Source organism: Neobacillus sp. 19 (genome assembly GCF_049463095.1).
GTDB lineage: Bacteria > Bacillota > Bacilli > Bacillales > Cytobacillaceae > Neobacillus.
The window spans coordinates 1-57,671 of the sequence record NZ_JBMPZU010000056.1; the positions used below are offsets into that span (position 1 = coordinate 1).

Sequence of the window (57,671 nt, forward strand, 5' to 3'; positions counted from 1 at the left end):
ATTTGCTCATCTGTTGCTCCATTTCTCATGAAGTTTCGAATATCATGGCCATTTCCATTAAATAAGCAGGTGAAAATCTGACCATTTGCAGACAGACGTGAACGTGTGCAGCTTGAACAGAATGACTCGGAAACAGAAGTAATAAAGCCGACATTCACATCAGCATCTTTATACTTATAAAGCTTTGCAACTTCCCCGAAATATGCCGGATCAACGGGCTGGAGTTCAAAATGCTCTTTTAATAAAAGATACATCTGCTTTTTAGTCACAACATCATCCATCTTCCAGCCGTTTGTCGAGCCGACATCCATAAACTCGATATACCGAAGCTCTAAACCATGATTTTTGCAGTATTCGGCCATTGGGATAATCTCGGTATCATTTAGGCCTTTTTTTACAACCATATTGATTTTGACCCCAAGACCCGCTTGTTTAGCAGCCTCAATTCCCTCTAATACAGGTCCAGTACCAACACCGCGTCCATTAATTTGTCCAAACAGTTCATCGTTTAACGTGTCGAGGCTGACATTTACCCGTTTGAGACCGGCAGCTTTTAACTCACCAGCCAATTTCGGCAGCAGAACGCCATTAGTTGTTAAGCCGATGTCACTTAATCCCTCAATCGCAGATAGTTTTTTGACAAGAATCGGCATATCCTTTCGAAGCAGCGGTTCTCCGCCTGTTAAGCGAATTTTTTCTACCCCTAAACGAACAAATATTTTTCCAAGACGTTCAATTTCTTCATATGTCAGCAAGGCGCTTCGGGGTAGAAATTCAAAATCGGGACCGAATTGATCAGCAGGCATACAGTATTGGCAGCGAAAATTACAGCGGTCGATGACCGAAATTCTTAAGTCACGCAATGGTCTATTTAATTTATCTTTAATAATGGTCTTTTCCATTTATATCAACTCCATTATTGTTAAAGAAGCAATTTATATTTAGTGTAACAGGGTTTACCCAAAAATACTGTTACTTTATTCACTATTAAAATACTTTTTAATATTATTCTTATCTTAACAGATGTTTGCTGGTGAAGAAATGATTGTTTTGGAAATCTTTATCCACCTTTTTTTCCTTCTCTCCATAATATAATACAATAGTTCCATTATTACTTTCCAAATCCCACTCAAGTTTTCACTATATTGTCATTGTTTACTTCATTTTTTTACCTTGTCTTAGGATAAAATGTTACTAATGAGACTAACGAAGAAGAAAAACTGACTCTTTACAAAATGACCCTTGAGGTGAATCAAATGATGACGACAATGAAACCAACCCATTCCATTGAGATAAAAGAATTACTTAGATTTGCAGACCGGAAATTTAGAAGTGAAAGAGGATCTTTCCTTTTTCAAGAAGGGATGTTAGCAGAGGAGCTTTACATTATTATTTCTGGTAAAATTCAAATTAGTAAAATCACATCCGACGGCCGTGAACTTTCCCTCCGCATTTGCGGTGCAAATGATATATGCGGCGAATTAACTCTTTTTACCGACAATCCCCGATATTTATTAAGTGCTAAGGTTCTCGAAGAAGGAGAAATTGCTGCAATCAAAAAAGATGTGATTGAAAGTGAAATTTTCCAAAATAGCAAGCTAGCGTTTGAATTTATGAAATGGATGAGCGATCACTTCCGGAAAACACAAACAAAATTCCGAGACCTTGTTTTAAATGGGAAACGCGGTGCTTTATTTTCGACCCTTATTCGGATGTCCAATAGCTACGGAATTGAAAAAGGAAGTGAAATTTTAATTGACCTGCCATTAACCAATCAGGAACTGGCTAATTTCTGCGGTACCTCTCGTGAAAGTACGAATCGTATCCTAAGTGAGTTAAAGCGTGACAAAATTATTTCCATAAAAAAAGGAAAGATATCAATTTTGGATTTACAATATTTAAAGGATGAAATCGGCTGTGAAAATTGCTCAGCTATTTATTGCAATATTGAATAATCTTTTAACAAGGCTGTCTCAAAATGAGGCAGCCTTGTTTCTTTTTAATTTTGCGTTTGCTTCTCTCTTAGGGCTTTTGGAATATAAACACAGAATGGTTCGCTTTCTAGGTAGTCACCTGTCATTGCATAGGCTCTTGACCTGGAACCCCCGCAAACATAACGGAATTCACATACCCCACATTTACCCTTAAATTCGTCAGGATTTCTTAATGCCTTGAAGATAGGGGATTCACGGTAAATTTCCGCTAATGGTGTTTCACGCACATTCCCTGCTTTAACTGGTAATAACCCACTTGGATATACATCGCCAATATGCGAAATAAATACAAAGCCATTCCCATCATTTACGCCTTTAGGAGCACGGCCAAGACCGTCAATGGAACCGGTTAATCCTTTTTCAGTTAAGGCACTTAAATAGTCGATTTCACCTGTCTTTGCCTTCGCTTCACGCATTTTTTGCTGAATGACAACGCGGCGGTAATGCATGGCTTCTGTTGTTTTAATATCGAAAGATACTCGTTTACTTAGGTCGTAAAGCCAGCGTAAAACCTTTTCATGTTCCACAGGAGAAATCATATCCGAAACTTGTCCTCTTCCTGTTGGGACAAGGAAAAAGACACTCCATAGAACACAATTTAACTCTTCAACCATTTTGGCCATTTCATCAAGGTACTCCACATTATAGCGGGAGATAACTGTATTAATCTGAATCGGTATTTCAAGCTCATGTAAATATTTTATTCGTTCCATTGTCAAATCAAAGGAACCAGCCGTTCCACGAAAATGGTCATGAATTTCGGCAGTCGGTCCATCAATACTAAACGCCCAGCGGGAAAGACCGACCTCTTTTGCCTTTTTAATCGCTTCTTTTGTAACATTTGGGGTAGCACTTGGTGTCATTGATACCCGTACGCCCTTATCGACAGCATACTTCGCTATATCAAAGATATCTTCCCTCATCAAAGGGTCACCGCCCGTAAAGACAAGGATTGGGTTGTTCATCTCATATATTTGATCTATCAGGTTTTTGCCTTCTTCAAAAGAAAGTTCGCGTGGATCTCTTGTATATTGTGCATCGGCGCGGCAATGCAGACATTTTAATTGGCAGGCACGTGTCAGCTCCCAAATTACGATAAACGGATCTTTATTAAAATCTCGGTTAAAAGACAAATAAAACGCCTCCTAGACAGCTGGTTCAAACTATCAAACAGCCTTAATACTCTGTATTATAAAGGTGTTTATAGTTAAAAAAAGTGAACTATCTCACAACCGTGAAGTTATATATGTCCGTTTTGTGAATGAAAAAAAACAGCGGAATGTCCACTGTTTTCATATTTCAGGTCTTTTCTTGAATTCCTATCGAATGCCTAAGGCAATTTTTGCGTAACGTGACATCATCTCTTTATTCCAAGGCGGATTCCAAACAATGTCCACATCAACATCCTTAATTTCAGGAATATCGGCTAAAGCTCTTTTCACTTGGTCTACAATGGTTCCTGCAAGCGGACAGCCCATTGATGTTAACGTCATTGTGATTGTCACTTTACCTTCCTCGTCCATTTCAGCATTATAAACCAAACCCAAGTTTACAATATCAACGCCCAGCTCCGGATCGATCACTAGCTCCAATGCACCCATTATATTTTCTTTTAATTCTTCATTCATTTGGATTCGACTCCTTATTATGATTTATTTACTTCATAAGTATGTTTTTATTACAATTTCCAAAAAGCGCAAAATAATATCCACTTCCGCTAACAATTAAAAGTATAGAGGGTTTTGAAAGCTTTTGGTGTGAATTTTTTTACAGGTTAGCTATAAAATTGTTAACATAGTGAGTATAGAAATAAGATAGTAAAAAAGGCACTATAACAGTAGTGTATCATGCAGACAATTTTTTTCCTAAAACATTGCTTCAATCATGAAAATATAGAATAAGAAGGAGCTCATATGACAGAGAAACATTTAATCGCATTGGATTTAGATGGAACATTATTAAAAGACGATAAAACCATTTCCAATAAAAATAAGGAAATCATTCAAAAGGCAAAAGCTGAAGGGCATATTGTAATGATTGCAACCGGCAGACCTTACCGCTCAAGTGAAATGTATTATCGTGAGTTGGATCTCAACACACCTATTGTTAATTTTAATGGGGCGTTTATGCATCATCCACTTGATTCAGCCTGGGGATTTTATCATGAGCCGCTTGATGTTAAGGTGGCAAAAGATATTGTCGAAGCCTGCAGAAGCTTCCATTTTCACAATATTATTGCCGAGGTGATGGATGATATTTATTTCCATTATCACGATGAAAAGCTCTTAGATATTTTTAGCTTCGGCAATCCAAAAATTACGACAGGAGATTTACAAAACTTTTTAAACGATTCACCTACAAGTTTGCTGATCCATACAGAGGAAGATCAGCTTCAACAAATTCGTAAACATCTTTCAGATGTCCATGCTGAAGTGATTGAACAGCGCAGCTGGGCTGCCCCATGGCATGTAATCGAGATCATTAAAGTTGGATTAAACAAAGCGGTTGGCTTGAAAAAGGCATCAGAATACTTTGGAATTCCCGCCGAAAGGATTATTGCCTTTGGTGATGAGGATAATGATTTGGAAATGCTTGAATATGCCGGACATGGGATTGCCATGGGCAATGCAATTGAGCAAGTAAAAAATATAGCCAATGAGGTTACGCTGACGAATGAAGAAGATGGAGTCGGCGAATATTTGGCAAATTTGTTAAATATTAAATAACCCCTTCTTTTTCACCATTGTTTACCTAAATGAACACACTCCGTTTGGGCATACTATTTTTGAAGCAGCGATGCTGTTTCAATATGAGCTATGAGCATATTGGAGGGATTCGAATGGGTAGATCAAACAAATCGAAACGCTTTGTCCAGCAAGGAAAGGACTCGATCAACAAGCATGCTGAACGGATTCCTTATCACATGACCTACGCTGAAGCAGAGGCTCAGAAAATGGCCAATGTGCATGAATCCTCGCTTGGAGGAATTTAACATGGGAAACCAATTGTTCCAGGAAGCACGAAGATTTGTTGAGATGGCGAAATCCGCTAACCCTGCTGACCTTGATTCTGCTGTTGCTAAAGCAAAGAATGCCCTTAGTTCTGCTTTTGCAAACTCAACCGCAGCAGAGCAGGCCCAGCTCCAACAAATGCAACAAGAGCTTGAACAGGTTCAATAATACAAACAGAAAGCGGAAGCGCCCAAGGTGCTTCCGCTTTCTGTTCAATCTCGCCGAAAAAATCCGTATACTGCAGTTGTCTGAACTATATTTGTAAATGCATGTGGATCGACTTCTTTAATAATTCGCTCTAAATCGTAAAGTTCATAACGTGTGATGACAATCATCAGCATGTCTTTTGTTTCATTGGAAAAGGCGCCTCTTGCGGGAAGCATGGTAATCCCTCTCACAAGCGAAGCATGAATCGCTTTCTTAAGTTCTTCCGCCTTTTTAGTGATGATCATGGCTGTTAGTTTGGCATGTCTTGTATGAATGGCATCAACCACTCTCGTCGATGCATATAAGACCACAAGGGTATAAAGGGCTTTTTCCCATCCATATAAAAAACCTGCGGTCATTACAATAATCGCATTTAAAACAAACATATACGGTCCAACCGGCTTGTCCTTCATCCTTGATAAAACCATGGCTATGATATCAACACCACCCGTCGACGCTCCCCATTTTAACGTAATTCCAACCCCCACTGCTTGGATAACACCTCCAAATACAGCGTTCAGTAAAATATCATGTGAAAATTTAAGAATGGGAATCATGGTGAGAAACAGTGATGAGAGTACAACACTAATAAAACTATAAACCGTGAATGATTTCCCTACCTTCCTCCAGCCGAGAATGGCTACGGGAATATTGAGCACAAGTAACAAAAACCCCATCGAAACATTCATTGGTGTATAATCACTAAGAACCTTAGAAAGTAATTGAGCCATTCCAGTAAACCCACTGGAATAAACATTTGCAGGGATAAGAAAAAAATTCATTGCCAGGGCATTTAACAATGCACCAACCGCGACTATAAAGATTTTTTTTATTTCAAGCCAAATCAATAGTATGTCCCCCTTTTTTCCAATAGATAATTGTATTTTTACGGCGAAACCGATAAACTGAAACTAACTATAATGTTGTGAATGAGGTGAGCTTCTTGCCAGTAAAAATACTTGCAGACAGCGCATGCGATTTACCTAAAAGTTTTTATGAAGAAAAAAATGTTACGTTATTTCCATTAAAAGTGCAAATTAACGACCAGGAATACGAAGATGTTAAAACAATCGATTCGAAAACAGTCTATGATGCCATCCGCAGCGGGGTTGTCCCTAAAACATCTCAGGTGTCTCCACATTTATTCGAGGAAGTTTTTACGGAAATGGCAGAAAAGAATGAGGAGGGCATCTACATTGCCTTTTCTTCTGAATTATCCGGTACATATTCAACCGCTGTTATGATTCTTGACCAAGTGAAGGAAAAATATCCAAACTTTCAACTAACAATTGTAGATACAAAATGTGCCTCGCTTGGAATTGGTCTCATTGTTCAAGAAGCGGCAATGCTTTCTTCGAATCATGCGTCAAAAGAAAAGATTTTAGAAGATGTTCTATTTAGAAGCCAGCATATGGAGCATATTTTTACGGTTGAGGATTTAGATTATTTGGCAAAGGGCGGCAGGGTTTCGAAAGCTTCAGCATTTTTGGGCGGTTTATTAAATATTAAGCCCATTTTAAACATGGAAGATGGAAAACTCGTACCAATTGAAAAAATCAGAGGAAAAAAGAAGGTGTTCCGCAGGATCATTGAAATCATGAACGAACGCGGGTCAAATTTGCAGGAGCAGATTATTGGAATCAGCCATGCAGATGATCTGGAAACAGCAATGGAAGTGAAAGCCATGATTGAGGCAGAATTTCAACCGCAAGAGGTTTATATCTCTTCAATTGGCTCTGCCATTGGCGCCCATACAGGGGCAGCTACGATTTCAATTTTCTTTTTAAACAAGATTAAATAAGGTGAAGGAGTGAGGTGCAAAGCACCCCACTCCTTTTACTTATGATCAGTTTTCTTTGAGTATTGATTTTTCCCTGCCTGACGATTCTTTTCACGCATCATATTCTTTTCATGTCTTAAGGCATTATTGTCTTGTGCTTTTTTATCATTATCTGTCGTGTGCGGCATATGCATACCCCTTTCATAATTCCTTACAGTGGTTATTGTAATCATAATGAAAAAGAGTATGTAAGGATTTCGTTAATCTTTTTTCTCGTAAGTCCAGCTGCCTTCTTGGTAAACCCTTCCATCTTTCATCAGTTTTCCAAGCGCACGTTTAAATGCCCCTTTACTTAAGCCAAATCTCTCTTGAATATCTTCCGGCATGCTTTTATCATTGTACGGCATCGCGCCATTTCTACTCATTAAATATTCGTAAATTCTGGCAGCATCAAGGTCTTGTGATTCCTCTTTTCTTGCAAGCAAGGAAACGTTTATCGTTCCATCCTCTTTAACGTCAATAATCCGTCCTTCTACCTTTTCACCTAAACGAGGCTCTTTTCCACGCTGTGACTCATGAATAAAACCTTTATAGCCTTCTATTGTGTAAATCCAGCTGCCCACCTTAGCGGTCCGGTAGACATGTCCTTGTACATTTTTATTAAAATCATTCCTTGTTGCTTTGGTGGAAATGGACTGAATAATCTGGTCACTTGCCAATTTTGCATAAATTAAATGATTACGATTGACTCTTAAAGTAATATAAACCATATCCCCAACATTTGGCCAAACGGTTTGATGGGCAGGAAGATCGTCTGCTCCTAATAAAATATCTTTAGGCAGTCCAATATTTATAAAAACGCCGATTTTCGGGTTAATATCGGTAACCTTGACCCAGGCATAATGGCCAACCGAAACTTCCGGAATCGTCATCGAAGCAGAGATTCTCCCTTGTGAGTCCACATATAAAAAGACTTCGATTTCATCACCATCTGCTAATTCATGCTGTGCTTGATTTATGTGCAGCAGTACATCCTCATTACCATCTGTTAAAAAATAGCCAAATTCCGCCTTTCTTGCAACAGTTAATGTGGCAGTTTGACCTATAAGTTCATTTAATGACATATAAAGCTCCCCTTTTCATTCTCGGAGATTTTTCCCGAATCTTGTTTGAACTGCTATATTTTACTATAATGTACCCATAAAGGGAAACTTCCCGCAGAAATGTTTCTGCATATCAAAAAAATGGGGGTTATGACGATGTCTAAAGATAGTTCATTTGATATTGTATCCAAAGTTGAATTTTCCGAAGTCACCAATGCCATTACGGCAACAATGAAGGAAATCGGTACGCGCTACGATTTTAAGGGCAGCAAAAGTGAAGTATCGCTTGATAAGGAAGAATTGGTTCTCATCTCAGATGACGAATATAAAATGGACCAATTAAAAGATGTTTTGTTTAGTAAATTAATGAAACGAGGCGTTCCCGTTAGAAATCTTGATTATGGAAAAATCGAAAAGGCATCAGGAGGCACCGTTCGTCAAAGAGCCAAGATTGCTCAAGGTATCGATAAAGAAAATGCTAAAAAAATTAATACGATTATTAAAAATAGCGGTGTAAAAGTGAAAAGCCAAGTTCAGGATGATCAGGTCCGAGTTAGCGGCAAAAACCGCGACGACCTACAAAAAATTATTTCCTTGGTCCGTGAAGCTGACCTTACAGTTGATGTCCAATTCATCAATTATCGATAGATAGTGAAAAAGGCGAAAGGTATTTAATATTCCTTCTCGCCTTTTTATTTTTTTCATAAATTGACTCATTTATAGAAAACTAACACATGAATAATGTAACGGAGGTTTTTTTATATGAGCAGCAGTCAAAATCAAGAAAAGCAAACATTCCCGCCTCAGCATCAGAACCAGCAGCCCGGAGTGGAAAGCGAAATGAATCCTCGTCCAATTTCTGTTGATCCCAATTATAAGGCCGGGGGAAAATTAACAGGTAAAACAGCCATTATTACTGGGGGCGACAGCGGCATTGGGAAATCCGTCGCAATTTATTTTGCAAAAGAGGGTGCGGATGTTGCCATTGTCTATTTAGAGGAACAACAAGATGCCGAAGAAACAAAACAGCTGATTGAAGCAGAAGGCCGCAGATGTCTCCTATTTGCCGGCGATATTGGGGATGAAGATTTTTGTAAGGAGATCGTTAATAAAACGATTGACCAGTTTACTAAACTTGATATCCTTGTTAACAATGCAGCCGAGCAGCACCCACAGCAAAGCTTGCTGAATATCACATCCGCGCAATTGGAAAAAACGTTTCGCACCAATATTTTCTCCTATTTTTATATGACAAAAATGGTTTTGCCGTATTTACAGAAGGGGGCATCGATTATCAACACCGCTTCGATTACAGCCTACGAAGGAAATGAACAATTACTCGACTATTCTGCAACAAAAGGGGCGATCGTTTCTTTCACACGTTCCTTGGCAAAATCACTTGCATCGCAGGAGATTCGCGTTAACGGTGTTGCTCCTGGGCCAATCTGGACGCCGCTAATCCCATCGACCTTTACCACTGATAAGGTAGCTACGTTCGGATCTACAACCCCGATGGGAAGAGCCGGACAGCCAAGTGAACTGGCACCAGCCTATGTCTTCCTCGCCTCCGACGACTCCTCCTATGTCAGCGGGCAAATGATACATGTTAATGGGGGAACAATCGTTAATGGTTAAGAAAAACGCATCGGCGGGGTTTCCGCCGATGCCCTGTATTATTCGATCTTTCTATTTTTTCTTCTTTTGATGAGCAGGAATAGGAAGATTCCCACCAAAATGTAAACAATAACTAAAGAGACAATGAGTGACAGCTTTATTCCGCTCTTTTCAGTCAGAACATATATTTCAGAATTATCTCGGTCTACGATCAGAATGTATTGATCATCCCGACTGCGTACAAGATCCCCTGCAAGCAATCCACGAAGCTCCTTGCCGCCGGCTAATTGCTCATCTGTTAACACTACTTTTTGAGATTTGGTTGAATTGTTTATCGCAATAACCGATGTTTCCCCTTTATAGACACGTTTATAAACTAACATCCCGCCTTTGTCATAGAGCGTTTCCATAGTTCCTCTTGTTAAGGATGCAAGCTGGCTGCGCTGTTCGGCAAGTTTGGTTATATACTCAATCAATTCTTTTTCTGTCCGAAAATTCATTTGCCGACGATTATCAGGAACGTCTCCCCCAATTAAAGCAATTTCCGTCCCATAATAAAAAATAGGTATTCCTGGTGTTGTATAAAGATACGTCAATGCCGTTTTCCAACGTGAACCCGGAAACTGCCGCTGATCCACAATATCATTGGTAAATCTTGTCGTATACTCATTATCAAAGAATTTTGCCTTTAATTCAGATTTTTGCCCGACTTGAAGAGCTTGATTAAGTGACTGGAAAGATTGATTCGTTGTTGCGAAGACATTTCTTGATTTTTCACTTTGGCTATAATCTAATAAACTGTCGATACCGGCACTGTGATAATGTGCTGAATCTAATGCTCCCGAGTTTTCAGTCGGCACTCCTAATAAGAAAAACCCCTTTTTCTGCTTTTTTACCTCTTTTGAGAAATCAGTCCAAAAGCTTAAACTTACATGATTAACCTCCGGCAGGCTATATCCATCAACATCCGTCTTCTTAATCCACCATTTTGCCGCATCAACTAAATATTTTTTTACCTCAGGGTTGTCCTGATTTAAGTCAGGTAATCCATCGACCCAGCCATTTTCGACCTGCTGTTGATTATTCCAATCATTGATATCCTGCTTTTCATGAAACCAATCTTGTTTACCGGGATCCTTTACCCATGGGTGGCTTGAAGCAGTATTATTGGTGACAAAATCAATTAATACCTTGATTTTTCGCTTATGGGCTTCTTTTACAAGCTTTTGAAACGTTTTAAGTGAACCAAAATGCTCGTCCGTTTTATAAAAGTCATTAATCCAATAGCCATGATAGCCATTTTTAGCATTATCATAGATTGGGGTTAATCGAATGGCGGTAAACCCCATCTCCTGTATGTAGTCTAATTTGTCAATAATTCCTTGAAAATCACCGCCGTTATAGACATTTGGATCTTTGGCATTCGCGTCAATATCATTGTGTATATCCCCATTGTTGAACCGGTCAATCATGATCGAATAGACCGTTTCATCCTGCCACAGCCTGTCTTCCTTTTCTACAGCTGCTTTTGCAGGAAGGGCTGATATGAATAGTAACGTGATTAAAATGAGTGTCATTTTTTTCATTTGTTTTCCTCCTCTAAAAGGAAGAGGACATGTTCCCTCTTCCCACTACTCATTTTAATCGAATCACGTTTTTATTCCAAATATTATCGGGACTTTTTGATGGCTTTTTAATTCACTATATTAATATTGTAATCTTTAAACCATGTGTGAAGCTGCACAAGATAGGCCAATAATTGCGGCCCGGTCATCAGTTGGCCAAACCATGGCTCGTGAAATGATTCCCCTCCAGTCTCGACAATCTTTTCCAATCGTTCCTTTTGAAAAAATTCATGCAGTGCAGAGGTTTTATCTTGCAGAATCGTCTCCATCCATTTTTGGATGGAAATGGTATAGGCAGGATTATGTGTTTTTGGATAAGGACTTTTCTTCCGGTAGAGAACTTCTTCTGGAAGAAACCCCTCAAATGCTTTGCGTAGAATCCCTTTTTCCCTTCCCCGGTACATTTTCATCTCCCATGGGATATTCCATACGTATTCGACAAGTCGGTGGTCCGCAAATGGCACTCGTACCTCCAAGCTTGCTCCCATACTCATTCGATCTTTTCGATCAAGCAATGTCGTCATGAACCATGTCATATTGATATAAAATAATTCTCTTCTCTTCGCTTCCACCGCACTTTCCCCATCTAATTTAGGGGTTTCTGCAATTGCTTGGCGGTATTGTTCCATACTATATTCTTGTAATTTCAATTTTTCCTGCCAATGTGATTTTAATAAACTTTGCCGTTCATTGACAGATCGCATCCAAGGAAACCCTGGCCGCTCTAAATCTTGTTTACGATGAAACCATGGGTACCCGCCGAAAATTTCATCCGCGCATTCTCCCGAGAGGCTGACAACAAAGTCCTTTTTGATTTCTTTACAAAACCATAGTAAGGAGGAATCCACATCTGCCATTCCCGGAAAATCTCTAACATGTGTTGCTTCCAATAAATCCGTAACTAGTTGCTGCTGTGAAATAGTTTTATTAAAATGCTTGGTCTTGTATTCATCTGTTATCATTTGAATAAATCTCTCGTCAGCATCCGGCTGAAATTCATTTGAGGAAAAATATTGATCATTTCCTTCATAATCAATCGAATACGTATGGAGCTGCCCTTTGCCCTGCTCTTCAAATCCTTTTGCAGCAATAGCCGTAATGATGCTGGAATCAAGTCCTCCTGATAAGAAAGTACATAATGGCACATCCGATACGAGCTGTCTCGTTACTGCATCCGTTACTAAGTAGCGAACCTTTTCAGCTGTTTCCTCCACACTTTCCTTATGTTCTACGCTTTTTACATTCCAATAACGCCAAATTTTTAGACCATTTCTTGAAAAAGTTAGGGCATGGGCAGGTCTCAGCTCTTTTATCCCTCTAAATACTCCGGACCCTGGAGCCCTTGATGGTCCTGCGCCAAAAATTTCAGCAAGCCCTTCTTGGTCAATTTCTGTCTTGATTTCCGGATGGGCTAGGATCGCCTTTAACTCTGATGCAAAAATTAGACCTTTATGATGTTCTGTGAAAAATAATGGTTTTACCCCAAGACGATCTCGTCCAATAAAGAGTTGTTCCCTTTTACTATCCCAAATAGCAAAGGCGTATATGCCGTTTAAAAAATTTACACACTCCTCCGCCCATTCTATATAGGCAGTTAACAGAACTTCTGTATCAGAATGACCTTTAAAGGAATATCCTTTAGTATGGAGTATTTTGCGGATATCTTCAGTATTATATAATTCCCCGTTGTAGCAAATGTTGTAATCAAATCCATCTTTTTGTTTGGACATCGGTTGTCTTCCCCCTTCAGGGTCGACAACAATCAGCCGTTTATGACCAAAACCAACATGTGTATCGAACCAAATGTTGGTTTCATCCGGGCCTCTCTTTGCTAGCGTATTCACCATTTTATTTAATGTTTTGGCTTCGTTTCTTATCGGCTGTTCAAAATCTAGCCACCCCGAGATTCCGCACATTGACATCTCACTCCCTTACCATCGATTACTGATCTTTAGGTGCATGCTCTATTGTATTCAGCCCATGTTAAATGGTTAATTGTCCCGTAAAGATCTGAATTCACATAAAGTTCGGCAAAATGTATAACAATGAAATTTTTATACTTATTTTTTGAAAAATAATAAGGTTATAAAATGTCACGAAGATGTCTAAAAAGAAAAATGAAAGCAACTGAGTGTGGAGGTTAACGATGAATCGACAACAACGACTAAAACTATATGATTTCCAACAACGAGCTTACAACGAAGGAACAGTGGAGCAAATAAACAATCAATGGATATTTTTTGATGAGGAAACGGAAGAAGCTACGATGTTGGATGATTTCGTTCATCAAGAAATTGAAATCTTCCGGTTGAACCGCTGGAAGAAAGGCATATTGCGTGAACCGGGAAAAATCCATTGCGGTAAAGAAGCGATTATGCTTCGGGATCAGGATACGATTAGAATGAGGAAACATTTAATTTACTCGCTCGAACGATTGTTAGATGGGGTGAACGATGATGCCTTTTTCCAGTTCGTTACGACATTAAATTCCTTAAATTTTTCCATTTACGATTGCATTTACTGCTATAACCATTTATCTTTCCTGTCGGATGAACATCGCAAAGATGGTGTGAATTTTATGGTATTTGACAATCAAGAGCAAATTTGTAATGTGCAGCATCATTTTTGTTATTACGAAAAGGTCAATGATCGGTTTGAATTTACTTTAAATACTGGTAAACGATTAGTCATCGAAAAAATGATTTCATAAAGAAAAGGCCTGGAGAACCCTCCAGCCTTTTTTAATTTCCAATATACTTGGAATAGAGCATTTTTGCTTTGACGATATCATTGGTACCATGGATGAGTACGCGGGAATCCTTAAATACAACAATGGATATGTCCTCATCTGGGGAAAAACGGAGTAAAAATTCGTTCCCTGAGACCTTTCCGCTTTTACTAAGTTTAGATTTTGCCTTTATAATATCAAGCTCGCGTTTATTTCTTGGATTAATTTGGACTGTATCCCGTCCGCATAGTGTCGTGAAGGCTACTTGCTGCTCGGAGGAGCGGTCAAGAAAATCAAATTGCCCTTTTACACATGAAGGACAATTAGGATTTTTCCCTTGCGAAATATCCATTTGCATTGAAGTTACATCCCATATATCGATTTGTTCCAAATTAGGGGTGGTCTCTGCCCCAACTAATAGCTTGATTGTTTCCATCGCTTGAAAGGAAGCGATAATATCTGTCAGAGGTGACAATACCCCAACAGTATCGCATGTTTCACCGGTACCGGATGGGACATGCGGAAAAAGGCAGCGGTAGCAAGGGGTTATCCCCGGTTTAAACACGGCAAACATCCCCCGCGAGCTTACGGCCGCCCCATGCACCCATGGTTTCCCATGCTTAACTGCTACGTCATTGATTAAGAAGCGCGTCATAAAGTTGTCGGTACCATCTACAATCACATCGTAGCCCGCCAATAAATCTTCTGCATTATCAAGGTTTACATCTGATATTACCGCCTCTACCGAAACAGTTGAATTAATTTTTTTCAGTCTATTTTGTGCCGCAACTGCCTTCGGAAGATGCAATGCTGCATCCTCTTCATCGAAAAGGGTCTGTCGCTGCAGATTAGATAGTTCAACTAGATCCCTGTCAATCAGCCTTAAGGAGCCGACACCTGACCGGACAAGATGATTCGCTATCACGGTGCCAAGTGCGCCGGCACCAACGATAACAACACGGCTTTTCAGCAACTTCCGTTGTCCCTCTTCCCCAATCGCAGGAAATAGAATTTGTCTCGAATACCTCTCTAAGTTACTCATGAAATTCCCCTTTTCTATCAAGGATATTACTATTATCATATCAAATTCTCTCATAATATAAATTTCAATTTTAAAAATATTACAAAAAAGTGTATACTAATATTGAGTAAATAAAAGGAATGGGAGGAAATACTATGAATCTAGGCGGTTTTAAAAACAATGAAGTCTTAGTTGATTTAACAAACGGTACAGTGAATTACAGACCCATTAACGAGATTGATGCGAAAAAGTACATAGGCGGCCGCGGTTTGGGGGTTAAATATGTATTAGATAATGGCCCTGATGTTGAGCCATTGTCTGCAGAAAATATTTTATGTTTTATGACCGGTCCGGTTACCGGTTCACGTTCATCCATGAGTGGACGTCTTTGCGTTGTAACAAAATCCCCGCTTACAGGGACCGTTACGGACTCCCATATCGGCGGATGGACGGCTGCACGTCTAAAGTGGGCAGGCGTCGACAATCTTATTTTCTCCGGAAAAAGCGACAAGCCCGTCTACCTTTACATTGAAGATGGCAAAGCAGAACTCCGTGATGCATCAAATTTATGGGGAACAAGTACAAGAGCGTTTATTCAGGCCATGAAGGACCAATATGGTGAAGATGATTTAAGTGTTATGACCATTGGTCAGGCAGGCGAAAACACCGTTCGTTTTGCCTCATTTATTAATGAGCATGACCGTGCCGCTGGGCGTGGCGGTACTGCAGCAGTTGCCGGATATAAAAAACTCAAGGCAATTGTGATCAAGGCAGCCCAAAAAGGCAATATGCCTGTAGCAAAATTAGAGAGTGAATATAAAGAAGCCAACAAAAAAGCAGTAAAGGCAATCCTTGATGGCGGCTTAACAGCGCCAAATAAAGGCGGATTATCCGTTTATGGTACAAACGTTTTAACAAACTTAATTAACGAGGTTGGCGCACTGCCAACGAAAAATTCCCAATACACTCATTGGGAGGAAGCAGAAAAGCACAGTGGTGAGTATGTGAACACTCATTTGCGTGTTGCAAACAATACCTGCCATGCCTGCCCTGTCGGCTGTAAAATTGAAGTCGAAGTAAAAGATGGTAAATATAAAACACGGGTAGAAAGCATTGAGTTTGAATCCGCCTGGTCTCTAGGCTCTAACTGCTTGTTAAGCGATGCCGAAGCCATTTCATATATGATTGACCGCTGTAATGAGTACGGTCTAGACACAATAGAACTAGGGCATGCCTTCTCTGTAACAATGGAGGCTTTTGAAAAAGGAATTATCTCTGAAGAGCTAATTTGGGGAGATGCCGATTCGATGATTGAATTGACAAGAAAAATTGCTTTCCGTGAAGGCTTTGGAGGTACACTTGCGGAAGGTCCTGCACGTGCAGCTGCCTCTTGGGGGGCACCTGAACTGTCCATGTCTGTGAAAGGCCAGTCCATTCCGGCCTATGACCCGCGTGGAATCCAAGGGATTGGGCTTGGGTATGCAACGAGTAACCGTGGTGCCTGCCACCTGCGCGGCTATACGGTTGCAAGTGAAATTGCCGGTATTCCGGAACCAACTGACCGCCTGAAGCCTGAAGGAAAAGGTGAACTTTTAAAAGTATTCCAAGATATGCTTGCCTTCTCTGATTCTATGAACATTTGTAAGTTCTCTTCCTTCTCTGAAAATGCGGAGCATTACGCGGAACAATATAGCGCAATGACTGGTATTCCAATGACAGCCGATGACGTGATGAAGGCTGGAGAAAGAATTTATAACCTCGAGCGTTATTATAATAACCTGGCAGGATTTGATAAACGTGAGGATGATTTCCTTCCAAAACGCTTTACAGACGAACCTGCATCTGGTAACAGCACAGGTCATGTAAGCCATATGGATATCATGCTTGAAGAGTATTATCAAGTACGCGGCTGGAAAGATGGACTTGTACCTAATGATAAACTTCGTGAATTAGGGATTATCGATGCCGAAAATCAATTAGTTTAAAAATAAAACAAGGCTTCTGCCATTAGCTGCAGAAGCCTTGTTTTATTATCCACCAATTCTTGTTGTTTTGAAGCGATATTTTTTTATAACATCTTCAAGCACGTTTTCCCGATCAGCTTGAAAGCGAACCTTCATTGCCTTTACCTTAAATGTAGCGGTAAATTCGATTTCTTCTTCTGACAAAATTTGCCCGTTCCAGCCATCTGCCTTAAAAACATAGGGAAAGGTATCCGTCACCTGGATGGCACCGAGCTCGATGAAATACATTCCAAGATGCTCCTTACTGATTCCTCGAAACTCTAAATCTATTAAAGCCATATTATCCACCAGCAACAGGAGGGAATAACGCAAATTGATCCTCTTCCGCAATGATCGTCTGAAGATCATCAAGATGGATGATATTCCTGCCGTTTACATAAACATGAACAAATGGAAGCAGCTCTTTGTTCGGGGTAAAAATTTCATCCTGTAAATCAGGAAACATTTCCACCATTTTATTCAGCACATCAATCACCCGATCCCCATCAGGCTGCACCTTTACTGTTACTCCTCCACATATTTCACGGAGATTTGCAAACACTTTTACGAGCATATGTATCCTCTCCTCTCTACTACCTTCAATAATAAAACCTATATCTTTTCTTGTCACGTTGTTTTCCTTCTTTAACTATTAAAAAAGCTGCCCCAGGGTTTCTGAGGCAGCCTTAGTCTTGACGCATATGCTTATACATTGAAAATAGACATTGGTAATTTTTCAAAGCCTAAATATAATACAAGCAAAAATGCCACAACAAACTGAATCCAAAATGCGGAAGTTCTTCTGTTATTTGCGGCTCTTCCAAGGATCATTTCAAATAAACCGATAACCCATAGTCCCGCGACCGCTTTTAAAATATACCAAACATCAATCTTGGTCAACGAAAAAAGAAGTCCAATGCCTGTGGCAATAATAAGCAGGTACAATACTCGTAAAATCATTTGGACAATTTTAAATCCTTTGGCTTTCCCACTCTTGTTTAATAACAGTGCAACAAAAAATAAAATTAGAGCTAACACCCATGCTGTTACATGACCATGAATCATTTCTTTACCTCCTATGTATACTCAATCGAGACTATCATACCATAGGCTTATATGAAATATAAAGAAAACACTCCACTTCGCGATCCGTTTAACTAGATTAACCATTTTTAAAGGTTTCAATAAATTGGATGACTGCCGGCCCCAGCAAGACAATAAATAAACTGGGAAAGATAAATAACACCAACGGAAAGAGCATTTTGATTGGTGCCTTCATAGCTGTTTCCTCAGCCCGCTGCTTACGCTGTTCCCTTACTTCATTAGACTGGACCCGAAGGACTTGAACCAGTCCGATTCCCAGCTTCTCCGCCTGCAGGACACTGCTGATAAATGCCTTTATTTCATCAACATCCAGCCTGTCTCTGATACCGGAAAGCGCCTCTCTCCTTGTCTTCCCAAGACGGATTTCCTCTAGGCAGCGATGAAATTCCTGCGAGAGAACACCTTCTTTTTTGGCTACTACTTTCGTAATCGCACCGTCAAAACCAAGCCCTGCCTCAAGACTAACCGTTAACAGATCCAATAGATCCGGAAATTCCCGTAATGCCAAACGATTCCTAGTCTTTGTTTTTTGCTTTAAATAAAGATGCGGGGCAAAAAATCCAATCAGGATTCCCATTAATACAAAAACAATCACTACACCTGTTCCGGCATGTAAAATCGAACCATAACCAAAAAAGATAAGCGGCATCAAAAATAAGGAAACAGTCTGGATTAAGCGAAAATCAACTGCTGTTATGCCGAATGGATTTCCTGCCATTTGAAGTTTCTGGTCAATCTTTGCTTCTTTTTCCCCCGGCATTCTCTTTTTAAAGCTTTTTTTAAAATCTACCACCATGGGCTTGATAAATCTGTCCAGGAATGATTGTTGCTTCTCCTCTGGAACGTCTTCTATCCGATTTACAGTGTCATTTAAAAGAAAGAACTCAACTCGCTCCTTGACCGTTTCATTTTTATTTGAACGAATAAGAAAAGTCCCATAGATTCCTAATGTGACAGTTAAAAACAAACAAAAATAGAGCAAATATCTACACCTCGATATTCGTTATTTTTTTAATTAACAGAAACCCAATAATTCCTGAAACGAGTCCCGCTGCAAGCAGTGTAATCCCAATTGGATGATGAAAGAGTGTTCCAATATAGTCAGGCTGAATCATATAAAGGAACATTCCCAGAAATACAGGCAATAGTGCAATTACATAGCCTGATAACCGCCCTTGGGCTGTAAGGGTAGAGATTTGCCGATGGATTTTCGTGCGGTCACGGATCGTTTCGACAATCTTGTCAAGCACCGTTGCAAGATTTCCACCAACTTGCCGTTGAATTAAAATGGCCTGGATCATTAAATCCAAATCATCACTTGGCATCCGTTCCTTTAAATCGTTCAATGCATCTTCAATACTTTTCCCATATTGCATTTCCTTCAAGACGAAATCCATTTCCTCCTTAATTGGCGAAGCTGCTTCTTCCACAACAGATTTAAGTGCCTGCGGAAAGCTAAATCCTGCTCGTAAACTTCCGACAATGGTGGTAATCATATCAGCAAGTCCTTCATTAAACTTAGTGACTCTTTCGCGTTGTTTTTTCCTTAAAAACCATTTGGGGAGTACGAAACCAATTGAACCTCCAAGGAGGATAAAGAACCAATTACCCGTAATTAAATAGAATACACCGCCTAGAAATGCCGTTAATATCCATTGAAAGAGGATATATTCCTCTGGCTTTAGCGGCAATCCCGCCCGGGCAAGCTTAGTTTCAAGTTTTGTGTTTTTTTCTTTTGTTAAAACCTGTTTTTGAATTTTTTCTTTCATCAAGTTGATAAAAGAAAACTGCTTTACTTTAACTATGTCTACGCTTGCCTTTTCCTCATTAATCGCGAGATAATGTTGCATTCGATCCTGTAGCGTATTTTTTGAACGAAAGACTAGTTTGAAAATGAACCAAAAGAAAAAAACAGCGGTTAATAAAAAGAAAAATAAGAGTAGATAGATCAATGCCGCCACTCCTCATTTTCAATAAACACGGATGCGGGAATATGAATACCGGAAGCTTCGAGACGTTCATAAAATTTTGGCCTTACTCCGGTCGGGACAAGGCGCCCAATTATTTTCCCTTCTTCGTTAAGTCCCTCCTGTTTAAAAGTAAAGATATCTTGAAGGACGATGATTTCGCCTTCCATCCCTTGGACTTCGGTGATACTGACAATTTTTCTAGAACCATCTTTTAGCCGGGACTGCTGGATAATCACATCAATGGCTCCGGAAATTTGTTCCCGAATCGCTTTCACCGGCAATTCAACCCCAGCTAACAGAACCATCGTTTCAAGGCGTGAAATCATATCCCGCGGGCTATTGGAGTGACCTGTTGCGAGTGACCCATCATGTCCTGTATTCATGGCCTGCAGCATATCAAGGGCTTCACCGCCGCGAACCTCACCAATAATGACACGATCAGGTCTCATCCTTAATGAATTCCTAACAAGATCTCGAATGGAGATGGCTCCTTTTCCTTCAATATTAGGAGGGCGTGACTCTAATGAAACCACATGCTCCTGTCCCAGCTGGATTTCGGCAGCATCCTCAATCGTTACAATTCTTTCGTCTTCCGGGATAAAATTGGATAGAACATTAAGTGTCGTTGTCTTGCCTGATCCTGTTCCACCGCTTACGAACATGTTCAACCTTGCTTTTACACACGCATCAAGAAAGATGGCCATTTCCTTTGTTACCGTTCCAAAGTTAATCAAATCTTCAATTTGATAGGGATCCTTTGAAAATTTTCTAATGGTTATCGTAGGACCATTTAATGCCAGCGGTGGAATAATGGCATTCACACGTGATCCATCTGGAAGCCTTGCATCTACCATTGGTGAACTTTCATCGATTCTCCGCCCAAGGGGAGCAACAATTTTTTCAATCACGCTCATGACATGCTCATTGTCTCGAAATTCCACGGTTGTTAACACGAGCTTCCCTTTCCGCTCACAGTATACTTGATTTGGTCCATTCACCATGACCTCCGAGACATCCTCATCCAATAGCAGTGGATTGATCGGACCGAATCCCGTTAAATCATTAATCATGTCATCTACTACTTTTTTTCGATCAATTTGACCGCGAAACTCTTCTTCATCTTTAATAATCTCAACTGCCATTCCGTCAAGCTTTGGAATAATATCCTCAATTTCCTGTTCTTTTAACTCTTGCAAAATTTTACGATGCAGAACATTTTTAAGTTCATGATTTTTGTCTAGTTGACGCACCCTCACCTTTTCTTTCTTCTGTTCCTTCTTTTGTTCTTTTGGCCGATGGTCGCGATATACCTGCAATAGATCATGCTTTGGTGAGGGAGTTTGATTTTCAGGAGGAGAATCTGTGCTGCTTGACTCCCTTTGGAATTGATTGTTTTTTTCTTGAATTCGATGTAAGAGACCCATTTATTCAATCCCTCCTATCTTTTTTGGAAAACCATTTGCCTAAATGGGGATTCTTTTTCTTGGACTTAAGCGTGCTTGAACCATTTCCGCCCGATAAGAGCTCCGCCATTTTAAACACGCCTTTTGCCACATCTGACTTCCCATGCTTGATCACAAATGGAACCCCAAGATTAATCGATTGAGAACAAATTTGAAAATCATTTGGAATATATATTGGATTTTCTGCGGCTAAGATTTTTGCCGCATCAGTTGCTTTAATCACACTTTCCATATTTGCACGATTAATGACGACTCTTACCTTGTCTCTAAGTCCCAAAATATCGAGTGTTTCCAAATAAAGTTTTGTATTTTTTAATGCCGCCATTTCCAAATTGGTAATGACAAGGATTTGATCTGCCCTCTCAATGAATCGAAGCGATTGCTCATTTAAGCCTACCGGTGTATCGACCAAAACATAATCGTGTCCAATCAGCATGATATCCACTACTTTGTCAGCAGCCTCATTTGTCACTAAATCGGCATACTCCGGCCGGTCCGGTGCTGAAAGAACTCTGACTCCGCTTTCATGAACAGCTAAATAATTGGCAAGGCTGTGCTCGTCAATGATCCCTATACTCTCAATCACCTCTTTAATGGTGAAGGAGAACTTTAAATCCATCGCAAGGTTAACGTCGCCAAACTGAAAATCACCATCCAAAATAGCCGCTGTCACATTTTTCTTCATTAGAGCAACGGCTAAATTAACGGTTAGTGTAGTGCGACCAATACCGCCTTTTGCACTGCAAACAGCTATTAATTTCCCCCGCTGCGGTTCTAAATTAACTTGTGCAGTCTGCGTATTTTCATGGCTTGTCATGAATGGTCACCTTCCATAACTTAATCATTTTGCTTCGGTTTATTTTCTTCCGTCATTAGTGGACGTTTATTTAAGATAAAATGAATCTTCCCTGCTTCAGAGGCATTCACAAGCTTTACAGCATCATCTGGTTTTAATTCTAACGTGACAGAGCTATATTCCGCATAGGGCTCCTTGGTATTTTCCGGTGTCTGCATCTTCCTGCCTACCGCTAATACCCGTGCTTTTTTAAGCAACATCACCGATTCGGTTATATCTTGATTGGCAGCGTCCTTGATTATTTTTGTAAAAACAACGTCTACTTCATCTTCAGGCTCTATTAAATTGGAGACTGACTGGTTAATGTTTACACCAACGGATACGGCTGTGAAGCCTTCCCTCACTTTGCGCGACACATACACACCTTCCTCTTTCTCCGTGCCAAGCCGATGAGAGAAAATCGGTTCGCCTCTTTCAATCATGGCTGTCGCAAGTTTACCTTCAGCTTCAGATATTGTTTTAACTGTTTCTGGAAGAATGTCTTTTTCTGATATTTTCACTATTTCCAGCTTCTGAGCACTAATTTTTTCGTTTTTATCAATTTTTTCCCTCGCCACCACTACATCAACCATTTCAACTGCTGCAGCTGGTTCTGTATTCATCTGCTTCATATATTGAAAAAACAAAATGGTGGTTATAGCCCCCATAACAAGTGATAGCATTAAAACCATTTTCGCTTTCACAATTATCACCTACTTCGTTAATCGAATGCTGTATGCTCCTCTATCCTTGCTTCCCTCGACATATTCTCCCGAGCCTGCTCTTTTTATAAAAACTCCAGTAATGGAAGTATCATTCGTATTCATCGGACTCGTAATGTAAAAATAAGCAAACCCTGTTACTTGAACTTGTTTCATTTGTCCGCCGCCATAATTATATGGTTTATAGACTAATACCAAGAGAATCCTCGAACAATCGCGCAGGCTATAATCACCAGGAGGCTGTGAACACCCATTGACACGCATATTGACGACATCCCTGGTTTTACCGGCTATATTACCGGTTTGGGTATCAATCACATCATTAATTTTTATTTCCGATTGATAGCCTACACGCAGATTTTCTTCGTATGTCTTCGCCCCTGGTCCGCCGAGCGCTAATATTCCAAAATTACCGGTAAGTGAATCTGATGAATCGACCTTTAATTTATACTCCTTCAAGTATTCAAGCGGGATACTTTCATCAATTCCCAAAGGAGCCGCACCGACCGATTTGCCAACAGCAGCCAGGCCTGCCGCTGCATGGGCCTTGACATTTACCTGTTCCAAACCAAAAACTCGGGCAAAGGACAGATCTACAGGTTTCGTTAATGTCGCTGACACTTTCTGACCTAAAGTAATATCCAGCTTGGACAATGATGCTGCGTCCTTATGGGCATTTAATACCGTTTGAACGGTATCCGTTACTTTTTGCTCTGTATTAGGCAACTCTTGTGCACCTGAAAGGACGGCGGCATTTGCTTCCTTTTGCAATTGACTTTTTTTCATATAAAGTAAGCTGCCATCTATTGCAAGTCCAGCCATAAACAAGATGAACATCATTGTGACAGCACCAAGAATCAGGGCATTTCCTTGCTCATCATTTACTATTTTTTTTAAAAAATACTGCATACAAACACCTTCTATTCCACGCGAATCGTTGAATCCGTTTCAATCATAAACGGGGAGGGAAACAGCTTTGACACAAATGGCGTAAAAAATTGAAAGGGATACCGCAGGGTGACCTTGACATAATCTCCCGAGTGCCTTAAGGAATCCTTCGGTGAAGGTAGGACCACTAAATCCGTTTTGTTCCCTAAATGAACGTATTTTTGGGCAAAGGCAGTAAGATCCACATCCTTTTCACCTAAGCCGGCAAGCCTTACTGTTTCCTGTGCAGCCATGTGTAAATGGGCATAGGAATAGGTTAATCTGCCAAAATCAAGGATACCCACCAAAATCAATAAAAAGATTGGTAAGATGAGTGCTGTTTCAACCAGCGATTGGCCTCGTTCATCTTTTCTCATAACGGGAGAACACCTGGGAAAAAGATTTGGTACAGTGCTCCAGCTGCAATCGCAACACCGTATGGGAATGTTGACTTCCCTGTCTCTTTGCTGTCGATGAGTGAAACATGAAGACCGTGCTTTAAACTATGGATATAGTAAAGAGTTCGTTTCAGGAATCCTTTACGTAAAAGAAGGACAAAAATAGCGATGATTCCGCCTGCTAACGCCATATATAGAGAGGCCCAAAGCACAAACCCGATTCCTTTTATGCCGCCAATAACAGCCAGCAGCTTAACGTCGCCCGCTCCCATACCACCAAGAAGATAGGGAATGAATAAAATGCCCAAACCAACAACTGTTCCAAGCAATGCCGTTGTCAAACCGGAAAGCCCGCCCGTCGCAGCATGGATGATCCACGCCAGCAATAAACTTGGAAATAACACCACATTGTAAATCTTCCGCTCCTTGAGATCCGTAATAACGCAGATGATTAAAAGTATAATTAATAAATAATTACTCCACACTTCGTGCGCTCCTTTCTAACAAGATGTCATGGTCCGCAATCTGCCTTTTGATAGTAAAACAGCCTTACGTTTGCAGCAAAACGCAAGGCTGGATAGAATAAATCTGTTTTCCAAATTAAGGTGTTGGAGTTTTGGTAGATTCAGTTAAAGCGTCAGTTGCTTTTTGGAACAATCCTTGAATCTGTCCGCGCATGGTGACAAGGATGGTAACAACTCCAACAGCAATAACACCCAACACTAATCCATACTCTGTCATACCTTGTCCTTGTTCTTCAGTTAATAAAGCCTTCATTTTGTTCATCATTTGTAAAAACCCCTTTTCATTTTATAGTTACATAGTTTCCAATTTTCGTTTCTGTTTTCTGAATGGTGCCTGCCGGCAGTTCCAGCACAGAATATGCTTTTTTTCGAATCTTTCCTACCTTTGCAGGCTGTACCGTTTCGTCCAGGCCTACAATTTCTAAATCTTTGCTTAAGTATAGGACATCGATGGAGTATTTCATGAAGAAGGTATGGATCGATTGGCAGGGTTGGATTAATAAGCCGTGTCCTGCTGGTAAACTTTTCGAAAACATCAGACCCTTCAGCCTTTTAAAAAAGGTATCCGCGGTTGATACATAGTTTGCCAGTTCCGCTCCGTTTGTCAGATTCACGACTTTCAATGATTTCACCTCCAAAATAGAAATAACCCCGCCTTTACCGAAAGGGGGGTTAATAGACATAGAAATTTATAGACACATAAAAAAGCTATGTATACATAAATATCTAATATGAAACACCCTTTTCTTTCGGTAACTGGCTGGCGTAGTGCAAAAGCACCTTAGCCCCTGTAGCTTTGCGTCACTGATTTTCATCAGTTTTGCCTTTATCGAGAATCAGTGTTTGTTTTTCCGACTGATCTCTTACACACATATTAGTACTTTTTAAACCTATCGAATATCCTACTAATTTATCATTTTATGTCGAAAAGCATAGGTATTTATTACTATTTTAATGTTCAACCCTTAAAAAATATGAAAAATACCCGTAAATAAGTAATCCTCACTAGTGTCAATGGGTATATTTAGGCGAATAAATCACATTATATCCGCCTATACATATGATGTAAAAGAGAAAATGAACAAAGGGTGGTGCTCATGCCAGCAATTGTTGGGGTTGCACAGGTCATTACACTTGGAAACAGCTCTGTTTTTCATATTGGCGATGTCTATAAAATTATGCCATTTGCTACGGCCAAAACATTTTCTGGAGCTGGTTCCTTTAATACAGGCGATCAGGTTGATGTTTACAACCGATTAAGTTCAACAAATACTTCTGACCCAGATGTCATAGACCAAAATAATTTCCTTAATATGTAATGAACGGGTGGTCAAATTGAATTTTTATATTCAGCAGTCCATTCAGATTAATTTCATAAAAATTGGTGGAATTACCAATTCCTCTGTCCTGCAAATTGGCAGTGCCGGAATCATAAAGCCTCTAGCACATCTATATAATACTGGCGGTTTCATAAAACCGGCGCCAGCAGGAATTAAACCAGAAGGACAAATACCGGCACCTTCAGAACAAATACTGACACCTTCAGTACCATTACAGGCTCCGGTCAGGTAATGGAAAAACCTTGTCAGCCTTATGAACTTGTGGAAAAGAAGCAAATCCAACTGAGTTTGTGCATATAGTTAGAACACAAGCTCAAAAAGGCGATTCGCTGGCGAGGTGATTTACTTGTATCAGGATCTTTACCAATATCTTCAATGGCTGCAGATGTCTATTCAGGCGCAGGAGAAGAGAATTGAAGCTTTAGAACAGACAATTCAAAAATTAAGAGCTGATATAACGCAAATAGGGGAGAAACCCGCGATTAATGTGGAGAGGATTGAATATAAATTTGACCAATTGAAAGTTGAGACTCTTGAAGGAACGTTAAATATTGGCTTGAATCCTAACGATTTATCCGGAATTGAAGACTTTGCAGTACAAAATCAATCATTAAAAACCCCATTTTCTCCAAAAGAACAAATGCGAATATCAATGAAAATTGAAGAGGCGATCCATGACTATTTAGAAACGGACTTACCGCTAATTGTGAATGATGCTCAAAGGAACATGGCGATTCCAGCAAATGAATCCTATTTGTCCTTCATTAAAGAAGATATTATCAAACAGCTGCCTAACCGGATCGACTATCATCTTAAAACGAACGCCGCTAAGGTTCAGCCGGATACGAAAGCCCCTCCAATCGAAGAAATCATCATCGAAGCACTAAAGCAGGAAATACAAAGTGGTGTTATCGTCTTTTTAACTAACTTACCTGAGAATGTGAAAGGAATGAAGACGGAATGAACTTTGAAGTTTACAATCGCATCCTCCATGTCGATAATATTAAAATCATGGCGGTCGCAAGCTCCTCATTATTTATGATAGGAGATACGGAAACCATCCAGCTGACATCTGCATTTGACACACCACCAGAATCCTTAATAATTGGGCCATTTGTTCCGTTAGAACGCGATGTGACCCCTGGATATGCTAACCCGAATCTCTAGCGTAGACCATATCGAAGTAAAGCAAGTGGCTTTCAGCTCCGTTATTCAGCTTGGAGATTCCTGCATTCTTAATGGATTTTCCAGGGCCCTTGCTATTCAAAGGGAAGCAGAAATATTCTACGGGGATGAAGGTAACTTTCCTTCCTATCGAACTTTTAAAAAGCCTCTGCCATTGCCGCCTATTACCGAATCAATATCTTTTTTACGCCACAATATTAATCCCATCATAAAAGTTAATAACATTGATGTTACGGCTGTTTCTTCTTCGTCGGTTTTACATGTTGGAAACACTCGAAATGTTTCGATGGAGGTAAGAGTTAAGCATATCCGTCAGCTGTTGCTCGAAGGCCATGAACAGGACATATAATTAATGCATATGTTAGTATAGGTAAAATAACTAGATAGTTCATACTGAAAAGGTGTGTTTTAATGCCAGCGATTATTGGTCCAGTACAAATCGTGAATGTGAGCGGAGGAATTGTCCAATTCGGAGATACTGTTTATATCTCTCCAAAGAGCAGCACGAAAACCTTTGCCGGCTCTGGAGGATTTAACACCGGTGGCTTAATCGTCGCGAATAATGGAATCAGTGGTACAAATGTACTTGATACAAATGTGATTGACCAGCCGATAGCCGGGAATAATTAAAAATGACATAAACCATCCATGGGTTTATGTCATTTACATAAACCATCCATGGGTTTATGTCCTTTTTCATGTTTATTCTACTTTTAAAATGTGCGCTCCATCAAAGAAAAATAAATATCTTTCTGTGACATCTCTTTTCCAGATTTGTTCGATCGCCTTCGTATATAAGTTAATCTGCACCCTGTATCTTTCTTCAAGGATTGGTGCGGCCTGATGAAAGCCTCCCCTATACCTTCCTGTTATTCCATCTGTTTTATAGTCAATCAGGACAAGCCCATGATCATCCTCCAGAATACAATCAATGATTCCTTGGACAAATACAAATTCATCTGCTTCTTTCCAGTTTGGGTAAACCTCACTAGCAGGCAATGAAAGAGTGAATGGAATTTCCCTGTGAATGGCTTTGGCATGAAAATATCTTCTGCCTAGATTTGAGTTGAAAAATTGCACTATTAATTCACTGTCAATAACCGCGGACTGCTCCGGAGTTAACAATTCATTGTCAACCATCCAATCTAATTGCCTCCGAATGGATTCTTCACTAACAGGGATTGTCAAATCCACATGCTGCATCACCATATGCATCGCCGTCCCCCGTTCGGCAGGGCTCAACTGTTTTTCTTGCATAAACTTTGGCCGTTTTATAATTGACTTTTTAAATCTTCGAACTAATTCCGTACCGCTATGCTCATCCGTCATTTCTGCGAAGCGTTTAATTTCTGAAACAGATTGCTTTGAACGATGGACTGTGGCATCGGGGAAGGAATATTCCCATGTCAGCCGGTCCTTTATTTCCATAGCAAATGAAGATTCTGCCGGGACTTGCTCAAACTTTTGAACTCTTTCCAGAAAATAATCCTCTTGCATGTTAAGTTTCGTTTCCTGTTTTTTAATTTCTTCTGCACTTTTCACTTTAATTTTCCAAGAAGACGGATGCTCAGTGATTTCCACCGGTACACGTTTACCTTTTTCACTTGTATTCCTTAATTCATCGCAGTTTTGATGACGGATCAATGCCGGTCCAATCCAGTCGATATAGCTCATGGCCGATGCCCGCTCAAAATCCTCTAACAGCCATTCAGTATGTGAGGAAACATCATTCCATTTGTCGATTGCTTTCGCCGCATCCTTTAAAGCTGCTGTCATAAAGAGCTTTTCTTTCGCCCTCGTCATCGCCACGTATAAGACACGCATCTCCTCTGCTAGCATTTCCATTCTTTTTTTCCGTTTAAAAGCAATTTGCGGGAGGGATGGATAGGAAATACGTTTCTCTGCATTTACATATTTAGCCGCAAATCCAAATTCTTTATCTAGCATGTAGGACTTTCGGATATCCATCATATTAAAATTCCGTGCCATCCCCGCCATAAATACAACTGGAAATTCAAGCCCTTTACTGCTATGAATCGTCATAATCCGGACAACATCCTCCTGCTCACTCAGCGCTCTTGCGGCCCCGAGGTCATCTCCTCGATCCATCATGCGCTCGATAAATCGCAAAAAGCGAAATAACCCGCGGAAAGAGGTCTGTTCATAGGCCCTTGCCCTGTCATATAAAGCTCTTAAGTTAGCCTGACGCTGTTTGCCTCCAGGCAGTCCGCCAACAAAATCATAAAACCCAGTATCCCTGTATAACTGCCAGATTAATTCTGAAAGCGCTCCTTGTCTTGCCAGCGAGCGCCAGCTTGTTAACCAATCAAAAAAACTGCGGACTTTAGCATAAAAAGGCTCTGTATCTTCGGCTGTTTTACTCAAGCAAAAGGAAGAAACGGCCTCCCAAAACGAGCCATGCTTCCTGTGAATGCGAATTTTAGATAAATCCTCTTCATTTAATCCGACGATGGGTGACCGTAACACCGAAGCTAAAGGGATATCCTGGTATGGATTATCAATCACCCTGAGCAGTGACATCATAATTGATACCTCTGTCGCTTCAAAATATCCAGTGGATAAATTCGCATAAATCGGAATTCCTTGTTGCTTAAACTCTTCAATAATTTGCGGTGCCCAGGTCATCGAGCGGAGGAGTATCACGATATCCCGATACATAATAGCGCTTTGCGATTTTGTTTTTGTATTATATACAGGTGCACCTGCTGCAACTAATTCTTTAATCTTTCCAGCTATGACTCTTGCTTCAAGCTGCGATTGTTCCAGCTCTGCTGCATCAAATTCAGCCGCTTCTATTTCGCCTTCCGCTTCTTTATCTCCGGCCGCTTCTGCCTCTTCCGCATTTTGATCAATTAGCAGCACTTCTACCGGATATGGATCTTCTGCTGGGTATGGTGCACCCTTTCGCAATTCCGCCGCCTCATCATATTCTATTTCTCCAACTTTGATCCCCATGATTTGTTTGAATAAATAATTGGTGGCATCAAGTACTTCTTTCCTACTTCTGAAATTCCGTGCCAAATCGATTCTTAAGCCAGAATCAATGCCATCCACCCTAAAGCGGTTATATTTACTTAAGAAGAGATTTGGCTCTGCTAGTCGAAAGCGGTAAATCGACTGCTTGACATCGCCGACCATGAATAAATTACCACTTGCTTCCCCATCTTTTGTTACAAGTTTTAAGATCGTTTCCTGAACCATATTTGTGTCTTGATATTCATCACAATAAACTTCTTTAAAATGCCCGCGGTAAGCAAGTGCTGCTTCTGATGGGAGAAATTCACCTTCAGCTGAAATGGCTTCTGTCAATATTGCGAGACAGTAGTGCTCTAAATCGGCATAATCAACAAGACTTTTTTCTTTTTTTATTTTTTCAAATCGGTTTGAAAATTCTCTTACCAGATAGGCAAGTGTTTCGACAAGTGGCAGCATCTCTCTCATATCACGTAAAAAGCTTTCCGGTTTCCTGGAAAAGAGCTCTTCTTTTACATCTTGGATTTTTTTCTTCGCCTTTTCCCGGAGCTTCTGGGCCTTATCAGTCAGGTCCTTATCATAGTGGTCTCCCTTAACCTGTTTTGCCCGTGAAAATGACCATGCTTGCATCGCTTGATGTAGTGTCGCCCATGAATCTTTTTGCGCTGATAAAAGTGTTTCAATGACTAGCAAATCATCTAAGAAGTTTTCGGCTCTCGGCGCCGGGCCATTTGGCAGTTTGGTTACTTCAAGCCCTCGCTTGATCATTTCCTTTGCCGCTTCTAATTGCAATTTAATATCGAAAAGAAGTGCCTCTGTAAACGGGAGATTTTCTATATTGTCTCCATCTGCCACGTCATACATGGAAACAATAGATTGTAAATACTGCTCCGGCTGGGGGTTTGAACGGGCAAAATCGTAGATTGAGCGCACAATTTCCATTAATCCAGCATCACTTCGATCACTCGTGAACGAATCGACTAAAGTAAAAAAGGCCTGATTATCCTTTTTTCCATACTCTTCTTCAAACAATTCATCCATTACTTCATCTCTTATTAATTGTGCCTCCGTTTCATCGGCAATCCGAAAACCCGGGTCAATATCAATTAAATAATAATACTTACGGATGACCTCCATACAAAAGGAATGCAGAGTTGAAATCGATGCCTTATTTAATAAGGTGAGCTGCTTTCGTAAATGTCTTGAACCCGGATCCAGATCAATTGCTTTTTCCAATGCTTCCCCAATTCGATGCCGCATTTCTGCTGCGGAAGCATTGGTAAACGTCACGACCAACAATTCATCAACATTAAGCGGATCATCCACGGAAAGAATTTTTTGGATGATTCTTTCCACAAGGACAGCAGTTTTCCCTGAACCGGCCGCTGCCGCTACAAGGATATCTTTATTCCTTGCCACTATTGCTTTCCACTGATCATCTGTCCAGGTCACACCCTCTGGCTTCGAAGGGATCATGAAATTACTCATTCTCCTCTGCCTCCTTTCTAATTAACGCCAAAATATCTTCCTTCGAATGCGGTGTCAGCATCCGATAACGATTACTTTCAATCGATTCATCAAATTGGCATACCGATTTAAAGGAGCAAAATGTACATGGTGTCTTGTCCTTTAGCTTATATGGGGCGATATCGATTTGTCCTTCAATAATGGCATTACCTGTTTTCTGGTATAGTTCGCGGACATGATAGCGTAAACGATCAAATTCTTCTAAACTTGCTACCTTTGATTTTTTAGATAAGTTTCCATCTTTCTTGATCCCTGCCGCTACAATTTGAGAGTCTCCGGATTCCAGCGTTTGATCCATTAATTGGATGACCCTTTGATCACTAAGCATTAATCCATTCATTTTAAATTTTTTCATCATTTCTTTTTCGATTTCATCTATGGTTAACATTTTTTTTGCATTAATAAATGGATTGTGAACATGGAAATAAAGGACACCTGCTGGACTCGCTTTCATCTCTACTAATTCATTGGAATGAGTAATGACAATATCAAGATAGGTCAGCATTTGCAGGGCAAGACCATAATAGACCTCAGTTAAATTGACATCCTTCTCACTCGATTTATAATCAATTACCCGCAAAAAGACACTGTCATCTTCCGCTTTTGCTTGATCGACCCTGTCAATACGCCCCGCTAATTCCATTCTTTTTCCATTCTTTAATGAAAAGGCTAATGGGGGCAGGTCACCATTAGGGCCAAACCCTAATTCTAAGCCAATCGGTGAAAATCCGCTCACTTTCGCATGCTCACTTAAAACAAGCGATGCACGGGTAATAATTTGTTCTAATTTCCGCGTAATATAATGATGGCGTTCCGAGCTGAGCAAAATTTCGTTTTGCAGCCTTGGTGCTAATGTCTTGATCGCCTCTTTGGAAAGGTCTTCACATTGCTTACGGGTTAACTCGGACCAGGACATATTTTGTTCATTGACAATATCGGCAATCTGCTTTAAAGCAGCGTGGAATAATTCGCCAATGTCTGGAGCCTCCAATCGAAATATTTGCCGTTCACGAAGCTTCAGTCCATGCTGGGCAAAATGAGAAAAGGCACAGCCATTATATAATTCCATTCTTGAAACACTCGCCTGGATTGTCTCACCATATAATTCATCGGCAACCTCCTTAGAAAGCTGAATGGCACTGTTTGAGTAATAAAGGCTTGACAACACTTTTTGCGCCTTGCTTTTCCAAGTGCTTCCGAGGTAAAAGTTATACACATCCCACCACAGATTAGAAATTGGATAATTCCGCTTTTTCCATTGCAGCTGTGTGTTAAGATAGGACAAGGTTGTTGTGAAGTTTGACACAAAACTTAATTGCCTTGATTCCTCCACATCGGCAGGGTCTGTAACGTAATACCCCTCACCTGCTTCAGGGAACATATCCTTAAGCCGCTTAATGTATGACGAAGAAATTAATGCTTTTCCTTCATCATTGGCAAGCGGATAGCTGACATAAAGCATGTCAGATGGTGCCGTAAAAGCTTTATAGGCAAGAAAATTTTCATCCAAGAGCCGTGTTCGGCTGCTTGGTGCAACATCGATGCCAGCTGCCAATAGCAACTCCCTGTCTTCGTCAGCCAGAATGCCTTCGTCAGAAATTTTCGCAGGCAATACCCCTTCATTGACACCAACTACGAAAACAATTTTGATCTCATTCAGCCTTGATTTCTCCAAATCACCAATTAGAACCTGATCAAGTGCAGGGGGAATAAGCGAGAAATTTAGTGAATCGAAGCCGGCCTGTAAAATAGCAGAAAATGTCTTTAGTGTGACCTGTTCTTCCCCGAGTATTTCAACATACTGGTCTAGAAGTTCAACAACTGCATTCCACACTTGCTCATGTTCCCTCATCCTTACCAGATTGCCTTTTTCTTCAGCAGCTATTTTCCATTTTTCGAGCTTATCCGGAATATCTAATTCTTCTAAATATAAATAGACGGCTTCACAAAGCTTACGTCCTGTATCAGCTTTTTTCAATCTCCTTGACAAACGTAATATTGGCGCAGTCACCATAAGCTTTAATTCATTCAATTCCTGTTCCATCGCTTTTTCAGCATCGGTTTGGACATTCCCTGTTAATTCCAGCCCTCTTATCCGTCGGTAAATCCAGCGATCCTTGTTCACCCATTTGCTGCCACTAATCCCGTAAGCTAAACAATAGTTTTCCAGCCTGTCCATCTTCTCGCGCATTTTGTCTGGATTTTCCTGAAGGGGATATAATAATTCGGTTTTTATCGCTCTAAATACTGGTTCATAGCGCCAATAAGTGTTAATTACTTCAAGACTGGAGCGAATCAATTCGATAAGAGGGTGATTGAGCATCGTCCTTTTCTGGTCGATAAAATAAGGAATCTGATAATCGTCAAAAACCGGTTCAACGATTTCATGATAATCCCCGCCATTTCTAATTAAGAGGGCAACTTCCCGGTAGCGGTACCCTTTTTTTCGGACCACATCGCGAATTTCCCTTGCAATCCCTTCAATTTCAGCCCTTCGATTGACTGCCTGGCTGATTTGAATTGCTGTCGTACCATGAAACGCTATGGCTGGCCGTGCATCAAATTCGCCCTCTAAATGAGCGAGCGCCGGCTGATTCCATTTTTTTTGTTCTTTTAGCATAATAGGCTGTTCAAGAACACAGCCGTTTGTTCTGGCTAAATCATAGACGTTGTAACATGTTTCACCAGAGGCCCGGAACAAGTCAAGCTCGTCAGGGGCTGAGTCTAAAAATAACCGATCCGTGGTCATCGCAATAGAAACACGTTTACAATGCTTCATTAATTCCGCCAATACGAGATACTCTTGCGGAGTGAAGCTATAAAACCCGTCGATGTAGATTTCTGCCTCTTTTAAGAATGCAGAGACTGATATTTTCTCTGCTAACAGGCGGAAATAGTCTTCTGAATCAATATATTTGCCAAAGATTTCGTCTTCAAATTTTGAATAAATCAATTCTAAATCTTTTAATTTATCATTCAGTGCTTTTGCATCAGACGTGTTCCCTACTCCAAACTTAACTGATTCTTGAATAAGTTCTTCTGGTTTAAGACAGTACCGCTTAAATTCAATAATCATTTGTTCCAGCTGCTGAATAAAACCATTCTTATCAGCCGCACGTTGAAAAATCTTTAAATTCTCTTTCTGCTCGTCAATGATCTTACGAATTAGCATATTCATTCCGACACTGCTTAAATGGGTACGGCTAATCCCGCCTGTTTCCTGCAGAATTCGCCATGCCAACCGGGGAAAGCTGAACACCTGCGCACGTATCATTCCGCCTACTTCTGAATTTGCGGCTAAACGGTATTCAGATAAAAACGTCATTTGCTCAGGTACGATATAAATTATGGGTGTGCCTTCTGGGGATTCCGCGAGACTTCCAAGTATTTCCTCGAGAAACATCGTTGTTTTTCCGCTCCCGGACCGTCCAATTACCATTCTTACCGCCAAGGGTATCCCTCGCTCTCTGATAAAACTTTATATCTTCCATTCTACCACAAAAGGAGTACAAACGTTTGTATTTCCACCAATGGGATTCATTCCTGAAATGGGAAAATAAATAAAAAGACACGATTTTTTCAATCGCGTCGCCCCATTGTTTACTATTTAAAAATGAACGTCCATTTCATTTAAAGGCCAATAGCGTAAATCCACTTTTCCGACTACCTGACTTGCATCGATGAATCCGAATTGACGGCTGTCCCAGCTTCCCAACCGATTATCGCCAAGGACAAATAATTTTCCTTCCGGAACCACATTTTCACCGAATAATTCCTTTAAACTAAAATCTCCAGTAAGTTTCATTCCAGGTGCCTTTTGCTTATATATTTTTAAAAACGGTTCCTCATACTTATGACCATTAATATATAACAAATCATCCCGGTATTCGATTTTATCCCCCGGCAGCCCGATAATCCGTTTAACAAAGTCCTCTTTGGCATTTGCATGAAACACGATGACATCAAATCGGGTCAATTCTCCGACTTGAACTCCTAGCTTATTCACAACCAGTTTATTTCCGTCTTGAAGTGTAGGCATCATGGATTCGCCTTCAACAATATAATTAGAAAAGAAAAATGTCCGAATAAAAATAAAGATAATAATACCTATCGCAAATGCTTTAACCCATTCCAGTCCTTCCTTTTTCCACTCAATTTTCATTGAAGCTCCTCCGTTTCTCCTTCTCTTTATTTCTATCTATTTCCCCATTATGGTCAGTTTCTATGCTCTTATTCATCCTTACTTCAATTCTTTTCCCTACATACCAAAGAATAAAAATAATAAGCAGCACGAAAACCGTACGAAAAGGCTTTGTTATTAATGAACGGAGATCATAACCAATAAAGCTGATTGTAAAGATCATCACCATTTTCCCAATACACACTGCCAGCATATATTGAGCAAACCTTATTTTTGACAGGCCAGCAACAATGTTTACGACCGCGGAAGGGGTAAATGGAAAACATAGGATTAAGAAAAGGGGACCGAACCCATGACGGTCCACCCAGTCCATCAAATTACGTACCTTCGGGTGTTTAGGCAAAAAAGATAATAGTCGTTTTTGTCCATACCTTCTGATTACCGAAAAAACAAGTAAGGCTCCAGTACAGGCGCCCATCCAAGAATAGATAAATCCTAACCAAAGTCCAAAAGCGCTGGCATTTGCCATTACGAACACAACTAACGGGAGAAATGGCAAAAATGCTTCAAGAACGATTAGCAATATACCCGGAACTGGTCCAAGTGCCCGATATTCTTGTATGAGACTCATTATATGTTCTAGTGTAAACCACGCTTTAAGTGAGTCGAAGTCCATCCCATTCTCCTTTAATTAGTTGCTCCTTGAATTTTTGTACAAAACCTATTGTGTAATAAATTGATGAAGTGCCTCTTTATTTTTTTCAACATCGATATCAAGCACTGAGCCCTCTCCCTTAATCCGCGGCTCAGTAAAACTGTTTTCAATTGGTATACGCAATGTTTCAATCGTCCCTCTATTATCTGAAAGGAAGTCTTTAGCCATAAATAATGTGTCCGAGGCGTCCATATTTGTGTTAACGTATGGCGAAACAACGCCTATTAATTTTGGAAGCTTCGCGATTGTTTGAAACCCTCCCAATTGGTCTTTAATAGCTTTTACAGCCTTTTGCTGGCGTTCTACCCGTCCAAAGTCACCAATAGCATCGTGACGGAAGCGAACATAGCCAAGCAAATGTGCACCATCTAATCTCTGCAGGCCAGGCTCTAATGTTACATCAATATTCTCTGACATTTTCTTTTCCACATCAATCTCTACACCTTTTGGAAAAGCTTCATCAATTAGCTGGACAAAGCCTTGGAAATCTGCAATTGCAAAGTATTGCAAGTCAAGATCGAAATTCTGTTTAATTGTTTGCCTCATTAATTCCGGTCCGCCAAGTGCGAATGCTGAATTGATTTTATGCTTGCCGTGCCCTGGAATCGTGACATAGCTGTCTCTCATAATCGAGGTTATCTTAAATGTGCCCTTATCTTCGTTATAATGGACAATCATAATGGTGTCAGATCGAGACTTTTCCTTACCTCGCGCATCGCTTCCCAGCAGTAGCACGTTTGTGTCCCCATATTGATCCTTCTGCCCTTCAAACGTATACACAACATTTTCATCTTTCGAATCATTATTTATTTTTTTTAATGATTGGTTAACACCTTGTTTAAATTGAAAATAAGCATACCCGGCAATTGCACCAATTAAAAGTAAAAAAGCAAGCAAAATGGACGGCCATCTTCTCTTTTTCTTTGTTTGATGTCTATCAGCTCTCATTTATTTATCACCCATTCGTCCATGTTTTTTATCTTCAACTATATTTGACTGATTTTTCTTTATTTAGGTTTCCTCATTTAATTCATTTTCCCCTATCAAATATCCTTCTATTAATAAAAACTTTCTCATATATTGCATGAATTTTGCAATAAGAAAGACTCGCCGATTGGCGAGCCTTCAAGTTTGAAATGGGCCTATTGCATTTATTGTTTATTTTTTGTAAAATATATAGGAACATGCGTTCTAATTTTTAGAAAGGTGTAGATGGGCAGATGACCAGAATTCCTGAGGATGACCGTGACATTATGGAGAAGGCCATCTATTTACCGATGGTTCTAATCGTCTTAAACCGGGATTTAAATGTTGTAGAACACAGCCCCTTCAAATTAAAAAAACCATATTTGGATTTAATTGAAGCAACGATGAAGGAAATACAGAGGGAACTCTCTGAGGTAAAACAGTATATGAAAAAGAATCAACTTCAAGTCATTGAAACAAAACGGGACGATGCTTTTACGATGTATATGTTTATTTATAAAGGCTATGAAGAAAACCATAATTACTTTAATCCAAGGATTCGCAACAAGGTCCAGGAATTAATGGAGACCTACCTATTAAAAAAACACCTATCCCGCTAGCAGTTAGAAATACCTTACTATTCCTTTGAATCCTTTGAATTCTTTGAATCCTTTGAATAAAACTCATTACTTTCTGATGCCTTTGGTGACTCAGGTTTTTTTTCTAAATAAAACATCTTTTTCCTGCTATGTTCAACTCTTTGCAAGAGATTGTTTTGTAAAGTAAGAACTTTTGCAAATTGTGAATGAAACGAATTGTAGGAGATCGGAAAAGTTTGTGAATACCCATTGTAAAAAATGACTACTATTTGTTTTGCAGATATACGACGATAATCCTTTATTTGGTTAAGGAAGAACCAATAACAATTAACATTGTAAGGTGATGCCGTACAGAAAGCATAGATTCCGTTAATTGGTTCAATAACAATTGGAAGTTTTCGTGAATAGTCAATTAACAGCTTTGTCCCCTTCCTTTTGCTTTCATAATCGCAGCCATAGTAACTACAGCTGTGTTTAATATTTTGGATAGGATTAAACGGAGAGATAAATTCTTCTTCTTCCTCAACAATACGGGAATACAGTTTCTTGTCGTATTCCACTGGTTCAATAAACAACGTAAAAGGGTTTACCACATATTTTCCAATTTCGATACCTACCAAAGGATTCACTCCTACTCGTTTTATTTAAACAACCATATCTTACCACCATTATCTATATATTCCATTAGTTTTTTAAAATTGTTACTTAATTAGTCACAAATTTTATGTCAAGAAAAATATTATCAGAAAATTATATATATTGTTGATATTATTTGAAAATCTCCATATAATTAAAAAAAGCATCAGAGGTGATTTTCATGAATGAAAAATCATACACGGAATTAATGAAACTTGGTGCCATGAAGAAAAATCGCATGAAGGAGAACTTTGTCCAGGATCTTTACATCGATATGCTCTTGTCGGAAATTCAGTTAACAGTTGAAAAAGAAAAATTACTCCGAAAAATTGATGTGGCCATTGACCGTCGGGACAAAAAGTCATTCCTCTCTCTATCTAGTGAGCTCAAGAAAATTAACAAACGATTTGGAACATGAAAAACCGCCAGTTGGCGGTTTTTATTTTTTATCTCTATTGATCACGATGTTTGATTTCATATTCCTCTAAAGTTGAAATCCGATCAAGCATAGACGGATGCGTATAGCGGAAAATTTTCACCAATAATGGCGGATTTACTTGACTTAAACCGGAACGGGTTAATTCTTGAAAAGAAGTAATTGCGGCATTAGGATTTTTGGTCATTTCGATGGCATACTTGTCAGCACGTGTTTCCTGGTAGCGGGAAGCCAAATTCGTTAATGGACTTGCTGCAAACAAGAGCATCGAAAGTATCATAAAAAATAACGGAAGAGAGCGAATATCTCGTACATCTGTTATTTTTAATTCCTTTCCCCAGCGCCTTACTGCCCAATTCATTAACCTATAGGTCAGGTAAAGACCGAGTAGTGAAAGCAGCAAGTAGCCGCCAATTCCGAAATAAATATGTTTTTCAACATAATGACATATTTCATGGGCCATGATAAATAAAATTTGATTATCCGATAGTTTATTTAATGTTGTATCCCAAAGAACAATCCTGGCATTTGAGCCAATCCCGGATACATATGCGTTTAAAGCATTGGTTTTATCAGCCATGTTCACTTCAAACACATGCTTTGCCGGAATATCAGCCCGATCAGCCAGGGTAAGAATCTGCGTTTCCAATTCTTTATTTTTTAACGGATAAAAATCATTATACAGCGGGTCAATGACGACGGGCTGGAGAAACATCATAAATAATGTAAACGGAACCGACAGCATCCACCCATAAAGCCACCAGCGCTTTTGGCTCTTCTTCATCAGCCAGTATAAAACCGGGACAATAATCAACCAGGTCCCATAATTAACCCAAAAGTCAATTAACTCATCCTTCATCCAAGAGGCAAAGGATTGTGTTGAGATATGATAGGTTTTTGACAAAGTATAACTAATATAATTTAGTGGAAACGTTGCTACAAAGGCAAAAAAAGATAACCAGATTAAATAGATGGGCATTTGCATTAATTTATACTTCGCAGAGCTGTCTGCCCAGCGCTTAAACGCCTTTGAAAACCCAAATAACAAAATGAGAAAATAGAATAGCCATTCGAACGGCGTTGATAAGAAAAACAATAGGTTTCTAACTTTTGAATATTCCTCACTTAAGCTTAACTCTCGACCATTTAGAAAAGTAGCCGGGTCCGCTTTTGATCCTTGAAATTCAAATGGTAATGCTGTATTGGCAAAATGAAATAAATACCAATAAAAAAACAACCCATATAAACAAAAGGCCAAAACCGCATAGACCCCCATTTTTCTTACCATGATTTTGTCCCCCTTTGTGTACAGCCTCTCCTATACTTAGTTTAGTTAAAAAAAGTTATTTTAGAACATAAAAATAAGCCAGTACTGGGACTGACTCACAAGAGAAAAGAGTATAGTGCGAGGATCGCGATTGAACCGAGGACAACCACAATGACATTTGCACCTAAATAGGCAGCGATAAAGGCAGCAGCAGCACCGAGGACACCATACCAAATATCATTCTTTTGAATAAAGAAGACAGCTGGAAATATCAACGCTCCAAGGGTGGCGTATGGAACATTTTTTAATACACCTTGAATAAATGGCGGCAGCTCCTTCCCTTTAAAAAGGACAAAAGGAAGCATCCGTGGAATAAAAGTTACCATTCCCATTCCAATTATCATCCAAACCATTTCACTCCTCATCATGTTCACCCCGATTTCTCGTTTTCATCACTTCCGCAATTTCGATAATAATAGCTGATAATAGTGTGGCTGTTACAATTGACCACCCCTGTGCCATTATATTTCCAAGTGTAAAAATAGAATTGAAGACCGCACCTAGGACGGCCAAAAAGATAACCTTTACGCTTTTTTTCATTGAGGGAACCAAGAGCCCAATAAACATCGCATAAAGGGCAACCCCCATGCTCTCTTGTAAGGTTTGCGGCAGACTTGCCCCAATTAGATGTCCGATTCCTGACCAAACAACCCAGCTTACATAAGCGACTGAATTTAGACCGAGCATAAATCCCGTTGACACTTTCCCTTCCCTTGTTGCCGCAACTGAGAAGGTCTCATCTGTTATACCGAAGGAATAAAAAATTTTGTTGAACAAATGGTCCTCTTCACTTTTTTCATTTAGCGTTGCACTCATAAGAAAATGTCTAATATTAACGATAAATGTTGTTAATATGATTTCTAAAATTCCTGTTCCATAGGCAATAAGACTTAATGAAATATATTGTGATGCCCCGGCAAATACAATGATACTCATGAACACTGTTTCATAAATAGACAGACCCGAAGTTTTTGCAAGTAGACCAAATGTCAGTGCAATCGGAAAATATCCAATCCCGATGCTGATTCCCGCATGGATTCCCTTTTTAAATTCAGATGATTCTCTATCAATTGCCAAATCTGCCAACTTTCTTCCCCCTTGTTGCAAGTACTCATATAAAATTAGATTTTAGCAAATTTTCAGTCAGAGTGGAATAAAAAAACACGGCCTTATCGCCGTGTTTATATGAACTTCATTTCCCTTTAAAAACAGGTTTTCTTTTCTCAGCAAAAGCCTTCAATGCTTCAATGCGGTCTTCAGTCGGAAGTGTCACTTCATAAGCCTTACGTTCAATCTGCAGCCCTGTGCTTAAATCGGTATTCATCCCATTCTTAATTGCAAATTTTGCTTGCTGTAAGGCAACCGGTCCATTTGCGAGCAGCAGCACACAAAGGTTTAAGCATTCATCCAATACATCATTTCGAGGAATTACCCTTGTCAGAAGTCCATAATGGAGTGCCTCGTCTGCTGTCAGCCTGCGTGCTGTCAGGATGAGCTCCAGCGCCTTTGCCTGTCCAATAAGTCTTGGCAGCCGCTGTGTCCCGCCTGCACCCGGAATAATCGCAAGGCCTGTTTCGGTCAGTCCCATTACTGCTTCCCTTGCTGCAATCCGAAAATCGCAAGCCAAGGCAAGCTCCATGCCACCGCCAAAGGCAAAGCCGTTTATAGCAGCAATCGTTGGCTGCGGGAGCTGGTCAATGGCATTAAAAACCTCATTGATTTTAAATAAATTTCGTTTCACTTGCTCATCGGTTAGGTTTTTTCGTTCTTTTAAGTCGGCACCCACACTAAATGCCTTCTCCCCTGCACCGATAAAAATGACAGCCCTGATTCGAGAATTAATTCGAATTTCTTCTACCTTACTTTGCAATTCAAGCAATGTCTCATAATTAAAAGCGTTGAGCGCTTCCGCACGATTAATCGTAACAATCGCAATATGGTTGTTCACCGCAAGTACTATTTGCTCCATTTTTTCCACCCCTTTCTGTAGAAATTCGAAAAAGGCAGGCTAAATGCCTGCCTTTCACAAGAAAAAATTAAAAGAAAAATATGCTTACCTTGCAGCTGCCTGTGTAACCTGTGTTTTAAGTGCACGTCTCAATATTTTTCCAGTTGTATTTTTTGGCAGTTCTACAAGGAACTCAATGGTTGTAGGAACTTTATATTTGGCTAGGTGCTCTATACAATAGCTCCGCACTTGTTCTGCTGTAAGCTCTGGGTTCTTACTCACAACATAGGCATTTACCGCCTCGCCTTGATCAGGATCTGGAACACCAACCACTGCCACCTCAACAACCTCCGGATGATTATAGATCACTTCTTCAACCTCCCGTGGATAAACATTGAAGCCGCCAACGATGATTAAATCCTTTTTCCGGTCAACAATAAATATATAACCGTCTTCATCCATTCTTGCCATGTCTCCTGTATAAAGCCAGCCGTTACGAATAGCTGCTGCCGTTTCTTCCGGCATTTTATAATAGCCCTTCATCACATTTGGTCCATGGACAACCAATTCACCAACTCCGCCGACAGGAACCTCTTCACCCAGTTCATCCACTACCTTGTTTTTCACATGCAAAATCGATGTACCAATGGAACCGGGTTTGCGCGGCCTATCCAGCGGGTTAAAGCAGGTGACGGGAGATGCTTCCGACAATCCATACCCCTCAGAAACCAACACATTAAATTTCTGCTCAAAGTTCTTTAAGAGGGCAACAGGGAGCGATGCACCGCCGGAAATACAAAGCCGTAATGATTTCAGGTTCTCTGGATTTCCTTCCGGATATTGATAAAGAAAATTATACATCGTTGGAACGCCTGCAAAAACGGTAGCACCGTGGTCTTTTATTAACGCAAAGATTTCCTTTGGACTAAATTTCGGTGCAATCAACAAAGTAGCCCCGCTAAGTAACGGTGCGTTTAAAGCAACGGTTAAACAGAAAACATGAAACATTGGAAGAACAGTTACCACCCTGTCGTCGTTATGCATTTTCAAGTAGTCGCCAACATCTTTGGCATTGCTAAACAAATTCCTATGAGTTAACATGGCTCCCTTTGGTTTTCCGGTTGTTCCGGAGGTATAAAGAATAATGGCTGTATCATCGTCCTCGAGTTCGGGACCCCGGAAGGTTATTTCCCCAGAAGCGACTACTTCTGAAAACGATTTCATTTTTGAGTAAAGAGAAAGGTTTTCCATTTCAAAAGGTGCTAAGCTATCTGGCTTCGTTTCACAAAATACGTAATGTTCAATTTTGGGCAAAAAGGCATGCATTTTTTCCACTAACGGAACTGCTAAGTCAAGTGCAACAACCGCTTTCACATCGCCGTTATTTAAGATGTAGCTAATTTCATCGGCCGTGTAAATCGGATTAATAGGAATGACGGTTGCCCCTAACCGTAATGCCCCATAAAGACTGATGACAAAGTGTGGTGAGTTCCCGAGCAATAAGGCGACGTGATCCCCTCTCCTGACTCCCAATTTTTCTAACCCTGAAGCAAACTTTGTTATGGCCCCATCTAATTCGGCGTAGGTACTTGCCTGGCCCATAAAATAATACGCCGGTTTTTCGGCAAAAATCTTTGCTGTTTTATGAAACTGTGCAGAAAGATTCATCGTTTCCCTCCTTTTATGAATGAATAATCATTCATTTATTAATGGAAATATTCTAAATATATTATATTGCTAGAAAGTTAAGTATTCAAGTGGATTAAACAAAAACGCGGTGATTTTTATCACCACGTAAGTTTGTTTAATAAATTAAGTTAATAAATTCAGCTGCTGAAACATTTCCAAAATAATGAGTAGTATTCACATCTGAAAGTGCCTTTTCAATTTCATCTTTTTCATAGCGAATGCCTTTTAGCCTGTTTTCTATATCACTTACATCGCCTACACCAAAAAAGTCGCCATAAATTTTACAGTTTTCCAGGATTCCTTTGTTTACCTCTAAGCGGACATCAATAGAACCGACTGGAAAGCGGTGGGAGTGATGCAAATTAAACTTAGGTGATCTTCCATAGTTCCATTCCCAGTTTTGGTAGCGTTCTTTTGAAAGCTGGTGAATGTTTTCCCAATCTTCTTCAGTCAATACATATTCCGGAATCTCCTCTTGGCCTTCGAAAATGGATGTTAAAATCAGAGAACGGAATTCTTGAATATCAAGCTTTTCTTCCAGAAACTCAGAAATATTCGCAACTCGGCCGCGAACCGATTTAATCCCTTTTGATTCAATTTTATCCTTCTTAACCTTCAATGCAGATACAACATGATCCATTTCTGAATCAAAAAGAAGGGTGCCGTGGCTGAACATTCTTCCTTTTGTGGAAAACTGGGCATTTCCGGAAATCTTTCTGCCCTCAACTTCCAGGTCATTTCTGCCGCTTAGCTCAGCGTTTACCCCTAATTTGTTCAGGGCTGCCACAACTGGCTCCGTGAATTTTCGGAAGTTATGAAAGCTTTCACCATCATCCTTTGTAATAAAGCTAAAGTTTAAATTACCAAGATCATGGTAAACCGCTCCCCCGCCAGATAATCTGCGGACAACGTGAATCCCGTTCCCCTCCACATATTCTGTATTTATTTCCTCAATCGTATTTTGGTTTTTCCCAATAATGATGGAGGGTTCATTTATGTAAAATAATAAATAGGTCTCATTAATATCAAGATTTTTCAACGCATACTCTTCAATCGCCAAGTTTATCCGTGGATCGGTGATTCCCTTATTATCGATAAATAACATAGTATTCTGCCCCTTCTTATAATGTTATAGATTGAAATTCGTCTGCCAATTTTATTATACCAGTAAACTCTCTTGATGCCTCAGTAATTAAATCCGTTACGTTCCCATAATGGGGCAAGTGGGTGAGGATTAATTGTTTTACGGCTGCTTTTTGAGCAATTTGACCAGCATCCACGCTGTTCATATGCCCCGCGGACTTGCCGTTTTGATGCCCGTAAAAATTACACTCGCATAACAAAATATCTGCGTTTTGGCTAAACTCGATAAACTCTTGTTTAAATGAGCTGTCGGCGGTGTAGACAATCACCTTGCCATCAGCCTCCACTCTCATGGCATAGCATGGAACCGGGTGGTTTGTTTTTAAAAATGAAATCTGGAACGGACCTACCTCAAGCGTGCTATTGGGATCATATGCGACTCCTTTTGTAATATTTTTATAAGTTAGTTTCGTAAATTCCTCGCGATCGAATTCATGGCCATATAGCGGCAATGTCTGAAATTCCTTGCCTAAAAATCCTTGAATGAGTCTTGCATGCTGCAGGACACCAAGATCTGCGATATGGTCAGGATGATAGTGCGAAATGATGACCGCATCCAGTTCTTCAGGTTGAATAATATTTTGTAGTTTAGAAAGAACCCCGCTGCCACAATCGATTAATAATTGAAAACCATTATGTTCCAGCAAATATCCCGCGCTTGCCCCGTTCTGTTTTGGATAGCCGCCCCAAAAGCCGATAACTGTCAATTTCATGTGTTAATTCCTCCTATTCTAAAATTACTATCTTTAATATACGCAAAAATCGCTTTCTTTTCATATAGAAAAAAACCAACCGAAATCAGAACGGTTGGTTAGAATTTTATTCACTTACTAAATTGCTATTTTGACGTGGAGAATTATGATTATGCCTCATTGTAAAATAAGCGATGGTACTAATGGCAAAGGCGGCTAGGAAACCTAAAAGAATCATGACATTTTGCCACATGAAGCTAAAGTCGCCGCTTGAAATCACAGCCTTAAAGCCTTGAACCGAATATGTCATCGGCAGAAATGCATTGAAATGCTGTAAGAAGTTTGGTATTAATTCAAGCGGGAAGGTTCCGGCACTTGTTGTTAATTGGAAAATTAGAATGACAATTGCCAAGAAACGCCCTGCATCAGCGAATACGGACACAAGAAGTTGAATTAAAGCGATAAACGTTAAACTTGTAATAATCGAGAATAAGATAAATTTTGGTAAACTTTGGACCTCCAGGCCTAATCCTGCCAGAAGAATAATGTCAGCAAGTAACGCTTGGAAAATACCAACAGCCGCCATAATGGCAAATTTGCTTGCAAACCAGTTAAATCCGCTGGATGGAGCAACCGCCGTATCGCGAAGCGGGAAGACGATTGATAACAATAGTGCACCGACAAATAATCCTAATGATAGAAAGTATGGTGCAAATCCTGTTCCATAGTTTGGTACATGATTAATTTTTTCATTATCCAGTTTAACCGGGTCTGCCATCATGTTATAGGTTTTATCATCAGAATGTACCTTTGTGGCTTCTTTAGCTCCCTCAGCAAGCTTATCAGCTAATTCGCCCGCGCCATCAGAAAGTTTGGCTGTTCCGTCTTTTAGCTGTCCGGAACCCTCAGCCAATTGCCCGGCACCAGATGTAATAGCTGAAGCGCCTCCTGTTAATTGACTCATTCCGGCAGAAAGTGTTTTGGTTCCCGTATTTAACTTCCCTGAACCAGTATATAAATCATGGATCCCTTTTTGCAATTCCTGCTGACCCCCATTAATTTTGCCGATCCCCGCAATTAATTTATCAAAATATGGGTTTGTCTGGGCTTGAATTTTCTCTTCCAGACCATTTGATGCACCGGCTAATTTTTCATTAACCCCTGTTTTGAATTGATTAAAACCGGCATCAAGCTTAGGATTTAGTGCTGCTGAAATTTGCTGCTGCAGAACCTCCTTCGTTGGTGCATTTTTCTGCTCATTTGCCATAATTCCTTGGACAAGTGCGGGATCCACTTTGTTCTCAATTAATGTTTGAGCTAATGTTTGCATTTTATTGTTTTGCTCTGTTATTGTTTGCTCTGCAATCTGTGCTGCTAACATACTTGATAATTGCGACTTAAACTGGTCAATTCCACTGTTTAGGTCTCCAACACTTCCAGTCAATTGTTCTTCTATTCCTGCCGCAATCCCTGCAGGAAGTTGGCCTTTTAATTGCTCTGCACCGGCTAATGCCTCATTTGTTCCGGCAATCAGCAACGGAAGATTGGCATCCACTTTTGCTAACCCATTTTTAAGTTCTGTTGAACCAGCTGCTAATTCTTTTGAACCTGAATCCGCTGATTTCATCCCATTGTTGAATTCAATCGATTTTTCAGCAAGGGTGGCAAGACCCGTATTTAAATCTTCAGAGCCTTTATTTAAGTCAACGGAACCATCTTTTAACTGTCCTGCACCATTACTCGCCTTCACCACACCATCTGCAAGCTCAGTAATCTTACTAAACATCGTTTCGGCATAAGTCTCGGTTACCTTTTCAGCAACAGCTGTTTTGATTTTCTCAGCTGCTGTCCCGCCGATTTGCGCCGAAAGGAAGTTAAAGCTTTCGTTTGGTGTATAAATCAGTTCCAGTTTTTTCGGATTTTCATCCATCAATGTAGTTGCATTTTTGGAAAAATCTTTCGGAATTTCTATGACCATATAATATTTTTGGTCTTTTAAATTTTTATACCCTTCATTCTTATCAACAAATTCAAATCCAAAATCCTTGCTTTTCTTTAGTTTAGACACTAAGTCATCACCAAGCTTCAGGTGATTTCCATCAAGTGTTGCACCCGCATCTTCATTTACAACGGCAACCGGCAGCTCGTCAAGCTTGTCATATGGATCCCAGAACGCCCATAAAAACATTCCGGCATACAAGACAGGGACAAACATGACCGCGATAATCGGTATTAATACTTTTTTATTTTTAAAAATCGTTAAAAGTTCTTCCTTCAACAAGATGTTTTTCATCCTCGATGCCTCCTTTTGTAATATTGACCAATTTGTTCATTCAGTCACTTTGTTTTTAAAAATAAAGACTATCTTCTAAGATAATCCTAATCAAAAACTACAATCTAACCATGAATCGCTCGCGAATGACCAAATGGGCATTTCAGTCAGTTAATACTTTAAGAGTATACATCCATTTTTCCTTGTTGGCAAGTAGCAGAAAATAAAAAAAAAGAAGCTGTTATATTTGAACAGCTTCTTTTGACGTACACTTCACTTTTAAGTAATCCAATACGTTCTTGACAGCAGCCTCACCCTGGTCAATACAATCTGGGACCCCAACACCGCCGTACGATGCACCTGCCAAAAATACCCCTGGCAATTCAGATTTCACATGCTCAAGGATCGTCTCCAGACGTTGCTTATGCCCTACAGTGTATTGCGGCATAGAATTCTTCCACCTTGATACAATCGCAAAATCAGGATTCATCGTAATATCCATAGTCTTTTTCAAATCATCGAGGACTATTTTTGTGATTTGATCATCTGACAGGTCTACTATCGTTTCATCCCCTGCTCTGCCAACATAACATTGGAGAAGTACTTTTCCTTCGGGCGTTGAATGCTCCCATTTTTTATGGGTCCAAGTACAGGCAGTAATCGAACAATCACAATTTCTTGAAACAACAAATCCTGTTCCATCAATATCATTTTTAATCGCATCCTTTGGAAAGGCTAGTGCGACAGTAGCAACAGATGTCGATGGAACAGATTTAAAAGGATCAAAAAAGCTGTAGTCGGAGAACATCGTTTGCGTTACCATGTGAGGGGTAGCAGCAATAATACAATCAGCTTTAATCGTTTCCTTATTATTAAGATAAATTTCATACATTTTTCCAGACCTCGTTATTTTATCCACCCGATGACCTTTTAAAATAAAACAAGGGTCTAGTTTTGCTTCAATCGCTTCAGCAAAGGATTGCAGACCTGTTTTAAAAGTTAAGAAACCACCTTTTTTCTTATCCTTACTTTCAGGCTGTCTTGGTTGGGATGGCGTGGCTTTTTTCATGCCCATGATCAGGCTTCGGTGTTTTTGTTCCACTTCATAAAATTGCGGAAAGGTAGACATGAGACTTAATTGATCAATATCACCTGCATAAATGCCGGATAATAATGGCTCAATTAAATTTTCGACCACCTCATTACCTAGCCGTCTTCTGAAAAATTTTCCTAACGATTGGTCTTTTCCACTTTCTGATCGAGGTAGAATAAAATCAGCCGCAGCTCTTAACTTACCGGGAACGGAAAAAAGACCTGTTGTGATAAATGGCCCTATTTCCGTAGGAACTCCCATGATCGACCCACCGGGCATTGAGTGTAGTTTCTCGTTAACAAGAACATACGATTTACCCGTGGAATTAGGCACCAATTTGTCGTCCATCCCGACTTCCTTCGCAAGTCGGACAATACTTGTTTTCCTTGCTAAGAATGAATCCGGTCCCCTTTCAATGGTAAAACCGTCTCTAACAACCGTTTGCATTTTACCGCCGAGACGATGGGATGCTTCAATGAGTTGAAGCTCAATTGGCAGATTCATTTCTTGAATTGTTTTCTGAAGATAGAATGCTGACGTGAGACCAGCAATTCCTCCCCCAATAATGACAACCTTCTGTTTGTCTTCGGTCACAGACGCACCTTCTTCCGTATAAATTAGTCCGCTATTCTTTTAAGGATGACGCTTGACAAGCAGTCGATAAATTCAGCCTTAGAATTTGGCATTTCCGGGCGGTAGTAGCTAACCCCTAATTCATCTGTAACAGCTTTACATTCCACATCGTTATCGAACAGTACCTCCAAATGGTCGCAGACAAAACCGACTGGAGCATAAACGAAAGCCTTATAATGATGACCATTAAATAACTCTCTAGTAAGATCCTGTACATCTGGGCCAATCCAAGGTTCCGGTGTATTTCCGGCGCTTTGCCACCCGATTTCATAATTCTTAATACCGGCCTGTTCGACTATTAAATCAGCTGTTTCTTGTAACTGGCTTGGATAGGGATCGTCATATTGGAGAATTTTCTCCGGCAGGCTATGCGCAGAAACAATTAAAACCGCCTCTTCCCTCTCATCTTGCGGCATTTCCTGAAAAACTCGTTTAACTTGATCGGCCCAATATCCGATGAATTTCGGTTCCTTGTACCAGCTGTTAATCGTTCTGATTTTGAGCCCGCCAAGCTTTTCAGCTTCCTCAACTGCCCTGCCATTATAAGATTTTACGCTAAAAGTGGAAAAGTGCGGGGCAAGAACAATACTTACCGCTTCTTCAATTCCGTCCTCATGCATTTTTTTAACAGCATCCTCAATAAAAGGGGCAATATGTTTTAACCCTAAATACATTTTGAATTCAATTTCATCTTGAATACGATTTAAATGCTGCTCAAGCTTTTCTGCCTGATCAAGAGTGATTTTGGCTAATGGAGAAATCCCTCCAATTGCTTCATACCGGTTTCGTAAATCTTCAATCATTTCCGGACTTGGCTTTCGGCCATGGCGGATATGTGTATAATACCCTTCCAAGTCGTCTAATGTATAGGGGGTACCGTAGGCCATTACCAACAGCCCCATTTTCCTCTTTGTCATGTGCTGCACCTCTTACTTAAGTCTACTCATTTTTCTGTTTAAAAAGGGGCAGTATTGGTTGCCCCTAAAATCTTCATAATGTTTTATTGTGCCAAAAAATTGGACCGCTTACCACTTTAAACACTTATAATAACTAATTAGCGACCCAATTTTGATGCCGAATATTCATGAATAAAGGAAGTTAATCTTTTCAATGTTTCTGGATTAACCGATGGGAATACTCCGTGACCTAAATTAAAGATGTAGCCGTCTTGAGCCATTCCTTGGTCTAAAATGGCTTTCGCTCTTTCTTCAATTACATCCCAAGGTGCTAATAAAATCGCCGGGTCAAGGTTGCCTTGAACCGTCTTATTCACGCCCAGTTCTCTCGCATGGCTGATTGGCAGACGCCAGTCCAACCCAACGACATCCAGCGGCAGGTCATTCCATTCCAAGGCAAGATGGCTTGCACCAACGCCAAACATAATTAAAGGCACATTTTCTTCTCTTAAGGAAGTAAAGATGCGAGTCATTACCGGTTTAATAAAGTGGCGATAATCTTGCACATTTAAAGCGCCAACCCATGAATCAAAAATTTGAATTGCCTTAGCCCCCGCCTTGATTTGCGCTTTTACATATGTAATAACCATATCGCTAAGCTTCTCCATTAAAGCAAACCATGCCTTTGGCTCTGTGTACATGAACGCCTTTGTTTTATTATAGTTTTTCGATGGACCGCCTTCAATCATGTAACTGGCTAGTGTAAATGGTGCACCGGAAAAACCGATTAAAGGGACATTCAACTGCTCAGTTGTCAATAATTTGATTGTATCTAAAACATAGGGTACATCCTCTTCGGGATCGATTTCAGTTAGTTTTTCAACATCAGTTAAGGAACGGATTGGATTATCAATCACTGGTCCAATTCCACCTTTTATTTCAACATTCATACCCATCGCCGGCAGTGGGGTCATAATATCTTTATATAAAATGGCTGCGTCAACATTATATTGCTCAACAGGTAAGCGCGTAACATAGGCACATAGCTCAGGCTGGTGCGTGATTTCGAATAAGGAATATTTTTCTTTAATCTCTCTGTATTCCGGCTGGGAACGTCCTGCTTGGCGCATATACCATACAGGTACATGGTCTGTTTTCTCTCCTCTTGCTGCTTTTAAAAATGTTTCGTTAATTATTCTTGTCATGAATAAAGTCCATCCTTTCAAAGACATGTCTGTTTTCCATTTTAATATATTTAGGATAAATTTAAAAACTTTCCTTATTACATAGACTGTCTCCACTATATCGATTAATCCTATTTGTGTATAGCTAACGATACTAACTGTCAAAAAAAAGTCGTTTTTACTGTTAAAATTTGTTTAAATTATCAGTAAGCATGGAAAATAGTAAGAGACAGACTGATAGAAAATTGATTAAGGGGGTATGAAACATGAATATTTATATGACCGCCGGAACATTCGATTTTTTAAAACGAATGGAAAACATGTATCCGAATGAGAAAATGGTTACGATGATAAACGAAAATGGGGCCTTGTTACTTCATGAAACCATGGGAAAAACAAAGTTTAACCAACCGCGCAGATACGAAGTATTCGAATCAGTTGGGGAAATCAAAAAAGAGGGCTTGGCAGTAATGAATCATGTCTCCGTAACAGATGAAGGCCGTCCGGTGTTTGAACATCAATGTAAAGGAGAAGCTGGGAACTTAAAGAGCACGCCTGGATTAATGGCTCTTCGACTGCTCCGGCCCTTATCAACCAATACGTATGTGTTCTTAACTGTTTGGGAAACCGAAGTATATTATCAGGGATGGCAGAATTCTACATCATTTTTTAAGATAGATCAAAACAATATCATTGGTTCCCAGCAAAAGGTTTTTACTAGTGCTCCATATGTGAGCAAATATTCGATCACTGAATAATGGAATGGGGTTTTTACTCCATTCTTTTTTTCATTTTACCCCTCACCACTGGATGTGATTTTCATATCCTGTATTACATCCAATAGGCCTTTGCCCTGGATGAAAGAAAGGAGGGGACTAAAATGCTTATTGAGCTTACCGCTCTTCATTGGATTTACGTGGCTTTTATTATTCTAATTATCGGGTTTATGGTAATGAGAAGGGACACGACCATTGTTTGTATTGCCGGGATCTTCTTAATTGCACTTACCGCCTCAGGCAGTTTAAGTCATTCGATCAGCAGTATTTTCAACAGTTTTAGTTATGCTATCACAGAATTATTGTCTACTATACTCGTTATTTCCATCATTGTGGCGATGAGTCACACCTTAACAACGACTGGTATTAACGATGTCATGATCTCGCCTTTTAGGAAATTAATTCGTAATCCGACGCTTGCCTATTGGACGATTGGGATCTTAATGATGATCATTTCCTGGTTCTTTTGGCCATCTCCCGCTGTTGCGCTATTAGGTGCCGTTCTTCTTCCCGTTGCGATTCGGGCTGGACTTCCTGCGCTTGGTGTGGCCATGGCAATGAACTTGTTCGGACATGGGATTGCTTTATCAGGGGATTTCGTGATTCAAGCTGCACCAAAGCTTACCGCCGATGCAGCGGGGCTTCCGGTTCAAGACGTTATTAATGCCAGTATTCCGTTAGTGTTTACTATGGGTCTTGTGACAACAGCTACAGCGTTCTACTTTTTAAAGCGGGATATAAAAAAAGGGATTCTTCAGACCTCTGCAAATATCATAGAGGAAAGTCCATCAGCAGCCACTAGCCAGTCAGACCTGTTATCACTTGCACAAAAACATTTCTTCGCGATTTTAGTACCACTATTATTTGCTGCTGACGTTGCCGCCATGTCCATTCTGGATTTGACCGGTGGGGATGCAACAGCCTTAATTGGCGGAACCTCCATTCTCATTCTTCTAATGATTACTTTAACGAGCCACAAAAACAAAGGACTGGAAAAAACTACCCAATATTTAATTGAAGGCTTCCAATTTGGCTTTAAGGTCTTTGGTCCTGTTATTCCAATTGCGGCATTCTTCTATTTGGGTGACAGCGGCTTCACCAAAATAATTGGCGACTTCCTTCCAAAAGCTTCTCATGGAATCGTTAATGATTTAGGTATAGCTCTTGCAAGTATCGTCCCATTAAGTAAAACGGTTGGTGCGATTACATTAACGGCCGTTGGGGCTATTACAGGCTTGGATGGTTCAGGATTTTCGGGAATTTCTTTAGCAGGTTCTGTTGCAGGTCTTTTTGCCATCGCCATTGGTAAAGGTGCCGCTACATTAACTGCACTGGGGCAAATTGCAGCAATCTGGGTCGGGGGCGGCACACTTATCCCATGGGCTTTAATTCCTGCAGCTGCCATTTGTAACGTCGATCCGTTCGAATTAGCCAGAAGAAATCTTGTTCCCGTATTAGTCGGACTTGTTGTGACGACGATTGTGGCTATATTTCTTATTTGACTAATGGCCGGCTTTTTACCGGCCTTTGTTTGTTTCCCTGTCATTTACCGTTTCGTCCATTTTTACCCGTGGACGGTCAATGTAACCCCTTTTCATGATCATAATTATCACTAATTCAAAGTAATTTATCCCAAAACTCACAATAATCAAAAAGGAGTGTTAAAATAGTTTAAAAATACTAACTACTTCGGAGGTTACATATGTTAAATAAGCTGTTTACCAAATTAGAATCTTATTATGATGAAATGGTCTCAATCCGTCGCTATCTGCACCAGCATCCCGAATTATCGTTTCAAGAATACAAAACAGCAAAATTTATTCAGTCCTATTATAAAAAATTGAATATCGAAGTAAGAGGAAATATAGGCGGTAATGGAATCATTGCCAAGGTTTACGGGCAAAAACCTGGTAAAACCGTTGCCTTACGGGCGGATTTTGACGCATTGCCTATCCAGGACGAGAAAGATACTCCCTATCAATCATTGGTACCCGGGGTCATGCATGCTTGCGGCCACGATGGTCATACCGCGACACTGCTTGTGCTCGCGAAAGCATTAAATGAACTAAGGCATGAGCTTGAAGGCACCTATGTATTTATTCATCAACATGCGGAAGAATATGCTCCCGGAGGGGCGGCACCAATGATTGAGGACGGCTGTTTAGAGGGTGTGGATGTCATTTTTGGCACACATTTATGGGCAAGCGAACCGACTGGAACCATTCAATATCGGACAGGTCCAATCATGGCAGCAGCCGACCGATTTGAAATAGAAATTCAAGGAAAAGGCGGTCACGGAGCACAGCCGCATACAACTATTGATTCAATCGTGACAGCTTCACAACTCGTATTAAACCTCCAGCAAATTGTCAGCCGTAAGGTAAATCCAGTTGAAGCAGCTGTGGTCACCGTTGCCTCTTTTACCGCAGAGAATGCCTTCAATGTCATTGCCGAGAAAGCAAAATTAGTCGGAACAGTCCGCACATTTAATGAGGATGTCAGGAAATTTATTGAAGCTGAAATGGAACGAATCATCCATGGGACCTGCTATACAGCTAATAGCAGCTATAAGTATGATTTTGTGAGGGGATACCCAGCAGTAGTCAACCATGCAAAGGAAACCGATTTTTTAATTAGCTGTGCAAAGATTATTGCAGAAGTAAAAACTATTGAGGAAACTGAGCCGCAAATGGGCGGTGAAGATTTTGCATATTATTTACAAAAGATTCCGGGAACCTTCTTTTTCACCGGGGCAAAACCAGAGGGTGTTCATACCGGGTACCCACATCACCATCCTAAATTTGATATTGATGAAAAAGCGATGCTGATTGCTGCAAAAACACTAGGAACAGCAGCAGTACAAATCCATAATGAGTAATCAAAACCCCTGATCTCGATTAGAGTTCAGGGGCTTTTTGCAGCAGCCTTAATCGGTAGGCGTTCATTGCTGTTTCACCTAAATGTTTGAGCAGATTATTATTGGCATAGGCGCCGACAAAAGCACCAATTCCCGGTACAAGCTGAAATAATTTTGCCAGGTCAATATAATCCCGATATTCCTGCTGGAATTTGCGCCAATCCATTTCAACAAGAACCTGCTTGCGGCTTTCCCAATTTTCAATTTCGGTTAAGGTATTTTTACGGATCTCCTCACTTGAAAAAGCTAATTGAAAAACATGGAGAATAAATAATCTTTCTTCATATTTTCTTGTATCAAAACCATAAACAGAAGCTGCCTCGAACAGAAATTTCATTTTTATTGTTAATAATAACGGAAAATCGGCAAGTCCGAGTAAAATCCCTCCCGCGCCTGTTCCTGCTCCTTCGACTACTGCAGTCTTTTGATAAGCTGATATTTTTTTTCTTGCCAATTCATCTCGTTCTCCAAGAGTTAACCCGCGGGCCTGATCTTTATTCGTGGTAACCTGAGATCCCAATAATGTGGTTTTAACCATCGCTTTAATACTATCCGTCATGACCTCATGGACCTTTTCCGGAATCCATTCGTTAATTTTCACTTGGGCCTTTTTGGAGATTCGGTTCATCATTCCTGAACGTCTGGTTAATTTACGTTTCCATTCTTCTACTTCTTCATAAACCATTAATTCATATTCGTTCACCATGACCAACCCCTTTACTTTATTCTATTCTTCATTACGATCGAACACCCCCTGCAGTTTCAAAAAAAATCCCCATGAAAGGGGATTTTCAGGTTATGCTTTTAGTCGGTTTTTTGCGTAAATATGAACGAAAAGATAGCTGAATACAAGGCTGGCAGCTAAGGTAAGCCCTGAAAGACTCATTTCGCTCTTTATAAAAACCAAGAAAGTAAAAATAACTGTTTGAATTGTTAAGATAACCATTAACAAAAAATAAAACGAGGCTGACTTGAATGTTTTTGCAACAGGATAAAGATCCACCCATAACTTATTTTGATGGTGATTCCATAATGGTAATAATTGAAATCCAGTTAAATATAAAAATAAAATGCTAAGTAAAATTTGCCCTAAGCCAAAAGAAATAAAGTAAATGGCTAGTCCGCCAATAACGGTCAATCGGATGAATAATCCAAGATAGTCGGAGGAGCGCAAAAATGTTCGCGAAAACAAATACAGGTAAGTCTTTTCTTGGGAAAATGGGATTTTGCTAATAAATAAATCCAGCCATTTTCTTCTCCTTACCGTATCTTTTAATTTTGGCACATCGGTAAACATGTTAGCTAAGCGGTAAAAAGCTGCCATCCGTTTTTCTTCCTGATCAATTAATTGATCCCACTTTAAGCCCATTTTTCTTGTCCGCAATGAAAAACTGTAATAATAAAAACCCATAATCACCGCAATAATCAAGAGAATTAAAATGCTTGCCTGCTTAAATAAAAGAAAAGCAAAGGTCGCATTTATGAAATACCGGACCAACAGATCCAATCTATGTACGGACGATTCAACGTAAT

61 protein-coding genes and 1 riboswitch (1 of these 62 running past the window's edge) are annotated in these 57,671 nt (G+C 40.0%); of the genes, 20 read left to right on the top strand and 41 right to left on the bottom strand.

The window, feature by feature from the left end; translation table 11 throughout:
• Nucleotides 1–902 (bottom strand): GTP 3',8-cyclase MoaA (gene moaA / locus ACO1D1_RS16980; protein WP_423336537.1); only part of this gene is annotated, 902 nt, incomplete at its 3' end.
• A 354-nt stretch (nt 903–1,256) separates the two neighbouring features.
• On the opposite strand from moaA, the gene ACO1D1_RS16985 reads away from it, so the two are divergent.
• Nucleotides 1,257–1,955 carry a Crp/Fnr family transcriptional regulator gene (locus ACO1D1_RS16985; RefSeq protein WP_149869282.1) on the top strand — a complete coding sequence of 233 codons (699 nt, stop codon included), beginning with the start codon at nt 1,257–1,259 and terminating at the stop codon, nt 1,953–1,955.
• Between the two features lie 44 nt (nt 1,956–1,999).
• On the opposite strand, the gene ACO1D1_RS16990 is transcribed toward ACO1D1_RS16985, so the two are convergent.
• Together ACO1D1_RS16990 and ACO1D1_RS16995 are read right to left on the bottom strand one after the other, a co-directional pair.
• The gene (locus ACO1D1_RS16990) at nt 2,000–3,127 is read right to left on the bottom strand and encodes a TIGR04053 family radical SAM/SPASM domain-containing protein (RefSeq protein ID WP_149869281.1); all 1,128 of its coding nucleotides are present in this window, start codon (nt 3,125–3,127) and stop codon (nt 2,000–2,002) included.
• Between the two features lie 186 nt (nt 3,128–3,313).
• Entirely contained in the window at nt 3,314–3,622 is a 309-nt protein-coding gene (locus tag ACO1D1_RS16995; RefSeq protein ID WP_149869280.1) for a metal-sulfur cluster assembly factor, read from the bottom strand.
• Between the two features lie 285 nt (nt 3,623–3,907).
• Between ACO1D1_RS16995 and ACO1D1_RS17000 the strand changes: the two genes are divergently transcribed.
• From ACO1D1_RS17000 to ACO1D1_RS17010, 3 genes are all read left to right on the top strand, one after another.
• Nucleotides 3,908–4,720 carry a Cof-type HAD-IIB family hydrolase gene (locus ACO1D1_RS17000; protein ID WP_423336538.1) on the top strand — a complete coding sequence of 271 codons (813 nt, stop codon included), beginning with the start codon at nt 3,908–3,910 and terminating at the stop codon, nt 4,718–4,720.
• 113 nt (nt 4,721–4,833) lie between these two features.
• Nucleotides 4,834–4,986, top strand: coding sequence for a hypothetical protein (locus ACO1D1_RS17005; protein ID WP_190284845.1), 153 nt, complete (start codon nt 4,834–4,836; stop codon nt 4,984–4,986).
• A 1-nt stretch (nt 4,987) separates the two neighbouring features.
• Nucleotides 4,988–5,173 carry a DUF3813 domain-containing protein gene (locus ACO1D1_RS17010; protein ID WP_149869278.1) on the top strand — a complete coding sequence of 62 codons (186 nt, stop codon included), beginning with the start codon at nt 4,988–4,990 and terminating at the stop codon, nt 5,171–5,173.
• Between the two features lie 44 nt (nt 5,174–5,217).
• Here ACO1D1_RS17010 and ACO1D1_RS17015 read toward each other — a convergent pair whose 3' ends face one another.
• Nucleotides 5,218–6,060, bottom strand: coding sequence for a YitT family protein (locus ACO1D1_RS17015; RefSeq protein ID WP_423336539.1), 843 nt, complete (start codon nt 6,058–6,060; stop codon nt 5,218–5,220).
• A gap of 95 nt (nt 6,061–6,155) precedes the next feature.
• On the opposite strand from ACO1D1_RS17015, the gene ACO1D1_RS17020 reads away from it, so the two are divergent.
• Nucleotides 6,156–7,013: a DegV family protein gene (locus tag ACO1D1_RS17020; protein WP_149869276.1), complete on the top strand. Its 858-nt coding sequence runs from the start codon at nt 6,156–6,158 to the stop codon at nt 7,011–7,013.
• A gap of 35 nt (nt 7,014–7,048) precedes the next feature.
• Here ACO1D1_RS17020 and ACO1D1_RS17025 read toward each other — a convergent pair whose 3' ends face one another.
• Both ACO1D1_RS17025 and ACO1D1_RS17030 read right to left on the bottom strand, forming a co-directional pair.
• Entirely contained in the window at nt 7,049–7,180 is a 132-nt protein-coding gene (locus ACO1D1_RS17025; protein ID WP_083402464.1) for a DUF3941 domain-containing protein, read from the bottom strand.
• Nucleotides 7,181–7,252: 72 nt separating this feature from the next.
• Nucleotides 7,253–8,116, bottom strand: coding sequence for a CvfB family protein (locus ACO1D1_RS17030; protein ID WP_149869275.1), 864 nt, complete (start codon nt 8,114–8,116; stop codon nt 7,253–7,255).
• Between the two features lie 135 nt (nt 8,117–8,251).
• Here ACO1D1_RS17030 and ACO1D1_RS17035 point away from each other — a divergent pair, with 135 nt between their 5' ends.
• Together ACO1D1_RS17035 and ACO1D1_RS17040 are read left to right on the top strand one after the other, a co-directional pair.
• Nucleotides 8,252–8,743, top strand: coding sequence for a YajQ family cyclic di-GMP-binding protein (locus tag ACO1D1_RS17035; protein ID WP_149869274.1), 492 nt, complete (start codon nt 8,252–8,254; stop codon nt 8,741–8,743).
• Between the two features lie 114 nt (nt 8,744–8,857).
• On the top strand, nt 8,858–9,730 hold the full coding sequence (locus tag ACO1D1_RS17040) for an SDR family oxidoreductase (protein ID WP_149869273.1): 873 nt from the start codon (nt 8,858–8,860) through the stop codon (nt 9,728–9,730).
• A gap of 38 nt (nt 9,731–9,768) precedes the next feature.
• Here the strand turns inward: ACO1D1_RS17040 and ACO1D1_RS17045 are convergent, their stop codons facing one another.
• Both ACO1D1_RS17045 and asnB read right to left on the bottom strand, forming a co-directional pair.
• Nucleotides 9,769–11,295, bottom strand: coding sequence for an alpha-amylase family glycosyl hydrolase (locus ACO1D1_RS17045; RefSeq protein ID WP_423336540.1), 1,527 nt, complete (start codon nt 11,293–11,295; stop codon nt 9,769–9,771).
• Nucleotides 11,296–11,402: 107 nt separating this feature from the next.
• Nucleotides 11,403–13,250, bottom strand: coding sequence for an asparagine synthase (glutamine-hydrolyzing) (gene asnB / locus ACO1D1_RS17050; RefSeq protein WP_423336541.1), 1,848 nt, complete (start codon nt 13,248–13,250; stop codon nt 11,403–11,405).
• Between the two features lie 230 nt (nt 13,251–13,480).
• Here asnB and ACO1D1_RS17055 point away from each other — a divergent pair, with 230 nt between their 5' ends.
• Nucleotides 13,481–14,044 (top strand): DUF2777 domain-containing protein, encoded by a 564-nt coding sequence (locus tag ACO1D1_RS17055; protein ID WP_149869270.1) that lies wholly within the window; start codon nt 13,481–13,483, stop codon nt 14,042–14,044.
• 31 nt (nt 14,045–14,075) lie between these two features.
• Here ACO1D1_RS17055 and ACO1D1_RS17060 read toward each other — a convergent pair whose 3' ends face one another.
• Nucleotides 14,076–15,104: a ThiF family adenylyltransferase gene (locus ACO1D1_RS17060; RefSeq protein ID WP_149869269.1), complete on the bottom strand. Its 1,029-nt coding sequence runs from the start codon at nt 15,102–15,104 to the stop codon at nt 14,076–14,078.
• 134 nt (nt 15,105–15,238) lie between these two features.
• Between ACO1D1_RS17060 and ACO1D1_RS17065 the strand changes: the two genes are divergently transcribed.
• The gene (locus ACO1D1_RS17065) at nt 15,239–17,068 is read left to right on the top strand and encodes an aldehyde ferredoxin oxidoreductase family protein (protein WP_149869268.1); all 1,830 of its coding nucleotides are present in this window, start codon (nt 15,239–15,241) and stop codon (nt 17,066–17,068) included.
• Nucleotides 17,069–17,113: 45 nt separating this feature from the next.
• On the opposite strand, the gene ACO1D1_RS17070 is transcribed toward ACO1D1_RS17065, so the two are convergent.
• The 13 genes from ACO1D1_RS17070 to ACO1D1_RS17130 form a co-directional block, all read right to left on the bottom strand.
• Nucleotides 17,114–17,386 (bottom strand): hypothetical protein, encoded by a 273-nt coding sequence (locus tag ACO1D1_RS17070; protein WP_149872631.1) that lies wholly within the window; start codon nt 17,384–17,386, stop codon nt 17,114–17,116.
• A gap of 1 nt (nt 17,387) precedes the next feature.
• Nucleotides 17,388–17,660, bottom strand: coding sequence for a ubiquitin-like small modifier protein 1 (locus ACO1D1_RS17075; RefSeq protein ID WP_149869267.1), 273 nt, complete (start codon nt 17,658–17,660; stop codon nt 17,388–17,390).
• Nucleotides 17,661–17,791: 131 nt separating this feature from the next.
• Nucleotides 17,792–18,151 carry a YisL family protein gene (locus tag ACO1D1_RS17080; protein ID WP_149869266.1) on the bottom strand — a complete coding sequence of 120 codons (360 nt, stop codon included), beginning with the start codon at nt 18,149–18,151 and terminating at the stop codon, nt 17,792–17,794.
• Between the two features lie 97 nt (nt 18,152–18,248).
• Complete coding sequence (locus tag ACO1D1_RS17085) at nt 18,249–19,157, bottom strand: type II secretion system F family protein (protein WP_423336542.1); 909 nt, start codon at nt 19,155–19,157, stop codon at nt 18,249–18,251.
• A gap of 19 nt (nt 19,158–19,176) precedes the next feature.
• Nucleotides 19,177–20,142: a type II secretion system F family protein gene (locus ACO1D1_RS17090; protein WP_149869264.1), complete on the bottom strand. Its 966-nt coding sequence runs from the start codon at nt 20,140–20,142 to the stop codon at nt 19,177–19,179.
• Nucleotides 20,139–21,584 (bottom strand): CpaF family protein, encoded by a 1,446-nt coding sequence (locus ACO1D1_RS17095; RefSeq protein WP_190284844.1) that lies wholly within the window; start codon nt 21,582–21,584, stop codon nt 20,139–20,141. The genes ACO1D1_RS17090 and ACO1D1_RS17095 overlap by 4 nt, the downstream gene beginning before the upstream one ends.
• A gap of 4 nt (nt 21,585–21,588) precedes the next feature.
• Nucleotides 21,589–22,440 carry an AAA family ATPase gene (locus ACO1D1_RS17100; protein WP_149869263.1) on the bottom strand — a complete coding sequence of 284 codons (852 nt, stop codon included), beginning with the start codon at nt 22,438–22,440 and terminating at the stop codon, nt 21,589–21,591.
• 20 nt (nt 22,441–22,460) lie between these two features.
• Nucleotides 22,461–23,162 carry a Flp pilus assembly protein CpaB gene (gene cpaB, locus ACO1D1_RS17105; protein WP_190284843.1) on the bottom strand — a complete coding sequence of 234 codons (702 nt, stop codon included), beginning with the start codon at nt 23,160–23,162 and terminating at the stop codon, nt 22,461–22,463.
• A 9-nt stretch (nt 23,163–23,171) separates the two neighbouring features.
• The gene (locus ACO1D1_RS17110; protein ID WP_423336543.1) at nt 23,172–24,089 is read right to left on the bottom strand and encodes a pilus assembly protein TadG-related protein; all 918 of its coding nucleotides are present in this window, start codon (nt 24,087–24,089) and stop codon (nt 23,172–23,174) included.
• A gap of 11 nt (nt 24,090–24,100) precedes the next feature.
• Nucleotides 24,101–24,484: a TadE/TadG family type IV pilus assembly protein gene (locus ACO1D1_RS17115; protein ID WP_423336544.1), complete on the bottom strand. Its 384-nt coding sequence runs from the start codon at nt 24,482–24,484 to the stop codon at nt 24,101–24,103.
• Nucleotides 24,481–24,990 carry an A24 family peptidase gene (locus tag ACO1D1_RS17120; protein ID WP_423336545.1) on the bottom strand — a complete coding sequence of 170 codons (510 nt, stop codon included), beginning with the start codon at nt 24,988–24,990 and terminating at the stop codon, nt 24,481–24,483. Before ACO1D1_RS17120 ends, ACO1D1_RS17115 begins: the two co-directional genes overlap by 4 nt.
• Before the next feature lie 115 nt (nt 24,991–25,105).
• Nucleotides 25,106–25,294, bottom strand: a complete 189-nt coding sequence (locus ACO1D1_RS17125) for a Flp family type IVb pilin (RefSeq protein ID WP_423336546.1) — start codon at nt 25,292–25,294, stop codon at nt 25,106–25,108.
• 16 nt (nt 25,295–25,310) lie between these two features.
• Entirely contained in the window at nt 25,311–25,643 is a 333-nt protein-coding gene (locus tag ACO1D1_RS17130; RefSeq protein WP_423336581.1) for a DUF192 domain-containing protein, read from the bottom strand.
• Between the two features lie 134 nt (nt 25,644–25,777).
• Nucleotides 25,778–25,864: riboswitch (cyclic di-GMP riboswitch) on the bottom strand.
• Nucleotides 25,865–26,126: 262 nt separating this feature from the next.
• On the opposite strand from ACO1D1_RS17130, the gene ACO1D1_RS17135 reads away from it, so the two are divergent.
• The 6 genes from ACO1D1_RS17135 (at nt 26,127) to ACO1D1_RS17160 (ending at nt 28,184) form a co-directional block, all read left to right on the top strand.
• Nucleotides 26,127–26,348 (top strand): spore germination protein, encoded by a 222-nt coding sequence (locus ACO1D1_RS17135; RefSeq protein ID WP_149869256.1) that lies wholly within the window; start codon nt 26,127–26,129, stop codon nt 26,346–26,348.
• A 16-nt stretch (nt 26,349–26,364) separates the two neighbouring features.
• A complete protein-coding gene (locus tag ACO1D1_RS17140; protein ID WP_149869255.1) occupies nt 26,365–26,601 on the top strand; it encodes a spore germination protein GerPB in 237 nt (78 codons plus the stop codon).
• Nucleotides 26,602–26,706: 105 nt separating this feature from the next.
• Nucleotides 26,707–27,333, top strand: coding sequence for a spore germination protein GerPC (gene gerPC / locus ACO1D1_RS17145; RefSeq protein WP_423336547.1), 627 nt, complete (start codon nt 26,707–26,709; stop codon nt 27,331–27,333).
• Nucleotides 27,330–27,536 (top strand): spore gernimation protein GerPD, encoded by a 207-nt coding sequence (locus tag ACO1D1_RS17150; RefSeq protein WP_149869253.1) that lies wholly within the window; start codon nt 27,330–27,332, stop codon nt 27,534–27,536. Before gerPC ends, ACO1D1_RS17150 begins: the two co-directional genes overlap by 4 nt.
• Nucleotides 27,517–27,903: a spore germination protein GerPE gene (locus ACO1D1_RS17155; RefSeq protein ID WP_149869252.1), complete on the top strand. Its 387-nt coding sequence runs from the start codon at nt 27,517–27,519 to the stop codon at nt 27,901–27,903. The genes ACO1D1_RS17150 and ACO1D1_RS17155 overlap by 20 nt, the downstream gene beginning before the upstream one ends.
• A gap of 62 nt (nt 27,904–27,965) precedes the next feature.
• Complete coding sequence (locus tag ACO1D1_RS17160; protein ID WP_423336548.1) at nt 27,966–28,184, top strand: spore germination protein; 219 nt, start codon at nt 27,966–27,968, stop codon at nt 28,182–28,184.
• A 72-nt stretch (nt 28,185–28,256) separates the two neighbouring features.
• Here the strand turns inward: ACO1D1_RS17160 and addA are convergent, their stop codons facing one another.
• The 5 genes from addA to ACO1D1_RS17185 form a co-directional block, all read right to left on the bottom strand.
• Complete coding sequence (gene addA, locus ACO1D1_RS17165; protein WP_423336549.1) at nt 28,257–32,036, bottom strand: helicase-exonuclease AddAB subunit AddA; 3,780 nt, start codon at nt 32,034–32,036, stop codon at nt 28,257–28,259.
• Complete coding sequence (gene addB, locus ACO1D1_RS17170; RefSeq protein ID WP_423336550.1) at nt 32,029–35,526, bottom strand: helicase-exonuclease AddAB subunit AddB; 3,498 nt, start codon at nt 35,524–35,526, stop codon at nt 32,029–32,031. The genes addA and addB overlap by 8 nt, the downstream gene beginning before the upstream one ends.
• Nucleotides 35,527–35,682: 156 nt before the next feature.
• The gene (lepB, locus tag ACO1D1_RS17175; protein ID WP_423336551.1) at nt 35,683–36,237 is read right to left on the bottom strand and encodes a signal peptidase I; all 555 of its coding nucleotides are present in this window, start codon (nt 36,235–36,237) and stop codon (nt 35,683–35,685) included.
• Nucleotides 36,227–36,892 carry a TVP38/TMEM64 family protein gene (locus ACO1D1_RS17180; protein ID WP_423336552.1) on the bottom strand — a complete coding sequence of 222 codons (666 nt, stop codon included), beginning with the start codon at nt 36,890–36,892 and terminating at the stop codon, nt 36,227–36,229. The genes lepB and ACO1D1_RS17180 overlap by 11 nt, the downstream gene beginning before the upstream one ends.
• 45 nt (nt 36,893–36,937) lie before the next feature.
• The gene (locus ACO1D1_RS17185; protein ID WP_149869246.1) at nt 36,938–37,879 is read right to left on the bottom strand and encodes an LCP family protein; all 942 of its coding nucleotides are present in this window, start codon (nt 37,877–37,879) and stop codon (nt 36,938–36,940) included.
• A 272-nt stretch (nt 37,880–38,151) separates the two neighbouring features.
• Here ACO1D1_RS17185 and ACO1D1_RS17190 point away from each other — a divergent pair, with 272 nt between their 5' ends.
• A complete protein-coding gene (locus tag ACO1D1_RS17190) occupies nt 38,152–38,517 on the top strand; it encodes a hypothetical protein (protein ID WP_149869245.1) in 366 nt (121 codons plus the stop codon).
• 17 nt (nt 38,518–38,534) lie between these two features.
• Here the strand turns inward: ACO1D1_RS17190 and ACO1D1_RS17195 are convergent, their stop codons facing one another.
• Nucleotides 38,535–39,116, bottom strand: a complete 582-nt coding sequence (locus ACO1D1_RS17195; RefSeq protein ID WP_423336553.1) for a competence protein ComK — start codon at nt 39,114–39,116, stop codon at nt 38,535–38,537.
• A gap of 197 nt (nt 39,117–39,313) precedes the next feature.
• On the opposite strand from ACO1D1_RS17195, the gene ACO1D1_RS17200 reads away from it, so the two are divergent.
• Nucleotides 39,314–39,550 (top strand): IDEAL domain-containing protein, encoded by a 237-nt coding sequence (locus ACO1D1_RS17200; RefSeq protein ID WP_149869243.1) that lies wholly within the window; start codon nt 39,314–39,316, stop codon nt 39,548–39,550.
• Nucleotides 39,551–39,584: 34 nt separating this feature from the next.
• On the opposite strand, the gene ACO1D1_RS17205 is transcribed toward ACO1D1_RS17200, so the two are convergent.
• From ACO1D1_RS17205 to hemE, 11 genes are all read right to left on the bottom strand, one after another.
• Nucleotides 39,585–40,856 carry a M48 family metallopeptidase gene (locus tag ACO1D1_RS17205; RefSeq protein WP_423336554.1) on the bottom strand — a complete coding sequence of 424 codons (1,272 nt, stop codon included), beginning with the start codon at nt 40,854–40,856 and terminating at the stop codon, nt 39,585–39,587.
• Between the two features lie 95 nt (nt 40,857–40,951).
• Nucleotides 40,952–41,260: an AzlD domain-containing protein gene (locus ACO1D1_RS17210; protein WP_423336582.1), complete on the bottom strand. Its 309-nt coding sequence runs from the start codon at nt 41,258–41,260 to the stop codon at nt 40,952–40,954.
• The gene (locus ACO1D1_RS17215; protein ID WP_423336555.1) at nt 41,250–41,981 is read right to left on the bottom strand and encodes an AzlC family ABC transporter permease; all 732 of its coding nucleotides are present in this window, start codon (nt 41,979–41,981) and stop codon (nt 41,250–41,252) included. Before ACO1D1_RS17215 ends, ACO1D1_RS17210 begins: the two co-directional genes overlap by 11 nt.
• A 106-nt stretch (nt 41,982–42,087) precedes the next feature.
• Entirely contained in the window at nt 42,088–42,864 is a 777-nt protein-coding gene (locus ACO1D1_RS17220) for an enoyl-CoA hydratase-related protein (RefSeq protein WP_149869239.1), read from the bottom strand.
• A gap of 84 nt (nt 42,865–42,948) precedes the next feature.
• Nucleotides 42,949–44,511, bottom strand: a complete 1,563-nt coding sequence (locus ACO1D1_RS17225; protein WP_423336556.1) for a fatty acid--CoA ligase family protein — start codon at nt 44,509–44,511, stop codon at nt 42,949–42,951.
• A gap of 136 nt (nt 44,512–44,647) precedes the next feature.
• On the bottom strand, nt 44,648–45,637 hold the full coding sequence (locus ACO1D1_RS17230; RefSeq protein WP_149869237.1) for a lipoate--protein ligase: 990 nt from the start codon (nt 45,635–45,637) through the stop codon (nt 44,648–44,650).
• A 16-nt stretch (nt 45,638–45,653) separates the two neighbouring features.
• Complete coding sequence (locus ACO1D1_RS17235; RefSeq protein ID WP_423336557.1) at nt 45,654–46,388, bottom strand: MBL fold metallo-hydrolase; 735 nt, start codon at nt 46,386–46,388, stop codon at nt 45,654–45,656.
• 106 nt (nt 46,389–46,494) lie between these two features.
• Nucleotides 46,495–48,660, bottom strand: a complete 2,166-nt coding sequence (locus ACO1D1_RS17240) for a YhgE/Pip family protein (protein ID WP_423336558.1) — start codon at nt 48,658–48,660, stop codon at nt 46,495–46,497.
• A 220-nt stretch (nt 48,661–48,880) separates the two neighbouring features.
• Nucleotides 48,881–50,326, bottom strand: a complete 1,446-nt coding sequence (gene hemY / locus ACO1D1_RS17245; protein ID WP_423336559.1) for a protoporphyrinogen oxidase — start codon at nt 50,324–50,326, stop codon at nt 48,881–48,883.
• A gap of 23 nt (nt 50,327–50,349) precedes the next feature.
• The gene (gene hemH, locus ACO1D1_RS17250; RefSeq protein ID WP_423336560.1) at nt 50,350–51,282 is read right to left on the bottom strand and encodes a ferrochelatase; all 933 of its coding nucleotides are present in this window, start codon (nt 51,280–51,282) and stop codon (nt 50,350–50,352) included.
• Between the two features lie 137 nt (nt 51,283–51,419).
• On the bottom strand, nt 51,420–52,466 hold the full coding sequence (gene hemE, locus ACO1D1_RS17255; RefSeq protein ID WP_149869232.1) for a uroporphyrinogen decarboxylase: 1,047 nt from the start codon (nt 52,464–52,466) through the stop codon (nt 51,420–51,422).
• Between the two features lie 245 nt (nt 52,467–52,711).
• On the opposite strand from hemE, the gene ACO1D1_RS17260 reads away from it, so the two are divergent.
• The 3 genes from ACO1D1_RS17260 (at nt 52,712) to ACO1D1_RS17270 (ending at nt 56,099) form a co-directional block, all read left to right on the top strand.
• On the top strand, nt 52,712–53,203 hold the full coding sequence (locus ACO1D1_RS17260) for an antibiotic biosynthesis monooxygenase family protein (protein WP_423336561.1): 492 nt from the start codon (nt 52,712–52,714) through the stop codon (nt 53,201–53,203).
• A gap of 122 nt (nt 53,204–53,325) precedes the next feature.
• A complete protein-coding gene (locus ACO1D1_RS17265; protein ID WP_423336562.1) occupies nt 53,326–54,723 on the top strand; it encodes a hypothetical protein in 1,398 nt (465 codons plus the stop codon).
• Nucleotides 54,724–54,923: 200 nt separating this feature from the next.
• Nucleotides 54,924–56,099 (top strand): M20 family metallopeptidase, encoded by a 1,176-nt coding sequence (locus tag ACO1D1_RS17270; RefSeq protein ID WP_423336563.1) that lies wholly within the window; start codon nt 54,924–54,926, stop codon nt 56,097–56,099.
• Between the two features lie 19 nt (nt 56,100–56,118).
• Here the strand turns inward: ACO1D1_RS17270 and ACO1D1_RS17275 are convergent, their stop codons facing one another.
• Both ACO1D1_RS17275 and ACO1D1_RS17280 read right to left on the bottom strand, forming a co-directional pair.
• Nucleotides 56,119–56,841 (bottom strand): EcsC family protein, encoded by a 723-nt coding sequence (locus ACO1D1_RS17275; RefSeq protein ID WP_423336583.1) that lies wholly within the window; start codon nt 56,839–56,841, stop codon nt 56,119–56,121.
• Nucleotides 56,842–56,934: 93 nt separating this feature from the next.
• A protein-coding gene (locus ACO1D1_RS17280) for an ABC transporter permease (RefSeq protein WP_149869227.1) crosses the window boundary here: on the bottom strand, nt 56,935–57,671 show its 3' portion. The gene runs 475 nt beyond the window's last position; only the last 737 of its 1,212 coding nucleotides appear in the window; its start codon lies off the right edge, out of view; the stop codon is at nt 56,935–56,937.

Bases quoted from the DNA above. Each gene is read 5' to 3' on its own strand.
- ACO1D1_RS17160 (WP_423336548.1), top strand. From the start codon at position 27,966: ATGCCAGCGATTATTGGTCCAGTACAAATCGTGAATGTGAGCGGAGGA.
- ACO1D1_RS17235 (WP_423336557.1), bottom strand. From the start codon at position 46,388: ATGAAATTGACAGTTATCGGCTTTTGGGGCGGCTATCCAAAACAGAAC.
- ACO1D1_RS17095 (WP_190284844.1), bottom strand. From the start codon at position 21,584: ATGGGTCTCTTACATCGAATTCAAGAAAAAAACAATCAATTCCAAAGG.
- ACO1D1_RS16985 (WP_149869282.1), top strand. From the start codon at position 1,257: ATGATGACGACAATGAAACCAACCCATTCCATTGAGATAAAAGAATTA.
- lepB (WP_423336551.1), bottom strand. From the start codon at position 36,237: ATGAAAATTGAGTGGAAAAAGGAAGGACTGGAATGGGTTAAAGCATTT.
- ACO1D1_RS17065 (WP_149869268.1), top strand. From the start codon at position 15,239: ATGAATCTAGGCGGTTTTAAAAACAATGAAGTCTTAGTTGATTTAACA.
- ACO1D1_RS17060 (WP_149869269.1), bottom strand. From the start codon at position 15,104: ATGAGTAACTTAGAGAGGTATTCGAGACAAATTCTATTTCCTGCGATT.
- ACO1D1_RS17270 (WP_423336563.1), top strand. From the start codon at position 54,924: ATGTTAAATAAGCTGTTTACCAAATTAGAATCTTATTATGATGAAATG.
- ACO1D1_RS17190 (WP_149869245.1), top strand. From the start codon at position 38,152: ATGACCAGAATTCCTGAGGATGACCGTGACATTATGGAGAAGGCCATC.
- ACO1D1_RS17040 (WP_149869273.1), top strand. From the start codon at position 8,858: ATGAGCAGCAGTCAAAATCAAGAAAAGCAAACATTCCCGCCTCAGCAT.
- ACO1D1_RS17185 (WP_149869246.1), bottom strand. From the start codon at position 37,879: ATGAGAGCTGATAGACATCAAACAAAGAAAAAGAGAAGATGGCCGTCC.
- ACO1D1_RS17150 (WP_149869253.1), top strand. From the start codon at position 27,330: ATGAACTTTGAAGTTTACAATCGCATCCTCCATGTCGATAATATTAAA.
- ACO1D1_RS17110 (WP_423336543.1), bottom strand. From the start codon at position 24,089: ATGCAGTATTTTTTAAAAAAAATAGTAAATGATGAGCAAGGAAATGCC.
- asnB (WP_423336541.1), bottom strand. From the start codon at position 13,250: ATGTGCGGAATCTCGGGGTGGCTAGATTTTGAACAGCCGATAAGAAAC.
- ACO1D1_RS17080 (WP_149869266.1), bottom strand. From the start codon at position 18,151: ATGATTCATGGTCATGTAACAGCATGGGTGTTAGCTCTAATTTTATTT.
- ACO1D1_RS17055 (WP_149869270.1), top strand. From the start codon at position 13,481: ATGAATCGACAACAACGACTAAAACTATATGATTTCCAACAACGAGCT.
- ACO1D1_RS17155 (WP_149869252.1), top strand. From the start codon at position 27,517: ATGCTAACCCGAATCTCTAGCGTAGACCATATCGAAGTAAAGCAAGTG.
- ACO1D1_RS17070 (WP_149872631.1), bottom strand. From the start codon at position 17,386: ATGGCTTTAATAGATTTAGAGTTTCGAGGAATCAGTAAGGAGCATCTT.
- ACO1D1_RS17265 (WP_423336562.1), top strand. From the start codon at position 53,326: ATGCTTATTGAGCTTACCGCTCTTCATTGGATTTACGTGGCTTTTATT.
- ACO1D1_RS17035 (WP_149869274.1), top strand. From the start codon at position 8,252: ATGTCTAAAGATAGTTCATTTGATATTGTATCCAAAGTTGAATTTTCC.
- ACO1D1_RS17205 (WP_423336554.1), bottom strand. From the start codon at position 40,856: ATGGTAAGAAAAATGGGGGTCTATGCGGTTTTGGCCTTTTGTTTATAT.
- ACO1D1_RS17000 (WP_423336538.1), top strand. From the start codon at position 3,908: ATGACAGAGAAACATTTAATCGCATTGGATTTAGATGGAACATTATTA.
- ACO1D1_RS17210 (WP_423336582.1), bottom strand. From the start codon at position 41,260: ATGAGGAGTGAAATGGTTTGGATGATAATTGGAATGGGAATGGTAACT.
- hemH (WP_423336560.1), bottom strand. From the start codon at position 51,282: ATGACAAAGAGGAAAATGGGGCTGTTGGTAATGGCCTACGGTACCCCC.
- ACO1D1_RS17220 (WP_149869239.1), bottom strand. From the start codon at position 42,864: ATGGAGCAAATAGTACTTGCGGTGAACAACCATATTGCGATTGTTACG.
- ACO1D1_RS17230 (WP_149869237.1), bottom strand. From the start codon at position 45,637: ATGTTATTTATCGATAATAAGGGAATCACCGATCCACGGATAAACTTG.
- ACO1D1_RS17100 (WP_149869263.1), bottom strand. From the start codon at position 22,440: ATGACAAGCCATGAAAATACGCAGACTGCACAAGTTAATTTAGAACCG.
- ACO1D1_RS17115 (WP_423336544.1), bottom strand. From the start codon at position 24,484: ATGAGAAAAGATGAACGAGGCCAATCGCTGGTTGAAACAGCACTCATC.
- ACO1D1_RS17005 (WP_190284845.1), top strand. From the start codon at position 4,834: ATGGGTAGATCAAACAAATCGAAACGCTTTGTCCAGCAAGGAAAGGAC.
- ACO1D1_RS17260 (WP_423336561.1), top strand. From the start codon at position 52,712: ATGAATATTTATATGACCGCCGGAACATTCGATTTTTTAAAACGAATG.
- ACO1D1_RS17180 (WP_423336552.1), bottom strand. From the start codon at position 36,892: ATGGACTTCGACTCACTTAAAGCGTGGTTTACACTAGAACATATAATG.
- ACO1D1_RS17135 (WP_149869256.1), top strand. From the start codon at position 26,127: ATGCCAGCAATTGTTGGGGTTGCACAGGTCATTACACTTGGAAACAGC.
- ACO1D1_RS17025 (WP_083402464.1), bottom strand. From the start codon at position 7,180: ATGCCGCACACGACAGATAATGATAAAAAAGCACAAGACAATAATGCC.
- ACO1D1_RS17045 (WP_423336540.1), bottom strand. From the start codon at position 11,295: ATGAAAAAAATGACACTCATTTTAATCACGTTACTATTCATATCAGCC.
- ACO1D1_RS17225 (WP_423336556.1), bottom strand. From the start codon at position 44,511: ATGAATCTTTCTGCACAGTTTCATAAAACAGCAAAGATTTTTGCCGAA.
- ACO1D1_RS17075 (WP_149869267.1), bottom strand. From the start codon at position 17,660: ATGCTCGTAAAAGTGTTTGCAAATCTCCGTGAAATATGTGGAGGAGTA.
- addA (WP_423336549.1), bottom strand. From the start codon at position 32,036: ATGAGTAATTTCATGATCCCTTCGAAGCCAGAGGGTGTGACCTGGACA.
- ACO1D1_RS16995 (WP_149869280.1), bottom strand. From the start codon at position 3,622: ATGAATGAAGAATTAAAAGAAAATATAATGGGTGCATTGGAGCTAGTG.
- ACO1D1_RS17125 (WP_423336546.1), bottom strand. From the start codon at position 25,294: ATGATGAACAAAATGAAGGCTTTATTAACTGAAGAACAAGGACAAGGT.
- hemE (WP_149869232.1), bottom strand. From the start codon at position 52,466: ATGACAAGAATAATTAACGAAACATTTTTAAAAGCAGCAAGAGGAGAG.
- ACO1D1_RS17240 (WP_423336558.1), bottom strand. From the start codon at position 48,660: ATGAAAAACATCTTGTTGAAGGAAGAACTTTTAACGATTTTTAAAAAT.
- ACO1D1_RS17010 (WP_149869278.1), top strand. From the start codon at position 4,988: ATGGGAAACCAATTGTTCCAGGAAGCACGAAGATTTGTTGAGATGGCG.
- ACO1D1_RS17200 (WP_149869243.1), top strand. From the start codon at position 39,314: ATGAATGAAAAATCATACACGGAATTAATGAAACTTGGTGCCATGAAG.
- ACO1D1_RS17030 (WP_149869275.1), bottom strand. From the start codon at position 8,116: ATGTCATTAAATGAACTTATAGGTCAAACTGCCACATTAACTGTTGCA.